We start from the raw sequence: 54,518 nt of genomic DNA on the forward strand, positions 1-54,518 counted from the left end.
CCGGGATGCATCGCCGTAGTCGCGGGCATGGATGCCGCCGGAGACATAGAGAACGTCGAAACCATTGTCGGCCGCGCCCTTCACATCGGTCATCATCCCATCGCCGATGGCCAATATCCGGGAACGCTCGACCGGCCGGCCAAGCACCTCCGCCACCTCCTTCATCGCGAGATCGTAGATCGGTGCGTAGGGCTTTCCCGCGATCAACGTGCGGCCGCCGAGCTGGGCATAGTCGCGCGCCAGGGCGCCGGCGCACCAGATGATGCGCTCGCCCCGCTCCACCATGATATCGGGATTGGCGCAGATGAACGGCAGGTTCCTGGCCCGCAACCGGCGCAAAAGGTCGGTATAATCCTCAGGCTTCTCGACCTCGTCATCGAACAGTCCGGTGCATACGACGCCGGCGGCCTCGAATTCCTCGACGAGCTCGACATCGAGACCGTCATAGAGGGTGAGATCGCGGTCGGCGCCGATGTGGAAGATCTTGCGTGGACCTTCGGCGATCAGGTCGCGGGTCACATCGCCCGAGGTCACGACACGGTCGTAGGCTGACGGCGGAACACCGATCACACTCATCTGGGCCACGACATCGGCGCTGCGGCGTGGCGAATTGGTGATGAGAACAACGGGAATACCGGCAGCCCTTGCCCTGGCCAGCGCCGCCGCGGCCGCCGGAAAATGCCATTCGCCATTGTGCACCACGCCCCAGACATCGCAAAGAATTGCCGAATAGGCTTTGCAGACGTCTTCGAGCGAGCCGACGATGTCAGGCGAATTCGCCATGCCGTTTCCTTCAATATGAGCGTTGCGAGTGCCGTGGCCGACGGTTCGCCGCAGCGGATTCGAATTATCCGAACCGATCCATGCTGTCACCAGCTTTCACCGGGAGATCGGCGCGAAGGCCACCCGCGCGCCCGATCGGGAGCATCCGCCGGCGGCCAAAACCGCGACTGTACAGCGTTTGGTTAACGCGCGTTGAAAGCCCGGCTCGATCTTGGACATATTACGGCAACCTGAAATTTAACGATTTATGACAGTGTCTCGACCGATAATCGATTTGGCGGGGGTAGTTTGGTGCAATGATCCGGAGATTCGGAAGCGATCGGCGTGGCAATTATGCACTCATGACGGTCCTCGCCACGGTACCAATCATGGGCGGCCTGGCGCTCGGCGTCGACTATACGGAAATGACGCGCCAGCGACAAAATGCCTTGAACGCCCTGGACGCCGCCGGCGTCGCCACTGCCCAGCAGATCGTTGCCGGCGCCAGCGACGCCGACGCCAAGGCGTATGCCAAGAATTTCTTCGAAGCCAATCTCGCGCATATCGATCCAGCCAACACCACGCTGGCCGTGACGCTGCCCAACAACAACGCGGGCGGCGGCACCTTGAAGCTCTGCAGTACCTTGACCTACAAACCCTACTTCCTGCCGACGGCAAAAATGCTGGTGGGCGGCAGCACCGCCAACAGCGACATCAGCTTCGGCGCGTGCTCGGAAGTCCGCCTGAAGAATACGCTGGAAGTGTCGCTGGTGCTCGACAATTCCGGCTCGATGACGGAACTCGGCAAAGGATCCAACAAGGTACGGTTCGACCTCCTCAAGGATGCCGCCAAACAGCTGGTCGACCAGTTGGCTGGCCAGGCGCAGATGATGAAGCAGGTCACCAAGCCGGTCCAGTTCAGCCTGGTTCCCTTCGCCGCGTCGGTCAATGTTGGCCCCGGCAACGCCTCGGCATCCTGGATGGACACCACCGGGATTTCACCGATCCATCATGAGAATTTCGACTGGGCGAGCATGAGTTCGACCTATTCGTCCACCAAGTACGCCCAGAATATCGCCGGCGTCTGGTACGCCAAGGGCACCGGTTGGGACGCAACCCAGAAGGACCAGCCGCTGACCCGCTTCTCCATCTACAGCCAGATGAAGCGCACGGCCTCGGCCACCTACGTGGCGCAGTTCAAATGCACCTCGACCTATTCCAACGGCTCCTGCAAGACCTGGCAAAGCGGCTACAACTATACCTATGGAAACGTCGCTTCCTGGGGCGGCTGTGTCGAGTCGCGGCCTTATCCTTACAATATCGACGACACCGCGGCGGCGACCGGGACGCCGGCGACGCTGTTCGTGCCCATGTTCGCGCCCGATGAAACCGATCTCACCGACAGCAACATCCCGGCTCGCCCCGCCAACAACAATTGGATTGCTGACGGGTCGTCGGGCAACAGCGCGGCACGCCAGAGCTATATGCCGAAATATTTTACCGACCCGGGCACCACGGTTACTCCAGCCTACGGCATGGATGCCGGCCCCAATACGAGTTGCAGCACCACGCCTATCACGCCGCTGACCGATGTTTCCACGACGGCCGGTGCGGGCGCGGTCAAGTCTGCGATCGACGCCATGGCTGCGGATGGCGCCACCAATGTGCCTGAAGGCATGGCATGGGGCTGGAGGAGCCTTTCCAGCGCTGCCCCGTTCACCGAGGGCAGACCCGAGACAGAAAGAGGCAACGACAAGGTTCTGATCGTCCTGACCGATGGTGCGAACACCTATTACACACCAACGTCGGTGACGGCCCAGACCTACTCTGGAACCAACTGGAACTATGGTGGAAACGATCTGGCGGGCAGCAAAGCCATCTATTCGGCGCTGGGCTACATCGTGCCGTTCAGCAACGCCTACAGCTATGGTCGGATGTTCCTTGGCACCAGCGGCAGCGTCAGCAAGACCGACTATTCAAACGCCAACTACACCAAGGCGATGAACGAGTACTTCACGACGTTGTGCAACAATGCCAAGGCCGCCAACATCATGGTCATGACCATTGCGCTCGACCTCGATGCCAACAAGGCGGCGGAGAAAACACAGATGGATGCGCTGAAGGCCTGCTCGTCGGATTCCCGCTTCAGCAAGGATCCGGCCGATCCGAGTAAGCCGATGAAACTGTTCTGGAATTCGACCGGGGCGACACTGTCCGACGATTTCAAGGCGATCGGCAACGAACTGTCCAACCTGCGCATCGTCAGCTGATCGACAGGTTCCGCTCGCGAGAACGCCCTGCCCCGACAGGGCGTTTCGCTGTTGGACCGGGTCGGGCCGCAGGCTTGCATTGGTTAGCGGTTGGTGAAGCGCCAGCCAAGCAATAGAGCGGTTTCCCAAACCCGTCCTTCAGCGTTTTGTGAAAAGCTGGCGTCAATCGAGAATCCGCCGGCGGGGGCCGCTGCAAGACATGCTTGAACTTTGGCGTCAGTTCCGCCGCGACAGGCGCGGCAACTATGCACTTATGACTGTCGTGGCGATGGTGCCGCTGATGGGCGGCCTGGCGATCGCGGTCGACTTCACGGAAATGAACCGCGAAAAGCAAATGGTGACGAATGCGCTCGACGCCGCCAATTTCGCCACGGCGCGCCGGCTGACGGAAGGCGCGACCGACGACCAGTTGAAGGCTTATGCGCTCGACTTCTTCAATGCCAATTTGAACGATATCGATCCGGCCAGCGCGACGCTCAACGTCACCTTGCCCAGCAGCACCAGCGGCGGCGGCCTGATGACAATGACGGCGCAGCTTGCCTACAAGCCCTATTTCTATCCTGGCTTCGCCCAGATCGTCGGCAAATCGACAATCGATGCGAACCAGAATATCACCTTCAGCGTCACCTCCCAGGTCAGGCTGAAGAACACGCTGGAAGTCGCCCTGGTGCTCGACAATTCCGGATCGATGACCACGCTCGGCACGGGCTCGGGCCAAAAGCGCATCGATCTTCTCAAGACCGCGTCCAAGCAGCTTGTCGACACGCTGGCCCAGCAGGCGGTCATGATCAAGCAGGTCGACAAGCCGGTGCAGTTCGGCCTCGTGCCCTTTGCCGCTTCGGTCAATGTCGGCCCCGCCAATGGCAACGCATCGTGGATGGACACGGAGGGCCTGTCGCCGGTGTCGAACGAGAATTTCGACTGGTCGACGCTGAATGCGGCCAACAAATACGCCCAGCAGACCAACGGCATCTGGTACAAACGCGGCACCGGCTGGGGCAGCGAGGAAGGCCAGACGCTGACCCGGTTTTCACTCTACCGGGACATGAAGGTGGTCACCAACCACGAGCGTGTCGTCAACAGCAAGCGGGTGGTTTGCGACGAGTACAATTCGAACAACACCTGCAGACGCAGCCACGACGAATATGACTACATCGATTCCTACGGTCCGTTCGCCAGCTGGCAAGGCTGCGTGGAGGCCCGACCCTATCCCTACAACGTCAACGACGCTTCGCCGTCCGGTGGCTCGGCCAACACCGGCATAGGCGTCGGTGATCCGGCAACGATGTTCGTGCCGATGTTCGCCCCGGACGAACCCGGCAATCACTGGAAGCTCACGCAGGACCCCGACGAAGCGGCGCCTGTGACCTACGGCGCGGTGAACAGCTGGTGGAACGACGATCCTACGAGCAGCACCGGTCAATCGCGGCTGCGCAACATGGCCAAGTATTTCCAGCCGCGGCCGATCGATGCGCCGGCCCTGCCCGCCGGCAACGGCCCGAACTACAGCTGCACCACCAACCCCATCACGCCGCTGACCGATGTCAGCGTGGCCGATGGAGCCACCTCGATCAAGGCGGCGATAGACCTGATGCAGCCGAATGGCGGCACCAATGTTCCAGAAGGCCTGGCGTGGGGCTGGCGGGTGGTATCAAGCGGCGAACCGTTCACGCAAGGGCGCCCGGAAACGGAAAAGGGCAACGACAAGGTCGTGATCGTGCTGACCGACGGCGCCAACACCTACTATACGCCGTCTTCGCTGGGCTATTCGGACCCCGCCAACTCGAAATCGACCTATGCGTCCTACGGCTATCTCAACCCGGGTTACAACGGCACCTCGGTCGGGCGCATGTTCATGGGCACATCGAGCGCCATCGGGCAGTTCGACTATTCGAACGGCAATTACACCAATGCGCTCAACGAGCAGATGGCAACGCTTTGCAACAACGCCAAGGCGGCCAACATCATGGTGATGACGGTGGCGCTCGATCTGTCTACGACCAAGGCCAGCGACAAGCTGGCGATCGACGCGCTGAAATCCTGCTCGTCGGACTCGCGCTTCCGCAAGGACCCGACCGATCCGAGCAAACCGGCGAAGCTGTTCTGGAACGCGACGGGCGCCAGCCTGTCGAACGACTTCAAGGAAATCGGCAACGAACTGTCGAACCTGCGGGTGGTCGGCTAGGCACATCCCATCGGGGTCACTTTCGGCGACATGACCCCGCCCTGGCGCAACGCCTGGTCCCGGCAAGCCCTTGCGGGCGCCTGCCGTGACGGGCAGACATCGACCACTCGCGGGATCGCATCGCGGGCATGCCCGGGGACGAACAATGCCCGATACAGCCAACCATATCGCCTTCGCGCTGGTCTGCCTCGGCATGGTGCTGACGCCCGGCCCGAACATGATCTACCTGATCTCGCGTTCCCTGTCGCAAGGGCCGAAGGCCGGACTGATCTCGCTTGGCGGGGTCGCGGTCGGCTTCCTGTTCTATGTGCTGTCGGCGGCGTTCGGCATCACCGCGCTGCTGCTCGCCGTCCCCTATGCCTATGAGGTGCTGCGCTTTGCCGGCGTGCTCTATCTCTTGTGGCTGGCCTGGCAAGCGGTGAAGCCGGGCGGACGTTCGCCGTTCCAGGTGCGCGACCTGCCGAAAGACAGGCCGCGCAAGCTGTTCGCCATGGGCCTGATGACCAATCTGCTCAACCCCAAGGTGGCCGTTCTCTATCTGTCGCTGCTGCCGCAATTCATCAGCATCGGCAAAGGCCACGTCCTGTCGCAGCTGCTGGTTCTGGGCGCGACGCAGATTTCGATCAGCCTGACCGTCAATGCCATCATCGCGGTGACGGCCGGATCGATCGCCACCTTCCTTGCCGGACGGCCATTGTGGCTGGTCATCCAGCGCTGGATGATGGGAGGCGTGCTGACGGCGCTGGCGCTGAAAATGGCGACAGACGCGCAACGCTGATAGCCAGGCGCCAGGCTTCGTTTTCAGCCGCTGAAGGCTCTTTTCAAAAAGGCACGAACGTCGCTTACAGACTGATCGGCCGCAGCCGCGTTGTACTCCACCCGATGGCCATATTCCTCCTTGCCGGTCTTCAATCCCGGAGAGGCAAATGCGTGACGAGCGCCTTTGAAGACCTCAAGCTGCACGGCGCCCTTGCCGCCGTGCTCAGCCACCATCGCCTGGCATTTCTGGGCGGGGGTCCAATCGTCTAGTTCGCCGATCAGGATCAAGGTCGGCACCGCCATGTCGCCGTTGGCAGCCGAACAATTCGGATAGTAGGCAATCGCAGCCTTGAACTTGCGCTCCATAAGCTGCTCGGCGCCGCCGGCCTGCACGGCCTCGAGCGTTGTTGTTCCGCCGGCGGAAGAGCCCGACAAAGCTATGCGCCGCGGATCGACAAAACTTAACTTCGACAGGAACTCCAGAGCGCCATAGGCGTCATAGACACGATCAGCCAGCAGGCCGCGATGATCGCACGTCTCGCGAATGCCTCGCGTGCTGAAACTGTCGACAAACAGGGCAACGTAACCCCAGGAAGACAGCCGCTCGGACCAGCTTTTCCGGACGCTTGGGAACAGGCCCGTACATCCATGGAGAACGACGACGGCCGGGAAAGGCCCCTCACCCGGCGGCCGTGTCAGATATCCGATCAATGGCGTGCCCGGTCGAGCTTTGAGCACTTGCCCGCTTTGTTGCGCGATGCGGGCCTGAAATGGCGTTGGCAGCACCGCCGCACTTTCAAATTGCACCTGCTGGCTGCCATCTGCGCGCGCGACATTGAGGTGGCCTGCGATACCAAGGCAGGCCAGCCAAACAGTTCTTTTCAATAGTTCCAGCGCCTTGCGTGCCATCGGCAGACTCCTACCATTTGGCCGCCGGCGGCGGCCAACACCTCCAGGGCTTTGCCGGGCGTTACAGACTTGCTCCGCATTTGGGGGAACTATGTCTCCCTACATAGGCCGGCGGACCGGCCGGATCTGTGCCGGCTCGACCACCTTGCGGTAGAGGTGCCAGGTGGCATGGCCCAGGATCGGCATAACCACGGCCAGCCCGGCAAACAACGGGATCGAACCGATCACCAGAAGCACGGCAACCAGCAGGCCCCACAGCGCCATCTGCAGCGGGTTCGCCATCACCGCCCGGGCCGAGGTTTCGATCGCCGAGACGGCACCGACATCACGGTCGAGCAGCAGCGGGAAGGCGATCACCGTTGTGGCCAGAACCACCACGGCAAAGACAAAGCCGGCCGCATTGCCAAGCAGGATCAAGGTCCAGCCCTTGCCGGTCGTCAGCAGGTCGCGGACAAAGGCGCCGATCGAGGCCGGCGGCTGGTCGCCGAACAGGCTGGTATAGATCGATTGCGCGGTGAACAGCCATAACAGGAACAGCGCAAACAGCATGACACCGATGACCGCGATCGACGGCAATGCCGGGGATCGGCGCACGTCCAGTGCATGGCGCCAATTCGTGTTCATGCCGAGCTCGCGCCGGCGGCTGATTTCGTAGAGCCCGATCGCGGCAAAAGGCCCAACCAGGGCAAAGCCCGACATCAGCGGATAGACGAGCTGAATGGCGTTGGAACCCGAACTCCACTGGGTAAGGATCAGGCCGACGACCGGATAGATTAAACACAGGAACACGTAGTGGGAGGGTTTTGCCCAGAAATCCTCGGCGCCGAGCTTGAGCGCGTCCCAAAGGTCCGCCGTGGTGATACGGCGCACCGCGGGCTGCACATGCATCCCATAGGCGTCCGCCATGACATGAAAGCCGGCCATAACCATCCTCCCGTGTGTCGGGGCGGTCACCGCCGTGATGGCCGCCCGCAGCTGCCACTAGTAGATGTGGCAGCATAGCCGATTTGCCAGGGGTTGTCGCCGAATCGATGATCCTGCTCGGGTCCTCACGGGATTGTCATCGCCCTGCCGGCAAAAGCCGGCCGCGCGGAATCTACCCCGGCGCGTTGAAGACCGCCACGATGTGGTGGCCGTCCGGATCGATGACGAAGGCGGCATAGTAATGCGGACCATAGTCAGGCCGCGGGCCCGGGGCGCCGTTGTCACTGCCGCCATGCGCAAGGGCGGCTGCATGAAATTGCGCAACGCTCTGGCGATCCGGGGCGGCAAAGGCCAGATGAAAACCCGGACCAGGCGGCCGCTGGCCTTTCGGGCGAAGTTTAAGCGCCAGCTTGTCGCCGCCACCGGCAATCCCGTAGCCCACCGCCTGGTCGGGCTCGCCGGGCCTGAGATCATCCCAGACCCTGACATAGCCGAGCGGCGCCAGCACGGCATCGTAGAAGGCCGCCGCGCGCTCGATGTTGGCGACGCCGAAGGAGATGTGGTGCAGCATGTCTTGGAAAATCCTTGTCCCTCGCTGGCATTGACCGCTTTCGTTTGTGCGGTAGCCAATGCTCCGCTCAGTTCACAGAACGTGATCGCTAGCCAGCCGGCCAAACATCCGGAAATCATGGTAGCCGCCCTTGAACCAGGCCTTCTGCCGCAGCGTGCCCTCGTAGCGGAAACCCGCCTTCTCCAGCACACGGTCGGATCCGGGATTGCCTGGCAGGGTCCAGGCCTCGATGCGGTTCAGGCCGAAAAACTGGTGGCCACAAACGGCCACGGCAGCAGCCGCTTCGCTCATCAGGCCCTTGCCCCAGAAATCCGGATGCAGTTCGTAGCCGATCTCGCCGCATTTCGATTTCTTGACGAACCAATTGAAGCGGATCGCGCCGGCCAACGTCCTGGATTCGCGATCCTCGATCATCCAGGCGCACCCTTTCCCGGTGGGGTAGGCCTTTCGCATCCAACGCATCGTCCGCTCGGCAACCGACTTGCCCGGCGCATCGGGCCAGTTCGAAAACCGGATGACTTCAGGGATCGACAGGATGCCGCCGAACGCGGCGGTATCCTCCGGGGTCGGAGCACGCAGCAGCAGGCGCGGCGTGGAGAGTGTCGGAAAGGCACGGTCGTTCTCTGGCATCGGAGTCTCGCATCGCAAGGAACCGTCCGGGCCGCGATGACCGGAAGGGGTGCTTCAAGACTACGCGATGCGATCGGCGAAGGCCAAGACACCCGTTTTTCAAGCAATTTTCTCCGCTTGCCCGTCAAAAGCCATGATCGCGACTATTCAGGCAGGAATGACCAATATCGTCCACGCCCCTGTCGAACCGCGCCAGACCAGGCGCGCCTTGCTGATCGGCCTTGCAGCCATGGCCATGCTTTCCGCCTGCAGCACCGTCTCTGTGCCGACGGGCGAAGGCGCAGGCGTGTCTTCTTCCGCCACAGCTACCCTCGCGGGCTTTCGCGCCACGGCAGGGCTCGGCCCGCTGACGCCGGACACCCAGCTCGAGCAAGCGGCGCTCCAGCAGGCCGGCTACATGGCCTCGCGGGAGCGCATGAGCCACACGACAGGCTGGGGCAAGGACTTCGCCTCGCGCATGAAGGACAATGGCGTGCGCGGCGCCGCGGCCGAGAACATCGCCGAAGGCCGCTTCGACCAGCAGAAACTGTTCGACATCTGGATGCATTCGCAGGGCCACCGGCGCAACATACTGGATCCGGATTTCAGCCGCTTCGGGCTCGCCTATGTCCGCGACGGGCGCGACCCCAACCTGCGCTACTGGTCGCTGGTGCTCGGCAGGTAAGCTTCATTTTCCCGTTTCATGCATGGGCGGCATGCATTACTCCGTCGTCGCCTTGAATTTTCCCATCAGATAGGGGCCGGAGCGCACCGGTGCGTATTTCGGCGCCTCGCCAGCGGCAAGGCAGGCGTCCAGCACGTCGATCTCGGCGTCCCAGTTCGGCTGATGGAAGAAGGCCATGGACTGCCGCCGGTCCTTGCCGCCCTGTTCCGCAGGTGGATTGACCACGCGATGCACGGTGGAGACCCAGCGGTCGTTGGTCCAGCGTGCCATCAGGTCGCCGATATTGATGACGAAGGCTCCCGGGATCGGCGGCACCTCGGTCCATCCTCCATCCGGCGTGATGATCTCCAGGCCGCGTGACCCGGCCTGCGGCAAAAGGATGGTCAGGCTGCCATAATCGGTGTGCGCGCCGGCACGTATCTGGCCTGGCTTCGGCGCGACGTGCTGTTCGGGATAGTTGAGCGCCCTGAGCGCGCTGATCGGCGCGTCGAGATAGCTGTCGAAGTGATTTTCAGGCAGGCCGAGCGCGGTGGCGAAGACACGCATGATGCGCAGCGCCAGATCCTCGAGCGCGGCATAATAGGCTTTCCAGGCGTCGACGAATCCGTCCGGTTCTTCAGGCCAGATGGTTTCGGCATAGCAGAAGGCCAGCGCTTCTGGATCGGACATGCCTTGCGGCACCCTAAGTGGTCCGCCGTTGAAGCTCTCCTTGAGGTCTGGCGGCGTGTCGACGTTGCGGGATTTGGCCAGCGCCTCGAGTTCGGGGCCGAGATACCCGTAGGGATAGCCCTTGTAGGGCGCCTTCGAGCGCTGCTTCTCATCCGGCGGCAGATCGAAGAAGGCCCGCGCCTTCGACCACGCCGTGTCGATCACCGCCTGCGGAATGCCGTGATTGGTCACAGCCAGAAACCCGGTGGCGCGGCAGATGCGGTCGACCTCGGCGCCGAGCGCCTTCTTCTCCCGTCCGCCGGCGTTTTCGAAACGCTTGAGGTCGAATACCGGAAACGTCTGATTTTGCATGGTGCGTGCGTCCAGCCTTGTCGATTGCGGAACGATGCAGGCCGCTTGCGCGATGGGCTAGGACCAACGGACGCGGCAGCCCTAGTCCATATTGACGGCAGGCGTACCGCCGCCGTCGGCCTAGTCCATATTGACGGCAGGCGTACCGCCGGCCGTCTGCCTAGTCCATATGCGCGGCAGGTGCGCCTCCGGCGGCCGGACGAGCCTTTGGCTTGCGCAGCAGGAAGACGAACGGGATGGCGGCCAGCGTCATCATCATCAGGATTTTGAAGTCGTTGACGTAAGAGATCATCATTGCCTGGAGATTGACCATGCGATCGACCACCGACAGCGCCATCGGATCGCCGCCCGCGGCCGCTGGCGAGACCGCCCAGAGATTGGGATTGAACGGATTGATGAAGGCCGAAAGCTCGGCGTGGTTGATCTGCGTGTTGCGCACCAGGAGCACCGTCACGACCGAGACGCCGATCGACGAGCCAAGATTGCGCACCAGGCTGAACAACGAGGTTGCGTCGGTGCGGAAGCGCGCGTCAAGCGTGGCGAAGGCGACCGTCGACAGCGGCACGAACACCATTCCCATGCCCAGGCCCTGGATCACACCGGAGCTGAGGATCAGCCAGTTGTCCATCTGCGGCGTGAAGCTCGCCATTGTGTAAAGCGACTGCGCGGTCAGCAGAAAGCCGATGACGACGAGAATTCTGGCGTCGATCTTGTTCATGAGCCGCCCGACGACGAGCATCGAAATCATCGTGCCGATACCGCGTGGACCTATGACGATACCGATGGTGACGGTCGGATAGCCAAAAATGGTCGACAGCATCGGCGGCAGCAGCGACATCGAGGCCAGGATCAGCACCCCCATGATGAAGATGAACGCCAGGCCGGTCACGAAGTTGCGGTCGAGGAATATCTTGGGGTCGATAAAGGGATGTTCCGCCGTCACTGTGTGAATGATGAACACCCAGAAACCGGTGATGGCCAGGCCGAGTTCGATCCATATCTCGACCGAGGAAAACCAGTCGACCTCGCCGCCGCGATCCAGCATCAGCTGCAGTGCGCCGACCCCGAGCGATATCATGGCAAAGCCGAAGAAATCGAAACTGCGCACCCGCCGGGCAACGGCCGGCAGATAGGCCGCCATGCCAAGGAAGGCGACGATGCCGACCGGCAGGTTGATGAAGAACACCCAGCGCCAGTTGAAATTGTCGGTCAGCCAGCCACCCAGCGTCGGGCCCAGGATCGGTCCAAGCATGATGCCGGCGCCCCAGATGGCCATGGCCTGGCCGTGACGCTCCTTGGGGTTGATGTCGAGCAGGAAGGTCTGCGACAGCGGCACGATGGCGGCGCCGAACACGCCTTGCATCAGCCGGAACAGCACAATGGTTTCAAGGCTCCATGCCAGGCCGCACAGCATGGAGAAGACGGTGAAGCCGACCACGGTCGTCAGGAACAATTCCTTGCGGCCGAAGCGGTCGGCGAGCCAGCCGGTGACCGGCGTCATGATGGCGGCGGCGACGATGTAGGAGGTGAGCACCCAGTTGATGTTGTCGGGAGAGGCGCCGAGATCGCCTGTCATGGTCGGCAGCGCGACGTTGGCGATGGTGGTGTCGAGCGCCTGCATGACCGTCGCCAGCATGAGCGCGACCGTGATCAGGCCGCGATGCGGCACTTCTCGAAATGGCTCTGGCGTGCTCATGATGCGGAACTTCCAGCAGGTAACAAAAACGTGTACACAGGGGTTTCCGGGCGGCAACGCCTTCCGTTGAGAGACCTTCATCGCGGTGGGACGCGACTATCGATGTGGGGGTTACATCGACCGAAAGTCTCTGATGAGCGGATGCCTGCCGCCCGGAAACATGAGGACCGAAGGGTCCGTGTCGAAGATTTCAGATTTCAGCCAGGCCGCGACACGGCTTGAGCCAAACGCTGATCCTTCTCACTTCTCCCCTCAGACCAATCTTGGCTGTCCGCTTCCACCCGTCTCACCGCGGCGGGCTTCCGCCGACCTTACTGCGCGACCTCGCCAGCCGTGGCGTGGCCGAATATTGCGGGAAAGCCGCGGGCAACGCCGGTATCGACGGTGACCGAGGCGCTCATGCCGGTCCGCAGCGCCATCCTGGCGTCGGGATCGGTCAGTTCCAGGCGCACCGGAATGCGTTGCGTGACCTTGACCCAGTTGCCGGTGGCGTTCTGGGCGGGCAGCAGCGAGAATTCAGCACCCGTTCCCGCACCGATCGCCTTGACCGTCGCCTCGAAGGTCTTGCCCGGATAGGTATCGACGACGATCTCGGCCTTCTGGCCCGGCTTCATGTTGGTGAGCTGGGTTTCCTTGAAATTGGCATCGATCCAGGTGTCGTTGGTCTCGACCAGCGAAAACAGCGGCGTGCCGGAACCGACGAACTGGCCGACCTTGAAGGACGAGGCCTGGGAGACGACGCCATCGGCGGGGGCCTTCACCGTGGTCCGCGCCAGGTCGTAGGCGGCCTTGTCGCGCGCGGCGAGTGCCGCCATCACCGTCGGATGCTTGTCGGTTTCGATGTCGGGGTTGCCGCCGAGCGCGGCCTTGGCGCTGACGATGCCCTGCTGGGCGACGGCGACCTGCTGCTTTGCCTTGTCGAGGTCGTTGCGAGCCTCATCCAGCGACGATTTGGCGTTGATGCCCTTCTGCGCGAGATCGGCGGCGCGGTCATATTGCGACTGCGCGTAGTCGACCTCGCTGCCGGCGGACTTCTCCTGAGCCATCGACTGGCTGTAGGCGGCGCGCAGCTGCTCGACATTGAGGCGCGCGGCGGCAACCGCTGCGTCGGCCTGGGCAAGCGCGATCCGGTAAGGCTCGGGATCGATGGTGAACAGAAGGTCGCCCTGCTTGACCATCTGATGGTCCGATATGGCGACCTGGACGATGCGGCCGGCCGTGTCCGAGGCGATCGACACCTTGGCCTGCTGCAGGTTGGCGTTCTCCGTCTCCTGGTAGCGTCCGCCGGTCACCCAGACGTAGCCGCCACCGATGACCAGCGCCGCCGGCACGACAAGCATCAGGAAGAAGCGGCCCGTGCGGCGCTTCTTCTTCGGCGCCAGGACCGGCTCCACGGGAGGAGCGACCGCGACAGGAGCGGCAGCCGGCTGGGCCGGCGCTTCCATCTCCACCTTGGCGGCATTTTCGTCGACTTTGGCTACCGCGTTCATGCTGCTGCGCCTTTCGTAGGCTCGACTTTTTCCGAGATATCGCCGTCGGCGAGATTCTGCGCCATCGCATCGAGCGCCCTGATCAGCACGCGCCGATCCTCCGGCGAAACGCCGACAAGCGATTCTTCATAGACTTCACCGGCCAGACTCTTGACCTCGGCATAGGCGGCGCTCGCCTTGGCGGTCGGGAAGATCATGCGCACGCGACGGTCGGCGGCGTCGGCGCGGCGCTCGATCCAGCCGCCCTCCTCCATCCGGTCGACGAGACGCGAGACACTGATCGGCTCGATTTCGAGCAATTCCGCGAGCCGGGCCTGGGTAACGCCCTCTTCCTTGGCGACGCGCACCATCAGGCGCCATTGCGCCGACGACAGGCCGAGCCCGCTGGCGCGCGTTTCGAAACGCTTGCGCATCAGCCGCTGCACGTCGTGGATCAGAAATCCCAGTCTGTCTATGCCATCAGAAACCATGAGCGATACATATAATAAGCGTGCTTACTATTCAAGATGCCACGTCGCGATGAGAGCCGGCAAATGTGCAAGACGGTCGTGCAACGCCATCTTGGTTAGCGATTGGTGAACGCCCTTGCCTCCGAAGGACAGCCGGACAGGTGGAGCGCGCCGTTTCACAGGCGGTTTCGCACGACCAGCGTGACGACGAAGAAGGCGCCGAGCGAACTGGTGATGATGCCGATCGGCAGTTCCTGCGGCGGCAGCAAGGTCCGCGCCAGAAGATCGCTTGCAAGCAACAGCACGGCTCCGAACAGCGCACAGCTGGCGATCAGGCGCAGATGCAGCGGACCGGCCAGCGGCCGCGACAGATGCGGGATCATCAGCCCGACAAAGCCGATGACGCCGGCGACCGAGACGAGAATTGCCGTCGAGAAGGCGGCGACGAGAAACGTTGTCCTGCGCATCCTCGCCACCGGCACGCCAAGGCTTTCGGCGGCACTTTCACCGGCCAGGAAGGCGTCCAGCCGGCGGTGGTTCCAGAGCCCGTAGGCCGCGATCGTGCCGGCGCCCAAGGCGCCCAGCCAGACATTGTCCCAGCGCGCCAGACCGAGCCCGCCCATCGTCCAGAACAGTACCGAATGGGCGGCGCGCTGGTCGCCGGCAAAGACCAGATAGTTGGTCACGGCCGTGAACAGGAAGGAGACGGCAAGGCCGGCAAGGATCAGCCGTTCGAGTCCCTGCCCCCTCACCCGCGCGACCAGCAGCAGGACGATGCAGGCGGCCAGTATGCCGCCGGTGAAGGCGGCTACTGGCAAGGTCCAGATCCCAAAGCTGTCGCCGAAGACGGTGATGACGGAAACAGCGCCGGCGGCAGCCCCCGACGACAGGCCGAACAGGAAGGGATCGGCGAGATCGTTGCGGGTCACGGTCTGCAGCAAGGCGCCTGTGATGCCAAGGCCGCCGCCGACACAGACCGCCAGGATCGTGCGCGGCAGCCGCAGGTCAACGACGATCTTGCCGACCGGACCCGACACCTGATGCCCGTTCAACCCGACGGCATGGCCAAGCGAGGCGATGACGTCGCTCAGCGGGATCAGCGTCGATCCATAGGCGATCGACATGAGCACGAGGGCGACGACCGCCACCGTGCCCGCCACCATCGCCAGCGCGAATGCCTTGTGCCCTGAAAGCGCACCGGGCCCGGGGGCAAGAAGCATCAGAACGCTTCCGGATGCATCGCCTTGGCGATCTTGCCGATCGCCTCGATGTTGGCGGGCCCGGGCGTCAGTTCGGCGTAGCGCAGCGCCACGAAGCGCTCGTTCTTGACCGCGTCGGTCTCTTTCATCGCCGGATGGGCCTTCAGGAAATCGAGCAGCTTCTTGTAGCCGCCGCCATCCTGGTAATCGAGCAGGATTAGGAATTGCGGGTTGCGCGACGCCACGGTTTCCCAGTCTGTGTTGCCCCAGCTGGTGTCCATGTCGGCCATGATGTTGTCGCCGCCGGCCGCCGTGATCATGGCGCTGGGGATGGCGAATTTTCCGGCGGTGAACGGCTTGTCCTCACCGGAGTCGTAGAGGAACACACGCGTCCCCTTGGCGTTGCCTACCTTGGCGGTGATATCGGCCAGTTGCGCCTTCCAGCCGGAGACGAGCTTTTCCGCGTCCGCCTCCTTGCCAAAGATCTTGCCGAGCTTTTCCACGTCGCCATACAGAAGATCCATCGAGGCGGCGGGGCGGTTCTTGTCGAGATGGACGCAGCTTTCGCTCAGCACCAACGTCTTGATGCCGTGCGGGGCGAGCGTGTCGGGCGTCACGTCGCCGCCGGGCTTCATGCCATAGTACCAGCCGGCGAAGAGGAAATCGGGCTCGACGGCGACGAGATTCTCGATCGTCGGGTATTTGGGCGCGAGTTCCGGGATGGCGCCTTGCTCGACCTTGAATTCGGGACCGACCTTGTACCATCCGGTGATGCCGGTCAGGCCGACGATCGACGGCTGCAGCTTCAGCGCGAAGGCCATCTCGGCCATGTTGAGATCATGGATGACGGCGCGCTTGGGCGGCGCGTCGAAGGTCAGCGGCTTGCCGCAGCTGTCGACGGTGACCGGGAAGGCGAAGGCCGTCGAGGCCAGCAGCGAGAAGACGAGCGACAGTGCAAGACGTTTCACGGATTTTGCTCCTAGGTTGAACTGTGTCGGAAGAAGGGATGGGTTTCGATCAGGAAGGCGGCGCGGCGCGGTTCGGAACATCGAAGACCGTCAGTTCGCGGTCCTCGGTTGGATGGCGCAGGCGAAATACGTCGACACCGAAAATCTCGCGGATCAGTTTCTGGGTCAGCGCCTCGCGGGGTGCTGCCAGCGCATGCAGCCGCGCTTCGTGCATCACCGCGACCCGGGTAGCGAAGGGCGTCACCAGAGCCAGATCGTGCAGCACCGCGATCACCGTCATGCCGAAGCCGGCGACGAGTTCGAGCAGCTCGCCACGGGCGCGCGGATCGAGATGGTTGGTCGGCTCGTCGAGGAACAACACTTTCGGTTGCTGCGCGATGGCGCGCGCCAGCTGGGCGCGCTGGCGTTCGCCGCCCGACAGCGAGCCGATCGTGCGGCCAAGCAGCGGCAACAGGCCGGTCCGGCGCAGCGCGTCGACGACGATGTCGCGCTCCTCGCTCCTGCGTCTGCGGCCCGCATGCGGGACGCGGCCGAGTTCGACATAGTCGATCACCGCCAGCCGCGGGTCCGGCTGGTCGGTCTGGCCGACGACGGCGATGTGCAGCGCGCGCTCGGCGGTCGAGATCCTGTCCATCCGGCACCCGCCAAGCTTCACCTCGCCCGAACTTGGCCTGAGTATGCCCGACAGCATGCGCAGCAGCGTGGTCTTGCCGGCGCCATTGGGGCCGATGATGGCAAGGCGATCGCCCGCAGCGATAGACAGGCTGACGGCGTGGACCAGATCGCGGCCATTCGCCATGGCGCAGAGGTCGCGGGCTTCGAGAAGCGGAATCGTCATCGGTTGTTGCCCGCGCACTTGCCCGGTCCGGGGATGCGGGCCAGCGTCTTGCCGGCCAGTCGCGGCGGCCGTTGTCCGGAATTGCACCAGCCGTCGGCGAGCGAGGCGTAAAGCCTGGCAAATCGCACGAGATCGCCGGCATCGGCCTCGGCGTCGATGGAGCCGAAGAGATAGGAAGCCTTGCCTGGAGCCTGGAAGGCCACCGTGAGCGGCCGCGCGCAGCCCGCCATGCATTCGACGCCTTCGACCGTGAAGCTATGCGCCACGGCGGGCTCATGGTGGGCCGTGAGCCGGGACCGCAAATCGGCACACAGGCCTTCGCCCGACCTGATCCCGGTCGGGATGTCGCGGCAAAGCGTGCACACGATGATGCGATGATCGATGGCGCCGTCCAACGTTCCGTCACTTTCCAAAACTGGCGACGGAAGGATGTTGGCGAGCCGGCCGACAAGACCGACGTCCACGTCTCCTCCCGGCACACCCCGTCCGGTCAACTCAGTGATGGCAGGTCTCCTGGCTCGCGGGTCTCAGCGCAATCCTGCCTTCCCAGCCTTGCCGGCCAGTGGCATGTCGGATCTTGCTCACCGCTTACAGTTGCGGGGGCAGCCACGGCATCAACCTTTTGCGGGTCTCACCGTGTTCCCTTTTCACCCCTCGCCTTTCGACTCGGGGACCATCACCACGCCATCGTAGATTCCCGCCGATCGCGCCGCAACGGTTTTTGGTCCGATCTCGAATGCGCCGGCAAAATCATCTAATTTGTTATAACGTTACATACACAGTCAGGCAACGATGTCAATCAGGGCCGCTACATAGAAGCGCTTTGGATCTTTGTTTTCGATGCTTAGCGACATGCACTAGCCAAGGGCGAGTCTGACGCCTTCGGCGAGATGCTCCGCATCGGCCTTGTTCTCGAACGGAACGCCGCGCAGCGCATAGTCGATCGGTAAAAACGGATCGCCCTCCTCGATGAGGACGATCTGCCGCCGCGCCTTCTCCATGTCGCCCATCTGCGCATAGCAGGCCGCCAGCCTTGTGCGGATCCAGGGCGCCGGGCGCGTCGCCAGCTCCAGCGCTTCCGCCGCCTGCCGGTATTCCCCCATCATATAGAGCGCGAGTGCCCGGTCGAACTGGTACCAGTGCGGGTGCAAGGGATCGATGCGGATGCCGCGCGCCAGCCAGTCGAGCGCCTCGAGCGGCCGGCCGCGCATGGTCAGCAGCATGCCCATCTGCCCGATGCTGTCGGCATCGTAGGGGTTGAGCTGCAGCGCGATGCGCAAATGATGTTCCGCCGCTTCGTGGTCGCGCATATAGAGGCGGATCAGCGACTGCACGCGGTGACCGGTCGGCTGGTCCGGCGACAGAGCGAGGCCCTTGTCGGCAAGGTCGCGCGCATTTTCCAGCACCGCATCTCTGGCACGTCCGAACTCTCCGTCCAAAGCCCGCACCAGGGCAAGATAGGTATAGGCCAGGCCGTAGTTCGGGTCCTTGGCGATGGCCGCCTCGAACAGGATTTCCGCGCTGCGCTGGTCGGTCTGTGCGGGATCGCGCAACATCGCAAAGCCACGCAGCAGAAGCTCGTAGGCGGCAAGGCTGGTTATCGGCTTGCGTGAGGCCTGTTCCAGCCCGGCATTGGCGACCCTCGTGACCAACCGGCTGACGATCTGCTCGACGATCTGACGCTCGATCGCGAACAGGCCATCGCCCTGCGACTGGTAGCGGTCGCCCCAGAGCTGGCTGGCGGTGGCGATGTCGATGAGGCTGACGGCCACGACGACATGCTCGCCCTGCCGGCGCAGCGAGCCCTCAACCAGATAGTCGGCACCGATACGGGCACGGATCTGCGGCCACTCGGCGCGGCCATAGGAGCCGAAAGAAAAACTTGAGTTGCGCGCCAGCACGGTGACCGTGCCGAAGCGAGCGACGCCGTTGATGAGATCCTCGGCGAAACCGTCGACCATGGCCTCGTCGACCGGGTCCCCGCTCTCGTTGCGGAAGCGCACCACCGCCACGATCGGCTGGGCGCCGATCTTCGGCGCGGCTTCCATCCCGGCCGCCAGCATATAGCCGCGCTTGGAGACCGTGCGCACCATCTCTCCGCCCAGCACCTTGCGGATTTCGCGCACCGACTGCGTCAGCGAATCCTCGGTGACATAGACGCCCGGCCAGACGGCATCCATCAGCTCCGACTTCGGCACGACCCGGCCCATGTTGCGGGCAAGGTGCGAGAGCAGCGCATAGGCCTTGGGGCGCAGGAACAGCGGCTCGTTGACGTCACGCAGCGTGCCCATGGCAAGGTCGAGTGTGAACCCGCCAAACCGGAACACCTGGTCGGCAACCGCGGCAGTCATCGGGACACCCCTTCCCCGGGCATGGGATCATGCCGCATCAATTCCCACGTCGACGCGGCACGGACACATGCATTATTGCCCAATGCGCAATTTCGATCAAACTGGCCGTCGACACGGTCAGTAATGTCGGCGCGCCAATGCGAGGAACCATGAACCCGACCGAGAAAGCGCTGTGGTTTGTCGAAAGCCATCTGCCGGAGGCGATCTCGCTGGACGACGTCGCGGCAAGCAGCGGCGTGTCGCGCTTTCATGTGACGCGCGCCTTCGGCGCCGCCACCGGCCGCTCCGTCATGGGCTATATGCGCGCGCGGCGCTTGAGCGAGGCGGCGCGCAGGCTGGCCGAAGGGGCGCCCGACATCCTCTCGGTTGCGCTCGAGGCCGGCTACAACTCGCATGAGGCCTTCACCCGGGCTTTCCGCGACCAGTTCGGCACCACGCCGGAGCTGGTGCGCGCGCAAGGCTCGACCAACACGCTCGACCTCGTGGAGCCTATCCTGATGGACCAGTCCTTTCTCACCAACCTCGAGCCGCCGCGCTTCGAGACCAGCCGGCCGTTCCTGATCGCGGGGCTGGGCGAACGCTACAGTTGCGAAACCAGCGCCGCCATTCCGATGCAGTGGCAGCGCTTTGGCCCGTATATCGGCAACATTCCGGGCGAGACCGGCGACGTCGCCTATGGCGTCTGCGTCAACGGCGACGATGCCGGGAATTTCGACTACATCGCCGGCGTCGAGGTCTCGGACTTTTCCGACCTTCCCCGAGAGTTCAGCCGCGTTCGGGTACCCGCGCAGAAATATGCGGTGTTTTCGCATCGCGAGCACATCTCGACCATCCGCCGCACGGTCAACACGATCTGGAACAAATGGCTGCCGGCCTCAGGGCACGAAATAGCGGACGCGCCGGAATTCGAACGCTACGGCCCGGAGTTCGATCCGCGCAGCGGCAATGGCGGGCTGGAGATCTGGATACCGGTCAAGGGTTAATCGGCACTACAATTTCAAATCCCAGGTCTGACCGACCAGATCCTTGCCGAAGGAATGGTGGCGCTCTTCATCGATCAGCCTGAAGCCGGCCGCCTGGTAGATGCGACGGGCCGAGCCCAGTATGTCGTTGGTCCAAAGCGTCAGCGTCTTGTAACCCTTGGCTCGCGCGAAGGCGATGCATTCGTCGACAAGGCGCGCGCCGATGCCAAGGCCGCGGGCCGAAGGCTCGACATAAAGCAACCTGAGCTTCGCCACCTCGGGCGACTTGCGCACGACGAAGACCGAGCCGACGACCTCGCCATCGCGCTCGGCGATCCAGCTGCACTCCCATTTCGGGTCGAAGGATTTAACGAACTCGCTGAGGATTTCGGCGACCAGTGCCTCGTAGGTTTCGTCCCAGCCATAATCCTGCGCGTAGAGCATCCCCTGTCGGCGGGTGATCCAGCCGATGTCGCCGATCTGCAGCGGCCGCAGCAGATAAGGGACTTGCGGCTCGGCGCTTTCGTCGAGCAGTGCCTGGACCGTGCGCATGGACTTCACGAGCCGGTCCTGCTCGGATGTAGGCAGCCGATCGAGCAGCGCCGCGACCTGATCGTGAGAATCCTTGTTGAGCGGCGCGAAGGCATTCCTGCCCGCCGGCGTCAGCGCGATCGAGGATTGCCTGGCGTCCGAAACCAGCGTCGACCTGGAGATCAGGTCATCACGTTCGAACTTCTTCAACAAACGGCTGACATAGCCGGCGTCGAGACCGAGATCGCGCCCGAGGTCGGTCGCTGTCAGGCCGTCGCGGTGCGCCAGCTCGTAAAGCACGCGCGCCTCGGTCAGCGAGAAGGCGCTTTTCAGCAACCCTTCGTCAAGCAGGCCGATCTGGCGGGTGTAGAAGCGATTGAACGCCCGCACCGCATCGATCAGATGCTTGTTGGGCGCTTCGTTGCCGGGCTGATGGTGAATCGTCATGGGTATCTCCTGCCTTTCACAGGATCATCCATTTACTTGACGGAGTCAACTATGTGACTCGATCACATCATCGGCAACACCGGCCAGCGATCAACGATCCTGCCCTGGGAAAGCACCGCGATCGGCCCGAATTGCTGCAGCATGGCCTCGCTCTGTGTCGGCCGCAGGAACGCGTAATCGCCGGGCCTGGCGACGGCATCGGCGGGCAGACCCATGAATTGCTGGTTGGAAGACAGGCCGAGCAAGCCGTCCGTCTTCATGCCCAGGGGAAAGACAGGCTCGGCCATCCATTTCCCGCCATAGAGATAGCAGCCCTTGCGTGGGAACCGGCCAAGCGCCTGCAGCAGGCGAGAAACGGCCGGCGGGCCCGGCAGCATCGGTTCGACCACCTTCAGGATCGGCGTCGCGATGAAGGCGGCTGGCTTGAAACCATCGAGGCCCGCTGTGTCGAAATCGCTGGGCAGCACGAAAGCCGAACCCATCGACACTTCATTGGCGGCACCACCGTGATGCAGCAGCGCGGTCTTGCTGCCGCCAATGTTCAGGATGCGGCGCTGGTCCGGGCCGAGGCACGCGACGAAAGCGGCGGCCCGCTCCGAAGCCTGCGCTAGTGCCTTGGCCGGGCCGCCGAACAGGCCTGGAATGTGCGGCGCATGCGCCTCATAGGCCATGACGCCTTCGCAGCGCAGCCCTTTATGAGCCGGCAGCGCGCGCAACGCTTTCGACAGGGCCCCGGGGCTGGCGAAGCCGCCGCGATGCAGCCCGACATCGATCTCGAAGGCGATGCGCAGCTGGCTATCGAGTTCGGCAGCGAGAATGCCGTATTCCGCCAGTCTTTCGTCGCTGTCGATCAGCCAGCAGACGCGCGACCAGTCGGCGTCACCCTTCACCAGTGCCGCCCTTGCCGCGCTGACCGGCATCGGCTTGCCGTAAAGCAGATCCGCATTTGGAAACGCCTTCAGCACCGCCTCACTGATCGGCGGATGGAAGGTCATGAAGCGACCGGTTCCGAGCGCCTTGCCGATATGTGCAAGCAGCGGCAGGCAAGCGAGCGACTTGTCGACCAGTCGCACGGCAAGGTTCGGGTCAAGCCTGGTTTTGACCAGAGCAATGTTGGCGTCCAGCCGGTCGAGGTCGAGTAGCAGACAGGGCTGGAGGATACCGGCTTGCTTCAGTGCATCCGAGAGCGAGGAAAAATAGGCGCTCATGGTTCGATGCCGAACAGTCCAGCCATGTAGGGCGAGACGAAGCGGTTCTGCGGATCGATGTCGCGGCGCACCGCCATCGCATCGTCCCAGCGCGGATAGAGCTTCTTGAAGTCCGCCGCTTTCAGGCTGTGCATCTTGCCCCAATGCGGCCTGCCGCCATATCTGCGCAAGATCGGCTCGGCGGCTCGCATGAAGGGCAGCGGATCGCTCGCTGCGTCATGGTGGATGGCGATCGAGCAGCTTGGCCTGTTGTAGAAGGGCGAGAGCCAGAACTGGTCGGGCGCGACGCTGCGCACTTCCATCGGAAAATAGACTTCCGGAAAGCGCTTTTCGGTCAGCTCGATGATTTCGGCCAATGCCTTCGGCCCTTCCTCGAAGGGAAGGTGATATTCCATCTCGTTGAATTTGGTCTGGCGGTCGCTGGCATAGACGTTGAGCCAATCCTGCACATAGTCCTCGGACGGCACTTTGGCGACCGCGCCGAGGATCAGCCGGCGGCGCAGCGACGGCAGCCAGGCAAGCCCGGTGCGCAAGCGGCGCAGCGTGCGCAACGAGCCCTCGTCATCCTCGGTCGGGCGAGCGGTGGTCGCCTCGGTGCTGAAATCGCTGGCGATGAACTGCGCATAACCGGAAAACGGAATGTAGTAGAATTCGGCAGAGCGGTGCGCGGTCATCATCTTCTCGAAGTCGCGCAGCATGTCGGCGATCGGCAGCACCCATTTGCGGCGGCGCAACCGATAGGTCGCGATGTTGTTCAGCGTCACCTCGCTCAGGATACCGAAGGCACCGAGCGCTACGCCGATGGCGTGGATCGTGTCCTGGTCCCCTGCCCTGGTGAAGTCGCGGACCTTGCCAAGCCCGTCAACGATCTGCACCGTCTCCAATTGCGTGTGATAGGCGCCGAGCGTCGGTCCCGAACCGTGGGTGGCGGTTCCCAGCGCGCCGCCGATCGCCTGGCGGTCAATGTCGCCCATATTGGGCAGGCCCTGGCCGATGCCTTGCAGGATGTGCATGAGCGAACCAAGCCGCGTCCCTGCCCGCACGCGCGCCCGATGCTTTTGCGCGTCATGCGAGACAAGCCCCTCAACCCTGTCCAGGGACAGGATCGTGCCTTGCGACTTCACCAGCGGTGTGAAGGAATGGCCAGCGCCGACCACGCGGATGGGGCCCGGCGCGGTGCGAACCAGATCGCCGATCTCGCCGGCATCGGCGGGGCTGGCGATCAGCCGGGGCTCAGCGGTGACATAGCCGGACCAGTTGCTCCAGTTGGACATGTTACCTCCCGTCAGGCTCTTTGTTGGACCATGATCTCTTCCGAAAACCAGCTTCCATTCTTCGGGATCATGCGCTGGCGCGGCGACGCCGCGCCACAAGGATGAACAGGCCGAGCAACAGCACACTGGCCAGGGCGCTGCCGGCGGCGAATTCCGGAACCGGGCGGAAATCCTTGCCGTCGATGAGCAGTGATGCCGCGACCGGCCCGATCGCCAGGCCGAAGAGCTGCGCGGCCGGCACCAGGAGCACGGCGGTGCGCGTCTCATCGGCCGTGATCGCCAGCCGGATCTGGTAAGGCACGACGAACAGGAGGATAAAACCCATGACCAGGGCGGCGACCCAGAAGGTGGCGAGGGCCGGTCCGCTGGCCAGGATGAGCGAGGCGACCAGCGCGACGGCGCCAATGACTGCGATGGCAGTGCGGTAATCAATGCGCGCTTCGAACACGGTCGCCGTCATTGCGCCCGTGACTTGCACCGCGAGGCTCGCCGAGACAATCAGGCCGACGGTGCGGCCATCAATGCCGAACTGGGCGCCAAGCGGTTCCAGAAACGCCCAGACCGAGCCGAAGAACATGAAATAGCAGAAGACGCACGACAGCGCGGTGATCGAGGGAACCGTCAGCACATTGGCCAGGTTCTCGTCCTTGGGCAGGTCGGCATAGTCAGCAGGGACGACGAAGGCGACGACGAGCGACAGGACACAGACGACCGCGAGAATGAGGAAGCCGCCAGCCGATCCGGCGGCCGGGATTACATAGAGCGCCAGAAGCAGGGCCAGCGCGCATTGCGCCAGGGTCTGCATGGTGACGAAGAAGCCGCCGATGCGTTCGGCCCGCCGCGAACGGGCGATCAATTCGGTGGCGACGGCAACCAGTCCGCCTTCGGCAAGCCCCGCCAGGGCGCGTGCCTCCATCAGCGGATTGGCGCCGCCGGCATAGGCCGTCCAGACATTCGCCAGCGCCAGCAGGAGCAGCAGCACCGCACTTTTCCAGCGCATGTTGCGGGCCGAGAGCAACATCGCGACGATCGCCGAACCGATGGCGATGGCGATCATCTCGGCGGTGGCGACCAGCGCCAGTTCGTCCCCGCTGACATGGCCCTCCGTGTAGAGCGCGCCGAGCAGGACGGGCTGCAGGCCGAGAATGAGCAGGCCGACCGACCCGATCCACAGCGCCGAGGCAAGCTGCCCGCCGGTCGGGTTGCCGACCAGCCAGTCGCCGCTTCCGGCCTGCGCGTCACCAGATGCCAAAGCCGCCTCCCAACGTCCCTTGCCGCACGGCAAAAAAGCTGACAACCTGTCAGCATTTCGGAAACTGATACTTGATCAGATTTTTTGTCAACCAGAATTTGGCAATTCGTGCGAAAGACCGGTGCATGACACAAGCAAGGCGAACAGCGACCGAACCGAGGCGCAAGCCCAAGCAGGAGCGCAGCCGCGAGCGCATCGACGCCATCCTGTCGACGACCATGCGGCTGATCGGCGAAAAGGGCATCGATGCCGTCACCATGAAGGAAGTCGGCGCGCTGGCGGGCGGACCGATCGCCACCGTCTATCACTACTTCCCCAACAAGTCGGCGATCCTGGCGATGCTTTACGAGCGGTTTTCGGAGGTGAGCCGCGCGCGATTGACCGATATCCTCGCCGATGTCCGCGAAGCCAGGGACGTGATCGCCGCCGCCGACCGGCTGCTTGACGACTACCTCGGCCGCGTCGCCGGCGATCCCGCCATCCAGGATCTGCAGAACGCCATCCAGGCCGACAAGGCGTTGAAAAATCTCGACATCGCCGAAACCCGGTATCAGGCCAGGATGTTCTGCGACCATGTCACCGCCTTGATCGAGCCGGGCAAGCATGAGCAGTTCGAACGCATGGTTCTGTTGATCTTCCAGCTCGCCGGCGGCGTGGTGCGCCTGGCGCTCGCGGAAGGCGAAGCGGAAAGCCGTCGGACCATCGAGGATTACCGGTCGATCATCCACACACAGCTGCGGTTGTTTCTCTAAGCCGCAATCCGTGGAAAAAATTACCGCCTTTCGCGGCTGCCGAGCGCCTTGACTCTCACGGGTCGGCGGCCTATTTCAGCGCCACGTTAGCACTCGCCATTGGTGAGTGCTAACTATGTGTCCGGCTTCGCCGGACGGAGGAACTGTTTCTCACCGTTCTCATTCGAGGAAGAAAAAATGGCAAAGTCGAAGTTCCGCCCGCTTCATGACCGCGTGGTCGTTCGCCGGGTCGAATCCGAATCCAAGACCGCCGGCGGGATCATCATCCCGGATACGGCGAAGGAAAAGCCGCAGGAAGGCGAGATCATCGCCGTCGGCTCCGGCGCGCGCGACGAAAGCGGCAAGCTGGTCCCCCTGGACGTCAAGGCTGGTGACCGCATCCTGTTCGGCAAGTGGTCGGGCACCGAAGTCAAGCTCAATGGCGAGGACCTTCTGATCATGAAGGAATCCGACATCATGGGCATCATCGGCTGATCATCGGCCTCACCGTCAACTGAATTCCGGGCTTTATCCCAAGCCCCTGCCAGGAGCTAAAAATGGCTGCTAAAGACGTAAAATTCTCCCGTGATGCCCGTGAGCGCATGCTGCGCGGCGTCAACATCCTCGCCGACGCGGTGAAGGTCACGCTCGGCCCCAAGGGCCGCAACGTCGTCATCGACAAGTCGTTCGGCGCACCGCGCATCACCAAGGACGGCGTCACCGTCGCCAAGGAAATCGAGCTTGAGGACAAGTTCGAGAACATGGGCGCGCAGATGGTCCGCGAAGTTGCTTCGAAGACCAACGACATCGCCGGCGACGGCACCACGACCGCGACCGTTCTGGCTCAGTCGATCGTCCAGGAAGGCCACAAGGCGGTTGCCGCCGGCATGAACCCGATGGACCTGAAGCGCGGCATTGACCTCGCCGTCACCGAAGTCGTCACGGCTCTCGGCAAGGCTGCCAAGAAGATCAAGACCTCCGAGGAAGTTGCCCAGGTCGGCACGATCTCGGCCAATGGCGACGAGTCGGTCGGCAAGATGATCGCGGAAGCGATGCAGAAGGTCGGCAACGAAGGCGTCATCACCGTCGAGGAAGCCAAGACCGCCGAGACCGAACTCGAAGTCGTCGAAGGCATGCAGTTCGACCGCGGCTATCTCTCGCCCTACTTCGTCACCAACGCCGACAAGATGGTTGCCGATCTCGAGGACGCCTACATCCTGCTCCACGAGAAGAAGCTCTCCAACCTGCAGGCCATGCTGCCGGTTCTCGAAGCTGTCGTGCAGACCTCGAAGCCGCTGCTCATCATCTCGGAAGACGTCGAAGGCGAGGCCCTGGCCACGCTGGTCGTCAACAAGCTGCGTGGCGGCCTGAAGATCGCCGCCGTCAAGGCGCCGGGCTTCGGTGATCGCCGCAAGGCCATGCTGGAAGACATCGCCATCCTCACCGGTGGCCAGGTCATTTCGGAAGACCTCGGCATCAAGCTCGAGAATGTCGGCCTCAACATGCTCGGCCGCGCCAAGAAGGTGTCGATCTCCAAGGAGAACACCACCATCGTCGACGGCGCCGGCAAGAAGGCCGAGATCCAGGGCCGCGTTGCCCAGATCAAGCAGCAGATCGAAGAGACCACTTCGGACTACGACAAGGAGAAGCTGCAGGAACGTCTCGCGAAGCTCGCGGGCGGCGTTGCGGTGATCCGCGTCGGCGGTGCGACGGAAGTCGAAGTCAAGGAAAAGAAGGACCGCGTTGACGACGCCCTGAACGCGACCCGCGCGGCCGTGGAAGAAGGCATCGTTGCCGGCGGTGGCGTGGCCCTGCTGCGCGCTTCGGCCAACATCAAGGCCACCGGCGCCAATGCCGACCAGGCTGCTGGCATCAACATCGTGCGTCGTGCGCTGCAGGCTCCGGCCCGCCAGATCGCCTCGAACGCCGGTGCGGAAGCTTCGATCGTTGCCGGCAAGATCCTTGAGAACAAGGGCGCGACCTTCGGCTACAACGCCCAGACCGGCGAATATGGCGACATGATCGCCATGGGTATCGTCGATCCGGTCAAGGTTGTGCGCACGGCTCTCCAGGACGCGGCCTCGGTCGCCGGCCTGCTGGTCACCACCGAAGCCATGATCGCGGAGGCTCCGAAGAAGGAGTCGGCTGGCGGCGGCATGCCCGGCGGCATGGGCGGTGGCGGCATGGGCGGCATGGGCGGCATGGACTTCTAAGAAGTCCATAAAGCACGCCCATGAACCAACATGGCTCAAGTCCGTAAGCGGGCTTGAGTGGCGGCATGGATTTCTAATCCAGCCAATCCAGCTAAGCTTACGGAAAGGGCGCCGCACGGCGCCCTTTTTCGTTGTCTTGCCCTAACCACACCGCCTTGCCCTTGGTTTCCTGCGACAATGGCGGCCATCGGCTCTGCTCCACCCGATCGGGCAGTTCCTCTTCATGAGAATTTTCCCAGCAAAATCAGCAACTTCGATTGCACTTTGGCGATATTGCGTAAATTTGTCAGACAATATTTCTTAACACATTCGCGGTTACTAAAGCGCGAGAGCACGGCGAGGTTGCTCCAGCGTGTGGCGTGTCTGGTGACCATCGATGCAGTTTTTCCGGCGATTTTTGCGGAACCGCGACGGCAACGTGCTGATCATCTCGGCACTGGTGATGCCGGTCCTGATCGGCATGGCCGCGCTGGTGACCGAATATGGCGCGGCGCTGGTCGAGCGGGCCGACAATCAGCGCGTGGCCGACCTGTCGGCCTATGCGGGCGCCCTCGCCTATAATGTGAACAAGTCCACTTCGCAGATGACTGCCACCGCCGTCGGCGTCGCGGTGCTCAACGGCGTTCCCGCCGCCAATGTACAGGTCAGCCTGGTTGCGTCCCCGAAAACGACCGGCGTCAACGCCGTTTCGGTGTCGATCAACACCTACCGTACGCTGTTCCTGGCACGCGTCCTCGACAATCGCCAGCAATTGCAGATCTATGCCAATTCGGTGGCCGAGCTCGGCGCGCAGCCGCAGACACCCGGCTGCATGCTTGCGCTCGACGGCACGCAGACTGGCCTGACGCTGAGCGGCGGCACCTCGATCACGGCGCAGAAGTGCACAGTTTCATCCAACAACACGGTGACCGTCCCCTGCGGCACCAGCATTTCGGCGCTCGGCGTCAACTACAATTCCGCCGCCGCCCCGAGCCAGCCTTGCAACGGCATCACCGGCCCAGGCGGGGCCGCAGCGGTGATCACCAAGAAATCGACCCCCGACCCGCTGGCCGGCAATGCCGCGGTCACGGCCGCCGTGGCCCGCATTGCGACGGTGGCCGCGCTTTCGACGACAGCCGCGCCAACAGCGCCGACCACTCCCAACGGCAAAGACATCGACTTCGGCTGGAACCAAGGCCCCACCCAAGGCCAGGCGAACGCGCTCGGCTGCAGCGCCAGTTGGGCGTCGTCATCATCGACCTGGACGCTGGACTGCGGCAGCAAAACCACGGTCAACCTGGGCACCATCACCATCGGCGGCGGCATCAACCTCAACTTCGCCACAAGCGGCGCGGCAACGACCGTCTACAATATCGCCGGCGACCTCACGACCAGTGCCACCACCAATTTCGGACCCGGCATCTACAATTTTGCCAAGACCCTGACCACGGCGGGAACCACCACGTTCGGAGCCGGCACCTACAATTTCGGCAGGCAGGTGACCACCGCCGGAACCACCACCTTCGGCGCCGGCAGTTTCAATTTCGCCAAGGGGCTGACCACCGGAGGTGGCGGCACCACGACCTTCGGCGCCGGCACGTTCAAGATCGGCCGCAGCGACAACGCCTGCAACGGCTCGGGGCAGGTCAGCCTCTGCAACACCTCCACCTTGACCTTTGGCGGACCGAGCATTTTTGAGCTCCCCGGCGGCTATACCAACACCGGCGGCTCGACGCTCACCTTCGGCTCCGGCACGACCAATTCCTACAAGATCGGCCCCGGCAGCAATGGCGACGCCATCACGTTGGGCGGCGGTTCAACGACGATCATGGCCGACGCGACCGGCGCCAACAGTGTTTTTCAGGTCGTCGGCAATGTGAATGGCGGCGGTGGCGGCAGCTGCTTTGTGGTGCCGGTCGCCGCGCAGCATGATATCGCCGGCAACTTCATCGGCTCGGGCGCCATCCTGCTCGGCGCCGGCGTCTACACCGTGGACGGCTATTTCGCGCTGGGCGGCAATGGCGGCGGCAGCGCCAACTGCAACGGCAGCACGATCAGCGTCAGCGGCACCAATGTGACGCTTGTTCTGTCGGGCAAGACCAAATCCAGTTCGGGAAGCTGCAACGGCTATGTCTTCTGCGTGGCCGCCGGCTACAGCAACATCGTGCTCACGGCACCGCAGTCGGGAGCGACGGCGAAGCTGGCGGTGATCGGCCCCACCGGCAGTTCCAACACTGGCGGCGCGACCTTCGCCGAAGGCGGCTCCAACGCCCAGATATCGGGCGCATTCTATTTTCCCTACGGCCCGATCATCATGAATGGCGGCTCGAGCGTGCTGGGATCGAACACCGACCCGAGCAAGTGCCTGCAGATGATCGGCTCACGCATCACGCTGTCGGGCGGCACCACGGCCGCATCGGAATGCATCGCTGCCTCGAGTGCCGGCGGCAGCAGCAAGGTGAGCCTCGTGCAATGAGAAAGCACTTACGCCCCGACCGTCGCCTGTCGGCCAGCTGGCGTTTCGCGCTCACGGACTTCCTGCGGCGCCAGAAAGCCGGCGTGTCAGCGGTCGAGTTCGCTCTGGTCAGCCCCGTGCTGCTGGTCATCCTGGCCGGAACCGTCGACATAGGCGGCTCGCTGAAGGCCAAGTTCGAATTGAGTTCGGCGGTCTCGGCCGGCTCGAACTATGCGCTGCTCAATGGCGACAAGGTCAATTCCGCCGGCGGCGGCGTGCTGGCCGGCAACATTGCGACGGTGGTCACCAGCGGCCTGAGCGGCAATGGCGGCAGCATCCAGGTCGTCGTCAACAACGGTGCGGCACTTGCCTACAACGCCACCACGTCCACGGCCACCCAAAGCGGCACGGCCGCCAATGCCGATCTCTGCTACTGCCCAGGCAGTTCCGGGGCCGTGGCATGGAGCGCCCCGATGGCATGCGGCAGCATCTGCAGCGGTGGCGGCATTGCGGGAAAATTCGTGACGATCACGGCCAGCAAGCCCTATACGCCGCTTTTCGGCGGCTTCGGCATCGTCAGCAACGGCAACATCACCATCAAGGCAGTGGTACAACCGCAATGAGCCGTCGCCGATCCTTCCTGCGCGACAGGTCCGGTGCCAACGCCGTCGAGTTCGCGATGCTGTCGGTGCCGCTGCTGATGGTGCTGATGGGCACGTTCGAGTTCGGCCGCATGTACTGGGCCCAGCATGTTCTGAATGAAATCGCCGCGGCAGGGGCGCGTTGCGTCGGCGTGCTGCAGAGTGGATGTACGCAGAACGGCGTCTACAACGCCGCCAGCGCCATCAGCTATATCAGCAGCAGGGCGGCCACCGACGGCATCGTCCTCAGCAACGCCAACATCACCGTCAGCAACAACACCACCTGCTCGGGCTTGTCCGGCTTTTCGAGCGTCCGGGTTTCCTACACATTCACGACCGTGCTGCCGGCCTTCCTGACGTCGCTGGCGAATGGTCCGAACCTCAGCGCCAGCGCCTGCTTCCCGAACCAGGGGGCTTGACTTCAGACACCGGCCTGCGCGCGTTGCCGTACCTCGCCCGCAAGCACCGCGGCTTCGATCAGCGCCGCGACCTCGTCCGCCACCGCCTGTAGCGGGGCGCGGTCTCGGGTGGCGCGGGCGATCACCATCAGCCCTTCCAGCGACGATTCGACCAGCAGCGCCAGAGCGTGGGCGCGGCGCTCGGGCACCCCGGCCCTGACGAAGGCGTCACGCAACAGGCCTATCCACTGCTCGAAGGCCGATCGGCACAAATCCGCCAGCTCCGGCACGTCGGTTGGTGAGTCCAGCACGACGGGCGCGATCGGACAGCCCAGCGAAAAATGGTTGTCTTCCAGCATGCGCCCTACCGCCTGGTAGATATGATGGACGGCCACAGCCGGATCCCTTTCGGCGGCCAGCGTTTCGCCCAGCCTCGCCGTCACCCCGGCAACGCTGTCACGCGTCACCTCGATCACCAGTTGGTCCTTGCCGCCCGGAAAATGGAAGTAGAGCGAACCGCGCGGCGCGCCGCTGGCACTCAATATGTCGTTGAGCGAGGTGCCGTGATAGCCGCGCTGCCGGAGCAGCAGCGCGGTCGTGTCGAGTATGCGGGTGCGGGTGTCGTTCGCCATGTCAACCTCTGTCAGCAGCGATCATTATAGGGCTTGTGTCGAATATGACAATCGGTCTACATAATATGTAGATCAGTCTACATATCGGAGGCAACGACATGCACAGCTATCGTCTTGACGGGTCGGGCGGGACCGAATGCCTGGTGATGCGCGACGAGCCGGAGCCTCGGCCGAAACCACATGAGATCGTGGTGCGCGTCCGCGCCGCCTCGCTCAACCGCCGCGATACGATGATCCTCAACGGCACCTATCCGCTGCCGCCGCGCCAGAGCGTCGTTCCATTGTGCGACGGAGCTGGAGACGTTGTCGCCATCGGCGAGGCCGTCACCCGCTTCGCCGTTGGTGACCGTGTCACCGGCAGCTATTTCGCACGCTGGATCGACGGCCGCATCAACGCCGGGCTCATCGACCAGCTCGGCTGCACGCTGGACGGCATGCTGGTGGAGTACGCGGTTCTCGACGAACAATGGGCGACGCGCCTGCCCGATCATCTCGAATGGCATGAGGCGGCGACGCTAAGCTGCGCCGGCGTGACCGCCTGGAATGCGGTGACGGGTGCCGGAATTCCAAAGCCAGGCCAATGGGTTCTGGTCATCGGTTCGGGCGGCGTCTCGCTCTTTGTACTGCAGTTCGCCAAGCTGCTCGGCTGCCGCGTCGCCGCCGTCACCTCGCGTAGAGAGAAAGCCGACAGGCTGCGGGCGCTGGGCGCCGACCTTGTGATCTCGACGGCTGATATGCCCGAATGGGGCGCGGCCGTCCGCGACCAGACCGGCGGCGTCGATCTCGTCGTCGAGACCGGTGGCCCGGCGACCTTCGCGCAGTCGTTGATCGCCAGCACGCTTTACGGACACATCGTGCTGCTCACCCTGCAGGATGCGAAAGGCGGATCGATCCAGCTGCCTGCGGCACTCTACCAGCGCAGCCTCGCCACCATCAGTCGCCTCTTCGTCGGCAGCCGGAGCAATCTCGAAGCCATGCTGCGCGCAGTTTCGCAGCACCGCCTGCGGCCCGTCATCGACAAGGTCTTTGCATTCACCGAGGCCCGCGATGCCTATCGCTATTTCCAGCAGGGCGACGTGTTCGGGAAGGTGGTCGTCGACGGCGCCTGACCCATCAGATCTCAAACCAGGGGAGAACGACAATGACCATTCGCGAAGCCTCGGCCAAGTGGCAAGGGACGCTGAAAGAGGGTTCTGGCCGGGTGAAGCTCGGCAGCGGGGTCTTCGAAGGCGCCTATTCCTTCCCGTCGCGTTTCGAGAGCGGTCCAGGCACCAACCCGGAAGAGCTGATCGCCGCAGCGCATGCCGGCTGCTTCTCGATGGCGCTCAGCGCCATACTGGGCATAGCCCATCATATACCGACAAGCATCAGCACCGTTGCCAAGGTGCATCTGGGCGCAACCGCCGCGGGGCCGACGATCACCCGCATCGAGCTTGAGACGCAAGCCGAGATTCCGGGGCTTTCTCCGGACGAATTCCAGAACCTCGCCGAGCGGGCGAAAACGACATGCCTCGTTTCGCGCGCCCTGGCCGGCGTGGCCTCCATCACGCTCAAGGCCGAGCTCCTCGCGACCACCACCACGGCACACTGACATCAGGAGAACGAGATGAAACAGGACAGCACCATCATCCTCCATCCGGACGACCGCTCCGGACAGACGGCCGAGATCATGCGACGCTTCAACGATGTGTTTCAGTTGCACGACCCGTCCGCACTCCCCGACCTGATTGCCGAAGAGTGCGTCATCGAAAACACCGCGCCGGCGCCTGATGGCGCCTGTCATGCCGGGCGGGAAGCCTGCGTCGAGCTGTGGTCGGCGATCGCCACTCAGCCGGGCACGCGCTTCGACCTCGAGGAGACCTTTGTCGCCGGCGACCGGGCGACCATCCGCTGGCGCTACTGGATGGCCGACGGCAACTCCGTACGCGGCGTCAATCTGATGCGTGTCCAGGACGGACGGATCGTCGAGGCAATGGGCTATGTGAAGGGATAGGTGGCCGGTCGCCGCTACCGATCAGCCATGGCCAGCTTGGCGCCGAGCATGACAAACGCACCGGCGAAGGTTCGGCGCATCCAGGTCAGCACCATCGGCCGCGACACGACATGGCTGCGGATCGAAGCGGCGAAGATGCCGTAGCCGACGAAAACCACGAAGGTCAAAAGCATGAAGACGGAGCTCAGTTCCAGCATCTTCGACAGCGCATTGGGCTCGGTGGTGCTGACGAATTGCGGCAGGAAGGCGAAGAAGAAGATCGACAGTTTCGGGTTGAGCACGTTGACGAGGATGCCGGTGGCAATCACCTTGCCGGCTGAGCGCGGCGCGACATTGTCCTCGACGCTGAGGCCGCCCTTCTCCTTCAGCGTGTTCCAGGCCATGTAGAGCAGATAGGCGACGCCGAGATATTTCAGCGTCTCGAAGGCGACCGCACTGGTGTGCAGCAATGCGGCAAGGCCGGTGATGGCGGCCGCCATATGCGGGATGATGCCGAGCGTGCAGCCGAAGGCGGCAATGATCGAGGCCCGCGCACCGCGCGAAAGTCCGGCGCTCAGCGTGTAGAGAACGCCGGTGCCGGGCGAGGCCACGACGATCAGCGACGTCAACATAAATTCGATGCTCACGATGGTTCCTCCACAGCCCTGCCCTGACGCAGCGTAGCCAGCAAGGAAGCTGCGTCAAGCAGCCCACAATTCTAGGACGTCAGCAATCCGTGCTCCCGGCGCGCCATCAGACACTCGGCATCGCCAGGCATGCAGGCACGGCAGACGTCCGGTCGGACGTCGTAAATGCCGCAAGCCGTCGCTTTGCCGACTTCGCCGGACAGGGCCGAACAGCGCACGCCCTCGCAGTGCATGCCCGACAGGTCGGCCGCTACATATTTTTCAGGGATGCGGTCGAGCTGCGCATCGTCCTCGGTGGAGAAGCGTGGCCATTCGGCCGAATAGGAACAGCACGCGCCGCAGCTCTGGCAGTCGAAGAGCGGCGCAGTGGCGTGTTGCGAGGAAAGGCTTGCGGCAGCGACCAGGGCGGGCAGCCCCGACCGGGCCTGATTGCGATCGGCGTCCTGCGGCAAGGCGCTATTTCTTCTTGCCTGTCTTGCGCGCCGGCGCTTCGACCGATGACTTGAACAGATCGGTCGCGGGGTCGGCAGCTTCGCTGGCCTTCGCGGCCGCCGGCTTGGCGGGCTTTGCGACAGGAGCCGGTGCTGCCGGCTGGTCCTTGGCGGAGAATTTAATGGCCATGTCAGTCCTCGTCGGCGAAACGCGATGATGGGGCGCGCGGATTGCGCAAGCGGCCGATCAACGCCGAAACCGCCGTGATGTTCATTTCCTCGGGCGACCAGTTCCTGGCTTCCGCGATGTGATGCGGCGCCAGCTCACGATGCGTGCTGCCGCTGTAGGCGGCGTCCTGGTAGGTCACCCGCTCCAGGGTCTTCTTGTCCTCTCGGACATATTCGATCAGGTAGTTCGGGGCTTCGGCACGGCCGCGCACGCCGACGCGCACCTGGGCATCGCCATGGGCGCGCCTGCAGCGTTCGAGTTTTTCCAGCACGCGCCGGACATATTCGACCGGCTTGTCGAGGGTCTCGACCATGTCGGCGATGGTCGCATCGGAGGCGATCGGCGTTGGCGGTACACGCTTGGTGGCCATCAGCGTTTTCCGGCTCGTTTCGGCTGTGCGGCAAGTGCGGCGGCCGCCGCCATCTCTTCGGCTTCCTTTTCCAGGCGCAGTTCGCGCAAGCGGGCGGTCTTGGCTTCCCGCGCCTCGCTGACGGCGTCGCGCTCGGATAGGATGCGGTTGAGCGACATCGACTGGGTCTGCGTCTTGCTGAACAGCGACACCGCCGGATCGGCGGCGGTCTTCGAATGGGCGGTCAAAGTCTTTCTCCTGTCAGGAGCCTGGTGCCGTTGGGGCAAGACCGGCTCTTCGGTCAGGACCACGCACAAAGCAACACGGCATCGGGGCAATACGGCGGCGGATTCAAATTGCTGAGGCGTCCCTTAGCACGTTCGGCCCGATGCGCAGCGCATTTTCGGCGGCAGCAAGCGTAAAATGAAAAAGGCCAGGCACCGCCTGACCTTCCCTGGGGAGCACCGCGCATCCAGTGGCATCCAGAAGGATGCACAGGCATGCGCAGGAAACGCTCCTCTCATGCGCATGATGTGCTTTGGAAACTCAGGTCTCCATAGCCATGCGCCAGAATTCGCCCTTCACCGGTGCCAGTACATCCGTGGTCACCGGGAGGGCTGAATTCTTTCTTCAGGCCGCCTTCAACTGGTCGGCCGACATCTTGCCGGACTTGTTGTCGCGGACCATCTCGTAGCCGAGCTTCTGGCCCTCGACGATGTCACGCATGCCGGCGCGCTCTACGGCCGAGATGTGGACGAAAACGTCGGCCGAACCGTCGTCAGGCTGAATAAAACCAAAACCTTTGGTGGCGTTGAACCATTTAACTGTGCCGGTGCTCATGACGAACCCTTTCCATGGCAAATATTCGTTAATCGCGGTGCGAATGCACAACGATTTTTGTCTCGATTTTTGATGTGGGAAGTTCGTCAAAGACGCGCTTGAAAGCGCGGATAACAAAAGTCAGTCAAACAAATATCGACATAGTTCTTGTAGAGGCATTTCGCGACGATGTCAAATTCTACGCAAACGGGCAGCTGCATTCGTTCAAGCCGCCATCCGATCCAGTTGCAGGACGGCACGCTGGAGCGCCTCAAAGCAAACCGGATCGATGGCCGTGCCGATATCGTTAGCCATGATCTCGAAGGCTTTCGACACGGGCATCGCCGCGCGATACGGACGCTCCGCCGTCAGCGCATCGAAGATATCGGCCGTGGTGACGATGCGTGTATCGAGGTCAATCGCATCCGCCCCGACGCCGCGCGGATAGCCCTTGCCGTCGAGCCTTTCGTGATGCGCGCCGGCGATACGCGAAAGCTCGCGGAACGCACCGATCCGCGACAAGATGATCTCGCCAAGCGCGGGATGATGGCGCACGGCCGTCCATTCAGCGTCATCAAGCTTGCCGGCTTTATCCAGGATCTGGTTGGAAACGCCAAGCTTGCCTATGTCATGCAGCAAGGCGGCACGTTTCAGCCGCCGCCGACGTTGGTCATCCAGCCCAAGTCCTTCGGCAATCAGATCGGTGAACAGGGCGACGCGTTCGCTGTGGCCGTTGGTGAAAGGCGATTTGGCGTCGACCACCTTGGCAAAGGCAGCGGCGACGTCATCCAGATAGTCATCGTTGATCGGCAGGCGCTCGTCCCCGGGTGACAATTCGATCACCGCAATCGCAAGCTCGGGCGAATCGAGCATCGCCCAGAATCCCGGTGCGCCAGCCGCCCTTTCACACGCCGCGACAAGTCGCGGTTCGAACCAGGTACCGGAACGTGCGCGCAACTCTGCGATCGCTCCCTCGGCACCGGCACTGGCGTAGAAGACGTCAGCGATCTGGGCGACAAGCGCGATGCGCGCAAGAGGCGATATCGCTTCACCAGCCAGACGAGCCGGCTGCCCCTGCCCGTTCCAGTGCTCGTCAAGATCCATGACGCCTCTCGCCACAGGCTCCGGGAATCGCATTTGCCTGACAATCTCGGCGCCGGTCTGGCAACGGGTCTGGAAGAGCTCGTTGGCGATTGTGCCACCGTTCATGGCGACATTGAGCAACGCGCGGAACCGCTCGGCAAGCTTCGCCTTCATACCGGTGCGCGACAGCACGAAGCGCAGGATCTGCGGCAGACTGTCATTGACGAGATGGAAATCGTGTTTCAAGGCGATGTCATCTGCGAGATAGAGGCTGCAGATGCGCGCCGCATTGCTGCTGCAACCGACATCCTTGAGCAGAAGCGTATAGTAGAGATTTGAAAGCTCTATTCGCGACAGGCCGATCTCCCGGCCAATATGAAAGCCGATCCAGCAGGCGCGGACGCAGTGCCCTGTTGGATGGCCTTCGCTGATGTCGAGCGCATAGCTCAGAGCGCTGACCAGTTCGGAGAGCCCGACGCCCTCCTTCTCGACATCCGTCATGTTGCCACCCCTGACATTTTTGGATGAAAACACACGCTCGCTTAACGTTTCGTTCCACTTCGTGGTGTGTGCGGTTGCAAGGGCTTGCGCTTGCCGGTCGGCCAATACAGGTTTTACGTCATGGTCTGAAGGATTGCTCGGCCCGTGGCCGGAGGCCACCGTTAGCTTGCAGTGTCGCCCTACATGATCGTGCTGATCATCGGCAGGATTTCGTAGCGGAAGCCGCGACCCGACCTTGCCACCGGATCGCCATCGGTCACCGCCCTAGCCTCGGCCTCGCCGCCGGCACGCAGGATCAGCAGGCCCCAGGGGCCGGCCGGATCGGCAACGGGACCAGCCATGATCATTACGCCCTCGCGCAGCTTGGCGCGCAAATAGTCGGCATGCCGGCCCATCAGCTCCCTTTCCTCGTCCGTCATGGTGAAGGCGAAGTCCGGCCGCGGCGGGATCAGCCGGCAATGGAAGATTTTTGTCGTCGTGGCTTCACGCGGTGCTTCATTGCCGGCCATTGGTCCTCCTCCAGGAGCGAGTCCTTGTTGCTGTGCGTCGTTCTTATTCGTCGGGCCCAGGCTCCGGCCACGGCTCTTTCGCCGCCTCCCCATACCAGTGCCGCATCGCCGGCATTGCCAGCACGGCGTCGACATAGGCCCTGGTGTCGGGCGCGAGCTCGCCGCCATAGGTATCGAAGCGGGTGACGACCGGCGCGTACATGGCATCGGCTGCCGTGAAATGACCAAACAGGAAGGGGCCGCCCTTGCCGTATTTTTCGCGGCACTCGCGCCAAAGCGCCTCGATGCGCGCCCGCTGTGCCTCGCCTTCCGCGTCGAGCGGCTTGTGGCCTTTCGGCCGCCGCAAATTCATCGGCCAGCCGTAGCGTACCTCGCGAAAACCGGAATGCATCTCGGTCGCCGCCGCGCGCGCCAGAGCGCGGGCGCCGATATCGGCCGGCCAGAGCTTTTTCTCGGGAAACAGGTCGGCAAGATACTCAAGGATGGCAAGGGTTTCCCAGATAATCCTGCCATTGTGATTCAGGACGGGCACCTGGCCGGTCGGCGACACTTTCGCCAGATTGGCAAAGGTCTCGGGTGTGCGCAGCCGCACAAAGCCTTCTTCGAACGGGATCTCCAGATGGCGCATAGCCACCCATGGCCGCAGCGACCATGAGGAAAAGCATTTGTTGCCGATGTAGAGTGTGAATTCCGCCATTTCTCTCCCCATGCGCACGGGTGCGTCTGCGCAACCTAACCCGCCAGCCTTGTCGCCGGAAGCGGGCGCGCGCACTCCCCTGCTTCCGACGCGGCCTGGAACTTAACCGACGCCGGCTCGTTTGTTCCCGGCGGACGAATTCCTCCGAATTCAAACTCCCAGGAGATGCGGACAATGGTGAACAAGGATCAGGTCGCCGGTCTGGCCAAGCAAGTCAAGGGCTCGGTCAAACAGGCCGCCGGCAAGGCGACTGGCAACAGACAGACCCAGGCCGAGGGCATGGCCGACAAGGTCGCCGGCAAGGTGCAGAAGGCCTATGGCGACGTGAAGGACAAGGTCAAGAAGGCGTTCTGATCCCGCATCAAGGCATATCTTTCCCTATTGAAAAAGGCGGCCGCCAGGGCCGCCTTTTTCATGTGCTCCAGCCCTTGCTGAAGGCGTTGGTGAAGATGACCTCGCCTTGGTCGTCGGTTGCCTCGCCCAGCGCCACGTCCATGCCGTCGCTGGTCACCCTGGCCACGGCGAACCCTCCCATATAGGCGGCCTTCGGCTTGAACAGGTCGAGCCCGTCATGGCGGTAGATCAGCGGGGTGTCATGCTGATGGCCGTGGAAGATGCCGACGACGTTGTAGCCCTTCAGCGCCGCCCGCAGCGCCTGCCTGTCGCCATCGCCCCACCAATGCGGCGCACCGGCGCCGCCAACGTCATAGGTGCGCTTGGCGGGATCCCACCGCTCGGTCGAAAACGTGTCCCAGCCATAGTGCTGGAACAGGATGACGGGGCGGCCATCCGCCGCATAGGTCGCCAGATCCTGCTTGAGCCAAGGCAGGCTCGAATCGGCGCCATGACCGGTGTCGCCGGTGAAACGATGCGTCTGGACGAGGTGCAGGCCGCCCCAGTCCCATGAATAGCAATCCGTGTCGACATCGTAGCTGGTGGCCGGTACGGGCGGCTTGAAGAACACGCCGGGGCGGTGGTTGACCTCGACATAGTCGCGCAGCTCGCGCCGATACCAGTCGGCATGGTGCGGCGGACCGTTCTGGTCGAGATCATGATTGCCCAGTCCGACATAGACCGGCATGTGGACGCGATCCGGGCCAACGCCCTGGCTGTAGCGCTGGCTGAACTGCAGCAGCTGCGTACCCTCGCTGGGCTCTGTGATCTGGCCGCCGCCATCGTCGGTGATGTCGCCGCCGACGACAAGACCGAGCGGCATGCCGATCCGGCTGCCGGCCGAACGCAGGCCGGTGGCGACGCCATTGATCGCGGCCGGCCAGTGCTTGTCATTGATGGCGTTCAGCGTCGCGACATTGCGCAGCAGCGCGGCGTCGGTCTTGCCTTCCTGCTGGCAGTTGGGGCTGAGGCCGCTCGCCATGCGGCAGGCATGGACATCGGCGATGAACAGGAAGGTGGCGTCGATGGGTTGGATGCGCTGCCCGGTCTGCCCGCGCGCCGGGCGTGGAAGCGCGCCGGCCGCGGCAAGACCCGCGGCCTGCATCAGAAAGCTGCGTCGTGAAAGCAATCGTGGCGCCCGGTGATTCATGACAGACGGAATTTCAGCACAAGCGACGTCCGTCCGTCCAGTTTCAGCAATATCGCCGGCGCGTTGACCATCGACACCGCCATGAACGTCTGCCACTTCTGCTTGCACTTGTATTTGCAGAAAACGGGGGCATCATGAAGAGCGCGCTTATCGGCATGGCATTGGCGGTTCTGCTGCCGGCAAGTGTTGCGTCTGCCGGTCCATGCGTCGATGCGAAGTCGGCGAAAAACGGGTTCATCCTGGCAATGCCCGGCATCCGAAGCGAGTTTAGGCCCGTCGCCGGCGGGATGATCTCCGTCGCCAACACCTATGAATCGCAGTCACCGCAGAAGCAGTTCCTGTTCGCCGGCCTGATCGAGGTTTTTCGCGACAGCGACACCGGCCGAGTGGCAGCGATCCCGTTTTCCGACCTGCGAAAACTGTTTCCGCTGAAGGCGGGAGCCAAGAGCACGATCGAGTTCATAGAGCTGTCGCCGGACAAGCAGCCGAAGGCCACCAAGACGCTGACACTGGTCGTCAAGGGCAAGGAAACCTTCAGCCTGGGCGGCTGCAAGTACAACGTTCTGGCGGTCAAGGAGACCTTCAAGAACGGAGCCGGCGAGACGCTCGATACGTTCACCGCGCTCTATGCGCCCGATCTGCAAGCCTCGCTTGCCCGGCGCTATGATGAAGGCACCAGCGCGGAAGTGGTCAACGGCTACGAGACGATCAAGCCGCTGGCCGAATAGGGACGGCTGCCGGTTTTCATCGCGACATCGGCCGCAAAGCCGGGCCGCAGCGATCCACCCGCCTCAGAGTCAGAGGGTGCCGGACCGTCGCAGCACCCTGCGACGCCGCCGCACCGCCGGTTCGCCCCGCCGTGACGCAGCCTGGGAGATGCTGCGCTCCAAAGCCGCAAGGCAATCGCGCAAAGGGCCGGCGTCCTGCGCCGTCTTGGCCATCGACATGGCGCCGGAATAGGTGGCGATGGCAAGTGCCGCGAAATGCCGGGGATCGGTGCCTTGTTCCCTGCCCTCCTGCTGGTCGGCCATGACCTTGTCGGCGATCGCCTGGCGCCAGGCTGCAAAGATGCCGGCCAGGGCAGCGCGGAAATCGGGATCGGCAAGCGAAAGCTCATGCGCCAGATTGTTGAGCGGGCAGCCGCGCACGAAGCCCTGCTGCTCTAGTTCCGCCGCCACGGCCTCGAACACGGCCCGCACGCCTTCGCGGGCCGAAGCCGCGGCCACCACAGGCGCGATCCATGTCTCCTCGACCGCCGTCGCCACGCGCTCTTCGATCACCGCCAGGGCCAGCGCCTTCTTGGTCGGAAAGTGATGATGCAACGCGCCGCCGCTGACCCCCGCCGCGGTCATGAGATCGCCGAAGCTGGTCGCGTGATAGCCGCGCGCCTGAAACGCGGCCTCGGCGACATCAAGCACTTTCCTGCGCATGCCTTCGGGGTCGTTGACGCGGTTTCGTGGTCTTGGGCCTGGTCGATTGGTCATCTCTGCTAACATTGCGCGACGATAGCAGGTTGACAAAACAGGACAACCGGTCTGTTTATAAACAGGATGATCATCCTGTTTTGGGAGACTGCCGATGAACCTGCCCCTGAACGCTCCGCAGGCCGCGATGCTTGCCTCACCGGTCGTCGAGCTGAGGCAGTACACATTGAACTCCGGGCAGCGCGAGACGCTGATTGCCCTCTTCGACCGGGAATTCATCGAAAGCCAGGAGGCGACGGGAATGACCGTCATCGGCCAGTTCCGCGATCTGGACCGTCCGGACATGTTCGTCTGGCTGCGCGGCTTCGGCGGCATGGACGCCCGCAAGGAGGCACTGGCCGCCTTCTACGACGGCCCGATCTGGGTGGCGCACCGCGATGCGGCCAATGCGACGATGATCGATTCCGACGATGTGCTGCTGCTGAAGCCGGCATGGCCGGGCGCGGGCTTCGACCTGTCAGGACTTCAGCGGCCGTTTTTTGCCGAGCAGAAAAACTCCAGCGAGGAGAACCGCTTGGCTGGCATTGTTGTCATCCGGATTCATCATTTGCGATCGGGAGCAGAGACCGAATTCGCCAGCCGCTTCGCGGCGGAGGCAGCGCCGATGATGAAGGCGCCCGGCGCTCGTCTCCTCGCCGCCTTTGTCACGGAACACGCTGAAAACAGCTTTCCGCGCCTGCCAGTGCGGGCAAGCGAGAACGTCTTTATTTCCGTCACCCGGTACGACAGTGCCGAGGCACATGCCGGGCATGAAGCCGCCCTCGCCGCCGCGCCGGCATGGCAGGCCTTTTGGCAGGCCGTCCAGCTTGACCTGACCAAACCGACCGAGACCTTGCGGCTGTCGCCGACGTCGCGATCCCTGGTCGAACGCTAGGCGTCGAATGCCTCGACGATGGCTTGCGCGACAAAGGCCGGGTCCTCCCAATGCGGGTTGTGGCCGCACGCTTCGGCGCGCACGAGGCGTGCTCCCGAAAGGCAACGCGACAGCGCCTGCTGATGCGCCTCGCCGAACAGCGGGTCGCACGCGCCGGCGATGATCAGCGTTGGGGTTCGCACCTCTTGCGCCGTACTCGTAAGGTCGGCCCGGCGGATCTCCTCCAGAATGGCGCGCCAGCGGGGCGCAGGCATTGCCGACGCGTCTTTCGCCAGGCCGGCGAGAAACGGCTCGGGCACATCGGGCCGACAGGCATGCCACCACTCATAGAACGGGTCGGCTGGCAATATCGGGTCGCGCAGAGAATGGACCCCCGCGACAAGCGGGTGATCCGATGTGAAATCGGGCTTCAACGTGCCGGCCATGACCACCAGTCCGCCGATGAACTCGCCGTGCCGCGCGGCCAAAGCGACGGCGACCATGGCGCCCAGCGAATGGCCGACGACAACGGGCCGATCGAGTTGCAAATGCTGGATCAGGCTCGCAATGTCATCGGCGAAGTCGGCGATACCAAAGCCCTTGCCCGCCGGCGACGCGCCGTGGCCGCGCAGGTCGGGCATGATCAGCCGGCGGCCGGCCAGATGCGGCGCCAGGAGCGAAAAGCTTCGGCTGGTGTCGGTGAAGCCGTGCAGCAGAACCAGCGCCGGCTCAGTGCCTGAGACCTCGACATAGGCGATCTCGAGGCCGCCGGCATTGATGAATTGCTTGCGGCCGGCCCAGGCGTCCTGTTCCGCCCAGGCATCCGGAGCCGCTTCCAGCGCGACCGATGTCACAGGCCGAGCTTTTCCTTGACCGCGGCAAGGCCGGGCTTGCCGTCGAAGGTGGTGACGCCGGCGAGCCAGGCGTCGAGGCGGTTCTTGTTCGCCGTGATCGCCTTCAGCGCCCCGTCCTCCGGCTTCATGCCGTCATTGATCAGATAGCCCATGCCGACATTCTCGAAATCGATGTCGAAAGCGAGATTCTTCAGCAACTGCGCGACATTGGGGCATTGCTGCAGGTAGCCCTTGCGCACCTGCGTGGTCACCGTCGCGGCGCCGAAATTCGGGCCGAAGAACTTGTCGCCGCCGGTCAGATATTTGAAATCATACATGGTGTTCATCGGATGCGGGGCCCAGCCCTGGAAGACGATGAACTGCTTTTCCTTGATCTCATAGCCGACCTCGGAAAGCATGCCGGCTTCGCTCGACTCGACCACGCGCCAGCCATCGAGGCCGAAGGCCGGATCGGCGATGGCATCCATCATCAATTGATTGGATCCGGGCTCGATCCCGTACATCTTCTTGCCGAACTTGTCGGCGAATTTGTGCAGGTCGGCGAAGTCCTTGACGCCGGCATCCCAGACATAGGTCGGAACGGCGAAGGTGTATTTGGCGCCTTCGAGATTGACGCGGACATTCTCGACCGAGCCGTCCTTCTTGTAGGGCTCGTAATAGGTGACCATGGCCGGATCCCAATAGCCGAGGAACAAGTCCAGGTCGTCGTTCTTCATGCCTTCGTAGATAACGTTGATGCCCAGCACCGAGCTCTGCGGCTGGTAGCCGAGCGCACCCAGCACGACGTTGGCGACGCCGGTGGTGAAGGCAAGATCGTTCCAGCCCGGCTCGGCCATGCGAACCGCCCTGCATTGCTCGGCCTCGGCCGCCTGAGCCGCGTGAGCGCCCAACATCAGGGCTGCGAGACAGACGCCATTCACAAGCATGCGTACCATTTCGATTCTCCTCGTCATCGCTGAATTGACCAACTGGTCTTTTTATTGTCCCATCGGTCAATTGTTGATCTGAGCGGACGAAAATGTCAACGTGGATTCGCAATGCCGGGATCGAACCCATGAAACTCAAGCGTCTCAGCGACATACGCCGCAAGGAGTTGCGGCAGGCCGCCTTCGCGGTACTGGAGCGCGAAGGCATTGCGGGCGCGACCCTGGAAAAGGTGGCCGCCCACGCCGGCGCCTCCAAGGGCATCGTGCTGCACTATTTCCGCAACAAGCAGGAACTGTTCGAGCATGCGATGCGGGAGGCCAACGCCGTGCTGCGCGACGCCGTGGTCGCCCGGCTTCGCCAGGCGCGCACGCCAATGGAGCGGCTCGACGCGGTGATCGACGGCAATTTCGAGGAGCATCTGTACCTGCCGCCGCTTTGCCATGCCTGGCTTTCGCTGTGCGCCGAGGTGCCGCGCGATGCGAAGCTGGCGCGTATCCAGAAGGTGCTGCACGCGCGCATGCGCTCAAACCTATTGTCCGGCCTGCACGGCCTTGCCTCGCCGAGCGACGCCGACGACATCGCGCTTGGCGTCACCGCGCTGATCGACGGGCTCTGGCTGCGGCTCGGCCTGGAGCCGGGCAGCGTGTCGCGGGAACAGGCGATCCGCCAGGTCAAGGATTTCGTCGCCGCTCGCCTGGCCATGCATCAGGCTGTGACCATCGGCGCGTAAACCTGCCCTGGAGGCCCAGCCGGCCGCGCTTGTCCATGCCAACGTTGGCAACCGGCGAAGTTCATACCGTGGGATAGGCCGGCTGCTTGACCCGGGCCGCGGCTATGCGGTGCTCTGGCATTGGCCAAAGCGATCTCGGAGCGCCCGATGAGACTTCAGGACAAGCGCACGCTGGTAATCGGCGGCTCGGACGGCATCGGCCTGGCGATCGCCGAGGCATTCCTGCGCGAGGGCGCCGATGTCCTGATCGTCGGCCGCGACGCCGGCAAGCTAGAAGCCGCACGCCATAGGCTGACGGGGCTCGGCTCGCCCGGCGCGGTGGAGACCTTATCCGCCGATCTTGCTACCAGCTCCGGAATCGCGACTGTTATCGAGGGCGTGAAAGGGACCGGCCGGCCGTTCGACGTTCTCGTCAACAATGCCGGTGTCGCCTATCTCGTGCCGTTCGAGAGCGTCAGCGAGGCGCAGTTCCAGCACTCCTTCGCGCTCAATGTGGCGGCGGCGTTCTTCCTTACCCAGGGGCTGTTGCCGCATTTCGGCGCCGGTGCGTCCGTCATCAACATCTCCTCCTATTTCGCCGGCAAGATGATCCCGAAACGGCCCTCCAGTCTCTATTCCCTCTCCAAGGGCGCGTTGAACTCGCTGACCAAATCGCTGGCCTTCGAGCTCGGCCCGCGCGGCATCCGCGTCAACGCCATCGCGCCCGGCACGGTCGACACCGCCATGCGGCGCAAGACCGTCGACAATCTTCCGGCGGAGGCAAAGGCCGAGCTTAAGGCCTATCTCGAACGCAGCTATCCGCTAGGCCGCATCGGGCGCCCGGATGATCTCGCCGGCATGGCGGTTTATCTGGCTTGCGACGAGGCCGCCTGGACCAGCGGCGGGATCTTCGCGATCGACGGCGGGTACACGGCGGGGTGAGGAGCTAATCTCCCCCCTCGTGGGGGAGATGGCCGGCAGGCCAGAGGGGGGCGCTGTCCCGCCAGCGTTTCAGTTCTTGTTCACTCAATTCCGAGGCGTCCAACCCGCTACCTCGCCTTCCAAATGCCGTGATCCTTCGCGCCCCCCTCTGCCCTGCCGGGCATCTCCACCACGAGGGGGGAGATTAGCTAACCCTTCAACCGATTTGCATCCCTACCCTCCGCAATCTCCGCTTGAAGCCATTTGTGCAACGCGATACGCCCTTGCCCAAATCGACAGACCGGAGACTTGCCGTGAGCGCTCAAAAGACCAGAACCGAAACCGATACGTTCGGCCCGATCGAGGTTGCCGCCGACCGTTATTGGGGCGCGCAGGCGCAGCGTTCCCTGGGCAATTTCAAGATCGGCTGGGAAAAGCAGCCGGCCTCGATCGTGCGTGCGCTGGGCATCGTCAAGCGCGCGGCGGCGGAAGCCAATATGGAGCTGAAGCGGCTCGATCCGGCGATCGGCAAGGCGATCATCGCGGCGGCGCAAGAGGTCATCGACGGCAAGCTCAACGACCATTTCCCGCTGGTGGTCTGGCAGACCGGCTCGGGCACGCAGTCCAACATGAACGCCAATGAGGTGATCTCCAACCGGGCGATCGAGATGCTGGGCGGCGTCATGGGCTCGAAGAAGCCGGTGCACCCCAACGATCACGTCAACATGAGCCAGTCGTCGAACGACACCTATCCGACCGCCATGCACATCGCGTGTGCCGAGCGCATCGTGCACGATCTGCTGCCGGCGCTGAAGCACCTGCACAAGGCGCTGGACGCCAAGGCCAGGGCCTTCAACCACATCATCAAGATCGGCCGCACCCACACGCAAGATGCCACGCCGCTGACGCTGGGCCAGGAATTTTCCGGCTACGCCGCGCAGGTCGCCTCCTCGATCAAGCGCATCGAAATGACGCTGCCCGGCCTGCAGGAACTGGCGCAGGGCGGCACCGCCGTCGGCACCGGCCTCAACGCGCCAGTCGGCTTCGCCGAGCGGGTGGCGGATCGCATCGCCGCCATCACAGGCATCGCCTTCGTCACCGCGCCGAACAAATTCGAAGCGCTCGCGGCGCACGATTCCATGGTGTTCTCGCATGGCGCCATCAACGCCGCGGCGGCAGCACTCTTCAAGATCGCCAACGACATCCGTTTCCTCGGTTCGGGCCCGCGATCGGGCCTTGGCGAATTGTCGCTGCCGGAAAACGAACCCGGCTCGTCGATCATGCCGGGCAAGGTCAATCCGACGCAGTGCGAGGCGATGACGCAGGTCTGCGTCCAGGTGTTCGGCAACAATGCGGCACTGACCTTCGCCGGCAGCCAGGGCCATTTCGAGCTCAATGTCTACAACCCGCTGATGGCCTACAATTTCCTGCAGTCGGTGCAGTTGCTCGCCGACGCTTCGGTCTCCTTCACCGACAATTGCGTTGTCGGCATCGAAGCGCGCGAAGACAACATCAAGGCGGCACTCGACCGCTCGCTGATGCTGGTGACCGCACTTGCGCCCACCATCGGCTACGACAACGCCGCCAAGATCGCCAAGACGGCGCACAAGAACGGCACCACGCTGCGCGAGGAAGCGCTGGCCACGGGGCTGGTCAGCGAGGCCGATTATGACCGGCTGGTGCGGCCGGAGGACATGACGCACCCTGGGTAAGACTGTCTTTCGGCGGGAGAATTTACTCCCGCCTCCGCATCGCCCGACACGAATTTCGCGTTTTTCCGCCATTCACGGAAATGTATGGCCTGTGAACAATGTGTCGCCGGATAGGCGGCTTTGGTGAACAGTCGGCATCGTCTATCTGATGGCCATTCAACCCATTCGGAGAGACACCATGTCCATCAACACTTCCGCCGCCGGCGCCGGCACCGCGTCCAACAGCTCTGTCACCATCCTGCTTGGCCGCATCCTGCTCGCGGTCATTTTCCTGCTTTCCGGTTTCGGCAAGCTGACCGCCATTTCCGGCACCGCTGCCTATTTCGGCGGCCTCGGCCTGCCGGCTCCGACCGCAACGGCTGTGGTCGTCGGCCTCATCGAACTGCTCGGCGGCCTCGCCATCCTCGTCGGTTTCCAGACCCGTGTCGCCGCCTGGGTGCTGGCGATCTTCACCGTCGCCACCGGGCTGGTCGCCCATACCGGCTGGGCCGACCAGATGCAGATGATCCAGTTCCTCAAGAACCTCGCCATCACCGGCGGCTTCCTGCTGCTGGCTTCGTCGGGCGCCGGCGCCTACTCGATCGACGCCAAGCGCGGCTGAATCTTCCTCCCAAGCCTCGACAAAAGCGGCGCGGAATTTTCCGCGCCGCTTTTTCGTTGTCTGGAATAGCCGGTCCGGTTTCGGCCGCAGCCTCACAGGCGTAGACTGCGCGGCAGCCGGCTCGGGCCCAACCGGGCGCCGGCAAGGGAGGTGGCCATGACCCGCGATGCTTTGCTTCTGGTTTCGCGACTGCTGTTTGCCGTGCTGTTCGTACCGTCCGGCTTCCAGGCGCTCGCCAACATTGCCGGCACATCCGATTATTTCGCCGGCCTCGGCCTGCCGCTGCCAGCGCTCGCCGCCTGGGGCACGGGCCTGTTCGAATTGATCGCAGGCTTGCTGATACTCGTCGGCCTCCAGACCACGATCGTGGCGCTGCTGCTGGCGGCCTTCTGCGTCGTCGCAGGCTTCATCGGCCACTATGGCCAGGGGGCTGACGATGCGACACTCACCTTCCTGCACCAACAGATGCTGATGAAGGACATTGCGATATCAGGCGGTTTCCTGGCGCTGGCCATGGCTGGCGCGGGCGCCTGGTCGGCCGACGGACGTGGTTTTGGTGTCGGCGCGGACGTGACCTGAGCCTCTGCCTGCCAGAACGCCCTACTTCACCGAAACGCTCGGCCCGCCCTCGACAGCCAGCACCAGGCGCCGATTGGTGATCCGCGCCAGTTGCGCCAGGCGGCCGGCCGGCCGCTCGCCGTAGAGATCAGAGAGCGACGCCGGCAAGACCAGCGCCAGCACACCGTTGGCGCGCTGTTCCCATTTCAGCCTGGGCATGATGCCGGGCATCGAGGCCGTCAGCAGGTAGACCACCCGCATCATCGCCGCCAGCACGCGAGCCCGCTCGAGGTAGCGTGGCGTCGCCAGCGCCTTGATTTCGGGTGCGATGGATTCGTTGAAGATGCCGTCATGGCGATAGGCGTTGGCCAAAGCCAGGAAGGCACGACCGGGATGGTCGACGCCGAAGAAGGAGGCGTGCGCAATGATGTTGAGCGACTGCCTGCCGCGATATTCCGGGTGCGCGCGCCAGCCGATGTCGGCCAGCAAGGCGGCGGCGTGGCGGTAGCGCGCCTCGTCCTCGGTCTCGTCTATGCCGAAGGCGGCGAAGGATTTGGCCGTCCAGTCGACCAGTTCATGCGCATGGGTGACCGAGCGCGAACGCAAGCGGGCGAGTTCCTCGGACGCCGAAATCAACGGATCGGCCTTCTGCTCTGCTTCGTCGAGCAGCGAATAGAGAAAGCCTTCGCGCACGCCGAGCGCCGAGACGATGATCTTCGACGGCTGCATCGCCGCCATGATCTCCTGCAGCACGATGGCGCCATAGGGCAGCAGCGAGCGGCGGTTCTTCGAAACGCCCTCGATGCCCTTGACCTTCTCGATCTCGGCCTTGGCCACCTGCTTGAGAAAATTCGCCGCGCTGTCGGCCGACATCTCGTAATGGTGCATGACGCCAAGCGGGTAGTTGGTCATCTCCATGTGCAGCCGGGCGAGGTTTCGCCAGGTGCCGCCAACGGCGTAGAAGGGCCGGCCCTGCCCGCCTTTCAACAGCTTGGCCCGTGCCAGCTCGTCGCGCGCGATCTTCTGCGCCTGGGCGAGCGAGTTCTTCGCCATATCCTGCAGGCGCAGGCCGCCGAGCGGCAGCGTTATACCGTCGCCGATCGCCTCGCCATTGACGTCGACCAGTTCGAGGCTGCCGCCGCCCAGGTCGCCGGCGATGCCATTGGCCGGATGGAAGCCGGAAATGACGCCAAGCGCCGAATAATAGGCTTCCTGGCGCCCGCTGATCACGCGGATCTCGGTTTTCAGGACCTCTTCGGCGCGATGGATGAAGTCGGGGCCGTTGATCGCTTCGCGCGCGGCGGCGGTGGCCAGCACATACATATGCTCGGCGCCGGCCTGATCGGAGAGCGCGCGAAAGCGGCGGAACTCTTCCATCGAGCGGGTCACCGCCTCGGGGTCGAGCTTTCCGGTCGAAACGATGCCGCGGCCAAGACCGGCCAGCATCTTTTCGTTGAACAGCATGGTCGGCGAGCGCGCCAGCCCTTCATAGACAACGAGGCGGATCGAATTCGACCCGATGTCGATGATGGACAACGGTCGGCGGTCCTGCAACCGGCCCTGGGAATCAGACAGCATCACGCGGACGCTGCAGCGTTCTTCTTGCGGCGCTTGAACTGCGCGATGCGCTTGGGCGCATGCGACTTCAGCGCGTCACCCCGTCCCGACAGGCTCGGATTGGTCATGAAATATTCCTGCGCGTTGAACGGTTCCTCGCCCTCTTCCAGCACCACGCGCCGTGAGGTTCCATCCGCCAATACGTCGAAACTTTGCTGATTGTCCATGATGTTGCCCAGCATGATCTGGCCCAAAATCTGTTCATGCACAGTTGGATTGGTGATCGGCACCATGGTCTCGACGCGACGGTCGAGATTGCGCGGCATCAGGTCGGCCGAGGAGATGTAGACGATCGCTTCGTCCGACGGCAGGCCATGGCCATTGCCGAAGCAATAGATGCGGCTGTGTTCGAGGAAGCGTCCGACGATCGATTTGACCCTGATGTTTTCCGACAGGCCCGGCACCTGCGGCCGCAGGCAGCAAATGCCGCGCACGACGAGGTCGATCTCGACACCGGCGCGGCTGGCATCGTAGAGCGCGTCGATGATGATCGGATCGACCAGCGCGTTCATCTTCATCCAGATGCGCGCCGGCTTTCCTTCCAGCGCATGGGCAACTTCGCCGGAAATGTGCTGCAGGATACGGTTCCTGAGCGTGAACGGCGAGATCGCCAGCCGCATTTCGGCGGTCGGCTCGGCATAGCCGGTGATGAAATTGAACAGCTGGGCGACGTCGCGGGCGATCGTCGGATCGGTGGTGAAGAAGGACAGGTCGGTGTAGATGCGCGCGGTGACCGGATGGTAGTTGCCGGTGCCCAGATGCACGTAGTTGCGCAGCTTGCCATCCTCGCGCCGCACCACCAGTGACATTTTCGCGTGGGTCTTCAATTCGAGGAACCCGAACACGACCTGCACGCCGGCGCGCTCGAGGTCGCGCGCCCAGCGGATGTTGGCTTCCTCGTCGAAGCGCGCCTTGAGCTCGACCAGCGCGGTCACCGACTTGCCGGCCTCGGCGGCGTCGACCAGCGCACGCACGATGGGACTGTCGTTGGAGGTGCGGTAAAGCGTCTGCTTGATCGCCACCACTTCGGGATCGGCCATGGCCTGGCGCAGGAACTGCACCACGACGTCGAAGGATTCGTAGGGGTGGTGGACGACGATGTCCTTCTCGCGGATGGCCGCGAAGCAGTCGCCGCCATGCTCGCGGATACGCTCGGGAAAACGCGGATTGTAGGGCGTGAACTTCAGGTCGTCGCGAGGAATGGAGACGATCTCGGAGATCTGGCTGAGCGCCAGCGGACCGGTCAAGACGCTGATACGGCTCGACGAGACGCCAAGCTCGCCGGCGACGAACTCGCGCAATTCGCCAGGCATCAGCCTGTCGAACTCGATGCGGATCACCGACCCGCGGCGGCGGCGCTTCAGCGCCGTCTCGAACAGGCGCACGAGGTCCTCGGACTCCTCCTCGACCTCGATATCGCTGTCACGAATGATGCGGAACGTGCCGGAACCCTTGACCTCATAGCCAGGGAACAGCTTGCCGATATAGAGGCCGACCGCCTCTTCCAGCGGGATGAAGCGGACATGGTTCTTGCGATCCGGAAGCCGGATGAAGCGCTTCAGCGCCACCGGCAGGCGCAGAAGCGCGCTCATCTCCTCGCCATTCTTGCGGTGGCGCAGCTGCAGCGCCATCGAGAAGCCGAGATTGGGAATAAACGGGAACGGGTGCGCCGGGTCGATCGACAACGGGGTGAGCACCGGAAACACCTGGTCCTGGAAATGCTCTTCCAGCCAGACTTTCTCGTCCTTGGTCAGCGCATCGCGCGTAATGCTCTCGATACCTTCCTTGTTGAGCAGCACGGTGAGCGCCGAAAGGCTCTTCTGCTGGTCTTCCTGCAGCCGCTCGACTTCGCGCAGCAGCTGTTCGAGCTGCTGTTCGGGCGTGCGGCCGTCAGGGCTTTTCAGCGTGATGCCTTCGCGCACCTGGCCGGCGAGGCCGGCGACACGCACCATGAAGAACTCGTCGAGATTGGCGGCCGAGATCGACAAGAAGCGGACTCGCTCCAGCAGCGGATGATGGGTGTTCAGCGATTCCTCGAGCACGCGGCGGTTGAACTGCAGCCAGGAAAACTCGCGGTTGACGAAACGATCCGGGTTGCCGCCCTCTGCACTGGCCACCTCGACGTTGACGAATTCGCTCTGCACCGGCTTCAGTTCATTCATCGTCCCTGCCCACAACCGTTCCTTTGAAGCGTCGCCAGATGGCGATGGACGCTCTAACATGCCTTTATGACGTGTGATCGGTAGCGGAATCGCTTTGCGCCCGCGCTCACACGCTTAACCGGCTCAACTTATCCTCTGACAGGGTTTTGCGACAGTTTCATTTCATCGATCTTGCAAAGAGACCTGTTATGATCCAGATGCATGCGAGACTGCGTTAAGGAGACGACGATGGCAGGCGGTTCCATTCCCCATTTCCAGAACGATGCCGGCCATCCGGCGATCGACATCGGGGTCAAGGAATTCATGTGCACGGGCGCCAATCCGCCTTTCGATCACCCGCATGTGTTTCTCGACATGGGCGACGACAATGAGAAAGTTTGCCCCTATTGCTCGACGCTCTACCGCTATTCGCCGAAGCTGAAGGCGACCGAAACGCTGCCGGCGGGCTGCCTCTACATCGACCAGGCCGCCTGATTCCTTCCCGACAGAGCTGATGGACGACACGCGCTCCCGGCAAATCGTCATCGCCGGAGCGGGCGTCGCCGGGCTGACCGCGGCACTTGCTTTTGCCAGACGCGGCTACCCCGTGCGGGTGTTCGAACAGGCGCCGCGCCTGGAAGCCGTAGGCGCCGGCCTCCAGCTCTCTCCCAACGCGACACGCATCCTGCGCGACCTCGGCGTACTCGACCGGCTGTTGCCGGCGGCGGTGCGGCCGGAGGCGGTGGTGCTGAAGGATGCCAGGACGTTGCGCCAGCTGGCTCAGGTGCCGTTGGGGCAATCGGGTGAAGACCGCTGGGGAGCCCCGTATCTCGTCGCGCACCGGGCGGACCTGCAGAGCGCGCTGATGGCGCGTGTAGCAGAGATGCCTGATGTCCATCTCACAACCGGTGCGCGCGTCCAAAGAATTGCGACCGGCAGCCATGGTGTCACGG

General features: G+C 63.5%; 58 protein-coding genes and 1 riboswitch (2 of these 59 cut by a window edge). Of the genes, 24 read left to right on the forward strand and 34 right to left on the reverse strand.

Annotated features, from left to right (window positions below):
- Window positions 1-783, reverse strand: the 5' portion of a protein-coding gene (locus JG746_RS23485) for a TIGR01459 family HAD-type hydrolase (protein ID WP_202354891.1). 78 nt of this gene lie to the left of the window's left edge; the window shows 783 of its 861 coding nt (coding positions 1-783); the start codon lies at window positions 781-783; the stop codon falls past the left edge of the window.
- A gap of 296 nt (window positions 784-1,079) precedes the next feature.
- Between JG746_RS23485 and JG746_RS23490 the strand changes: the two genes are divergently transcribed.
- The 3 genes from JG746_RS23490 (at window position 1,080) to JG746_RS23500 (ending at window position 5,995) form a co-directional block, all read left to right on the forward strand.
- Entirely contained in the window at window positions 1,080-3,032 is a 1,953-nt protein-coding gene (locus tag JG746_RS23490) for a TadE/TadG family type IV pilus assembly protein (RefSeq protein ID WP_202354892.1), read from the forward strand.
- A 199-nt stretch (window positions 3,033-3,231) separates the two neighbouring features.
- A complete protein-coding gene (locus tag JG746_RS23495; protein ID WP_202354893.1) occupies window positions 3,232-5,217 on the forward strand; it encodes a TadE/TadG family type IV pilus assembly protein in 1,986 nt (661 codons plus the stop codon).
- Between the two features lie 145 nt (window positions 5,218-5,362).
- Window positions 5,363-5,995, forward strand: coding sequence for a LysE family translocator (locus JG746_RS23500; RefSeq protein WP_202354894.1), 633 nt, complete (start codon window positions 5,363-5,365; stop codon window positions 5,993-5,995).
- Window positions 5,996-6,018: 23 nt separating this feature from the next.
- On the opposite strand, the gene JG746_RS23505 is transcribed toward JG746_RS23500, so the two are convergent.
- The 4 genes from JG746_RS23505 to JG746_RS23520 form a co-directional block, all read right to left on the reverse strand.
- Window positions 6,019-6,885, reverse strand: a complete 867-nt coding sequence (locus tag JG746_RS23505; protein ID WP_202354895.1) for a dienelactone hydrolase family protein — start codon at window positions 6,883-6,885, stop codon at window positions 6,019-6,021.
- A 99-nt stretch (window positions 6,886-6,984) separates the two neighbouring features.
- Complete coding sequence (locus JG746_RS23510; RefSeq protein WP_202354896.1) at window positions 6,985-7,809, reverse strand: DUF2189 domain-containing protein; 825 nt, start codon at window positions 7,807-7,809, stop codon at window positions 6,985-6,987.
- A 172-nt stretch (window positions 7,810-7,981) separates the two neighbouring features.
- Window positions 7,982-8,380 carry a VOC family protein gene (locus JG746_RS23515; protein ID WP_202354897.1) on the reverse strand — a complete coding sequence of 133 codons (399 nt, stop codon included), beginning with the start codon at window positions 8,378-8,380 and terminating at the stop codon, window positions 7,982-7,984.
- Between the two features lie 72 nt (window positions 8,381-8,452).
- A complete protein-coding gene (locus JG746_RS23520; protein ID WP_202354898.1) occupies window positions 8,453-9,010 on the reverse strand; it encodes a GNAT family N-acetyltransferase in 558 nt (185 codons plus the stop codon).
- Between the two features lie 157 nt (window positions 9,011-9,167).
- Between JG746_RS23520 and JG746_RS23525 the strand changes: the two genes are divergently transcribed.
- The gene (locus tag JG746_RS23525; RefSeq protein WP_202354899.1) at window positions 9,168-9,674 is read left to right on the forward strand and encodes a CAP domain-containing protein; all 507 of its coding nucleotides are present in this window, start codon (window positions 9,168-9,170) and stop codon (window positions 9,672-9,674) included.
- A 36-nt stretch (window positions 9,675-9,710) separates the two neighbouring features.
- Here JG746_RS23525 and JG746_RS23530 read toward each other — a convergent pair whose 3' ends face one another.
- The 9 genes from JG746_RS23530 to JG746_RS23570 form a co-directional block, all read right to left on the reverse strand.
- Entirely contained in the window at window positions 9,711-10,694 is a 984-nt protein-coding gene (locus JG746_RS23530) for an isopenicillin N synthase family dioxygenase (RefSeq protein WP_202354900.1), read from the reverse strand.
- Between the two features lie 160 nt (window positions 10,695-10,854).
- Window positions 10,855-12,390 carry a DHA2 family efflux MFS transporter permease subunit gene (locus tag JG746_RS23535; RefSeq protein ID WP_202354901.1) on the reverse strand — a complete coding sequence of 512 codons (1,536 nt, stop codon included), beginning with the start codon at window positions 12,388-12,390 and terminating at the stop codon, window positions 10,855-10,857.
- A gap of 311 nt (window positions 12,391-12,701) precedes the next feature.
- On the reverse strand, window positions 12,702-13,880 hold the full coding sequence (locus tag JG746_RS23540) for an HlyD family secretion protein (protein WP_202354902.1): 1,179 nt from the start codon (window positions 13,878-13,880) through the stop codon (window positions 12,702-12,704).
- Window positions 13,877-14,350 (reverse strand): MarR family winged helix-turn-helix transcriptional regulator, encoded by a 474-nt coding sequence (locus JG746_RS23545; RefSeq protein ID WP_202354903.1) that lies wholly within the window; start codon window positions 14,348-14,350, stop codon window positions 13,877-13,879. The genes JG746_RS23540 and JG746_RS23545 overlap by 4 nt, the downstream gene beginning before the upstream one ends.
- A gap of 155 nt (window positions 14,351-14,505) precedes the next feature.
- A complete protein-coding gene (locus JG746_RS23550) occupies window positions 14,506-15,549 on the reverse strand; it encodes a FecCD family ABC transporter permease (RefSeq protein WP_202354904.1) in 1,044 nt (347 codons plus the stop codon).
- Window positions 15,549-16,496: an ABC transporter substrate-binding protein gene (locus tag JG746_RS23555; RefSeq protein WP_202354905.1), complete on the reverse strand. Its 948-nt coding sequence runs from the start codon at window positions 16,494-16,496 to the stop codon at window positions 15,549-15,551. Before JG746_RS23555 ends, JG746_RS23550 begins: the two co-directional genes overlap by 1 nt.
- 49 nt (window positions 16,497-16,545) lie before the next feature.
- Window positions 16,546-17,334, reverse strand: a complete 789-nt coding sequence (locus JG746_RS23560) for an ABC transporter ATP-binding protein (RefSeq protein WP_202354906.1) — start codon at window positions 17,332-17,334, stop codon at window positions 16,546-16,548.
- On the reverse strand, window positions 17,331-17,729 hold the full coding sequence (locus tag JG746_RS23565) for a DUF1636 family protein (RefSeq protein WP_244730407.1): 399 nt from the start codon (window positions 17,727-17,729) through the stop codon (window positions 17,331-17,333). Before JG746_RS23565 ends, JG746_RS23560 begins: the two co-directional genes overlap by 4 nt.
- 91 nt (window positions 17,730-17,820) lie before the next feature.
- A riboswitch (cobalamin riboswitch) is annotated at window positions 17,821-18,027 on the reverse strand.
- A 164-nt stretch (window positions 18,028-18,191) separates the two neighbouring features.
- Window positions 18,192-19,685, reverse strand: a complete 1,494-nt coding sequence (locus JG746_RS23570; protein WP_202354907.1) for a winged helix-turn-helix domain-containing tetratricopeptide repeat protein — start codon at window positions 19,683-19,685, stop codon at window positions 18,192-18,194.
- A 149-nt stretch (window positions 19,686-19,834) separates the two neighbouring features.
- Between JG746_RS23570 and JG746_RS23575 the strand changes: the two genes are divergently transcribed.
- Entirely contained in the window at window positions 19,835-20,668 is an 834-nt protein-coding gene (locus JG746_RS23575) for an AraC family transcriptional regulator (protein ID WP_202354908.1), read from the forward strand.
- Between the two features lie 6 nt (window positions 20,669-20,674).
- On the opposite strand, the gene JG746_RS23580 is transcribed toward JG746_RS23575, so the two are convergent.
- The 4 genes from JG746_RS23580 to JG746_RS23595 form a co-directional block, all read right to left on the reverse strand.
- A complete protein-coding gene (locus JG746_RS23580; RefSeq protein WP_202354909.1) occupies window positions 20,675-21,625 on the reverse strand; it encodes a bifunctional helix-turn-helix transcriptional regulator/GNAT family N-acetyltransferase in 951 nt (316 codons plus the stop codon).
- A 62-nt stretch (window positions 21,626-21,687) separates the two neighbouring features.
- Window positions 21,688-22,833 carry an alanine racemase gene (locus JG746_RS23585; RefSeq protein ID WP_202354910.1) on the reverse strand — a complete coding sequence of 382 codons (1,146 nt, stop codon included), beginning with the start codon at window positions 22,831-22,833 and terminating at the stop codon, window positions 21,688-21,690.
- Window positions 22,830-24,107, reverse strand: a complete 1,278-nt coding sequence (locus JG746_RS23590) for a D-arabinono-1,4-lactone oxidase (RefSeq protein ID WP_202354911.1) — start codon at window positions 24,105-24,107, stop codon at window positions 22,830-22,832. Before JG746_RS23590 ends, JG746_RS23585 begins: the two co-directional genes overlap by 4 nt.
- 67 nt (window positions 24,108-24,174) lie before the next feature.
- Window positions 24,175-25,359, reverse strand: coding sequence for an MFS transporter (locus JG746_RS23595; RefSeq protein ID WP_202354912.1), 1,185 nt, complete (start codon window positions 25,357-25,359; stop codon window positions 24,175-24,177).
- A 125-nt stretch (window positions 25,360-25,484) separates the two neighbouring features.
- Between JG746_RS23595 and JG746_RS23600 the strand changes: the two genes are divergently transcribed.
- The 6 genes from JG746_RS23600 (at window position 25,485) to JG746_RS23625 (ending at window position 31,797) form a co-directional block, all read left to right on the forward strand.
- Window positions 25,485-26,111, forward strand: a complete 627-nt coding sequence (locus JG746_RS23600; RefSeq protein ID WP_202354913.1) for a TetR/AcrR family transcriptional regulator — start codon at window positions 25,485-25,487, stop codon at window positions 26,109-26,111.
- Between the two features lie 177 nt (window positions 26,112-26,288).
- Window positions 26,289-26,585: a co-chaperone GroES gene (groES, locus tag JG746_RS23605; protein WP_010915433.1), complete on the forward strand. Its 297-nt coding sequence runs from the start codon at window positions 26,289-26,291 to the stop codon at window positions 26,583-26,585.
- Window positions 26,586-26,647: 62 nt separating this feature from the next.
- Window positions 26,648-28,303 (forward strand): chaperonin GroEL, encoded by a 1,656-nt coding sequence (gene groL / locus JG746_RS23610; RefSeq protein ID WP_202354914.1) that lies wholly within the window; start codon window positions 26,648-26,650, stop codon window positions 28,301-28,303.
- A 376-nt stretch (window positions 28,304-28,679) separates the two neighbouring features.
- Window positions 28,680-30,758, forward strand: coding sequence for a TadE/TadG family type IV pilus assembly protein (locus JG746_RS23615; protein WP_244730409.1), 2,079 nt, complete (start codon window positions 28,680-28,682; stop codon window positions 30,756-30,758).
- A complete protein-coding gene (locus JG746_RS23620) occupies window positions 30,755-31,360 on the forward strand; it encodes a TadE/TadG family type IV pilus assembly protein (RefSeq protein ID WP_244730411.1) in 606 nt (201 codons plus the stop codon). The genes JG746_RS23615 and JG746_RS23620 overlap by 4 nt, the downstream gene beginning before the upstream one ends.
- A complete protein-coding gene (locus JG746_RS23625) occupies window positions 31,357-31,797 on the forward strand; it encodes a TadE/TadG family type IV pilus assembly protein (RefSeq protein WP_244730413.1) in 441 nt (146 codons plus the stop codon). Before JG746_RS23620 ends, JG746_RS23625 begins: the two co-directional genes overlap by 4 nt.
- A 2-nt stretch (window positions 31,798-31,799) precedes the next feature.
- On the opposite strand, the gene JG746_RS23630 is transcribed toward JG746_RS23625, so the two are convergent.
- The gene (locus JG746_RS23630) at window positions 31,800-32,408 is read right to left on the reverse strand and encodes a TetR/AcrR family transcriptional regulator (protein ID WP_202354915.1); all 609 of its coding nucleotides are present in this window, start codon (window positions 32,406-32,408) and stop codon (window positions 31,800-31,802) included.
- A 98-nt stretch (window positions 32,409-32,506) separates the two neighbouring features.
- Between JG746_RS23630 and JG746_RS23635 the strand changes: the two genes are divergently transcribed.
- Genes JG746_RS23635 through JG746_RS23645 form a run of 3 tightly spaced genes read left to right on the forward strand, consistent with a single transcriptional unit; the run spans window position 32,507 to window position 34,401 of the window.
- Window positions 32,507-33,517: a zinc-dependent alcohol dehydrogenase family protein gene (locus tag JG746_RS23635; RefSeq protein WP_202354916.1), complete on the forward strand. Its 1,011-nt coding sequence runs from the start codon at window positions 32,507-32,509 to the stop codon at window positions 33,515-33,517.
- Window positions 33,518-33,549: 32 nt separating this feature from the next.
- Window positions 33,550-33,999 (forward strand): OsmC family protein, encoded by a 450-nt coding sequence (locus JG746_RS23640; RefSeq protein ID WP_202354917.1) that lies wholly within the window; start codon window positions 33,550-33,552, stop codon window positions 33,997-33,999.
- Window positions 34,000-34,014: 15 nt separating this feature from the next.
- A complete protein-coding gene (locus JG746_RS23645; protein WP_202354918.1) occupies window positions 34,015-34,401 on the forward strand; it encodes a nuclear transport factor 2 family protein in 387 nt (128 codons plus the stop codon).
- 14 nt (window positions 34,402-34,415) lie between these two features.
- Here the strand turns inward: JG746_RS23645 and JG746_RS23650 are convergent, their stop codons facing one another.
- The 9 genes from JG746_RS23650 to JG746_RS23690 all read right to left on the reverse strand — a co-directional run bounded on the left by JG746_RS23650 (window position 34,416) and on the right by JG746_RS23690 (window position 39,645).
- Window positions 34,416-35,027: a LysE family translocator gene (locus JG746_RS23650; protein ID WP_202354919.1), complete on the reverse strand. Its 612-nt coding sequence runs from the start codon at window positions 35,025-35,027 to the stop codon at window positions 34,416-34,418.
- Between the two features lie 71 nt (window positions 35,028-35,098).
- On the reverse strand, window positions 35,099-35,479 hold the full coding sequence (locus JG746_RS23655; RefSeq protein ID WP_202354920.1) for a YkgJ family cysteine cluster protein: 381 nt from the start codon (window positions 35,477-35,479) through the stop codon (window positions 35,099-35,101).
- Between the two features lie 4 nt (window positions 35,480-35,483).
- A complete protein-coding gene (locus JG746_RS23660; protein WP_202354921.1) occupies window positions 35,484-35,648 on the reverse strand; it encodes a hypothetical protein in 165 nt (54 codons plus the stop codon).
- 1 nt (window position 35,649) lies between these two features.
- Window positions 35,650-36,057, reverse strand: coding sequence for a hypothetical protein (locus tag JG746_RS23665; RefSeq protein WP_202354922.1), 408 nt, complete (start codon window positions 36,055-36,057; stop codon window positions 35,650-35,652).
- Window positions 36,057-36,284, reverse strand: coding sequence for a hypothetical protein (locus JG746_RS23670; protein WP_027046702.1), 228 nt, complete (start codon window positions 36,282-36,284; stop codon window positions 36,057-36,059). The genes JG746_RS23665 and JG746_RS23670 overlap by 1 nt, the downstream gene beginning before the upstream one ends.
- A gap of 382 nt (window positions 36,285-36,666) precedes the next feature.
- Window positions 36,667-36,876 carry a cold-shock protein gene (locus JG746_RS23675; protein WP_010915421.1) on the reverse strand — a complete coding sequence of 70 codons (210 nt, stop codon included), beginning with the start codon at window positions 36,874-36,876 and terminating at the stop codon, window positions 36,667-36,669.
- A gap of 204 nt (window positions 36,877-37,080) precedes the next feature.
- Window positions 37,081-38,439: an HD-GYP domain-containing protein gene (locus tag JG746_RS23680; RefSeq protein ID WP_202354923.1), complete on the reverse strand. Its 1,359-nt coding sequence runs from the start codon at window positions 38,437-38,439 to the stop codon at window positions 37,081-37,083.
- A gap of 179 nt (window positions 38,440-38,618) precedes the next feature.
- Window positions 38,619-38,948: a YciI family protein gene (locus JG746_RS23685; protein WP_244730415.1), complete on the reverse strand. Its 330-nt coding sequence runs from the start codon at window positions 38,946-38,948 to the stop codon at window positions 38,619-38,621.
- A gap of 43 nt (window positions 38,949-38,991) precedes the next feature.
- Entirely contained in the window at window positions 38,992-39,645 is a 654-nt protein-coding gene (locus JG746_RS23690) for a glutathione S-transferase family protein (protein WP_202354925.1), read from the reverse strand.
- Between the two features lie 165 nt (window positions 39,646-39,810).
- On the opposite strand from JG746_RS23690, the gene JG746_RS23695 reads away from it, so the two are divergent.
- Window positions 39,811-39,999 carry a CsbD family protein gene (locus JG746_RS23695; RefSeq protein ID WP_202354926.1) on the forward strand — a complete coding sequence of 63 codons (189 nt, stop codon included), beginning with the start codon at window positions 39,811-39,813 and terminating at the stop codon, window positions 39,997-39,999.
- Between the two features lie 58 nt (window positions 40,000-40,057).
- Here the strand turns inward: JG746_RS23695 and JG746_RS23700 are convergent, their stop codons facing one another.
- Entirely contained in the window at window positions 40,058-41,188 is a 1,131-nt protein-coding gene (locus JG746_RS23700) for a metallophosphoesterase (protein ID WP_202354927.1), read from the reverse strand.
- A gap of 134 nt (window positions 41,189-41,322) precedes the next feature.
- Here JG746_RS23700 and JG746_RS23705 point away from each other — a divergent pair, with 134 nt between their 5' ends.
- Window positions 41,323-41,916 carry a hypothetical protein gene (locus JG746_RS23705; protein ID WP_202354928.1) on the forward strand — a complete coding sequence of 198 codons (594 nt, stop codon included), beginning with the start codon at window positions 41,323-41,325 and terminating at the stop codon, window positions 41,914-41,916.
- A 69-nt stretch (window positions 41,917-41,985) separates the two neighbouring features.
- On the opposite strand, the gene JG746_RS23710 is transcribed toward JG746_RS23705, so the two are convergent.
- The gene (locus tag JG746_RS23710; protein WP_202354929.1) at window positions 41,986-42,672 is read right to left on the reverse strand and encodes a TetR/AcrR family transcriptional regulator; all 687 of its coding nucleotides are present in this window, start codon (window positions 42,670-42,672) and stop codon (window positions 41,986-41,988) included.
- Window positions 42,673-42,766: 94 nt separating this feature from the next.
- Here JG746_RS23710 and JG746_RS23715 point away from each other — a divergent pair, with 94 nt between their 5' ends.
- On the forward strand, window positions 42,767-43,546 hold the full coding sequence (locus tag JG746_RS23715) for an NIPSNAP family protein (protein ID WP_202354930.1): 780 nt from the start codon (window positions 42,767-42,769) through the stop codon (window positions 43,544-43,546).
- Here JG746_RS23715 and JG746_RS23720 read toward each other — a convergent pair.
- The gene (locus JG746_RS23720; protein WP_202354931.1) at window positions 43,543-44,379 is read right to left on the reverse strand and encodes an alpha/beta fold hydrolase; all 837 of its coding nucleotides are present in this window, start codon (window positions 44,377-44,379) and stop codon (window positions 43,543-43,545) included. The two genes, JG746_RS23715 and JG746_RS23720, sit on opposite strands and share 4 nt — an antisense overlap.
- Window positions 44,376-45,314: a choline ABC transporter substrate-binding protein gene (gene choX, locus JG746_RS23725; RefSeq protein ID WP_202354932.1), complete on the reverse strand. Its 939-nt coding sequence runs from the start codon at window positions 45,312-45,314 to the stop codon at window positions 44,376-44,378. The genes JG746_RS23720 and choX overlap by 4 nt, the downstream gene beginning before the upstream one ends.
- Before the next feature lie 119 nt (window positions 45,315-45,433).
- Between choX and betI the strand changes: the two genes are divergently transcribed.
- From betI to JG746_RS23750, 5 genes are all read left to right on the forward strand, one after another.
- Window positions 45,434-46,036, forward strand: coding sequence for a choline-binding transcriptional repressor BetI (betI, locus tag JG746_RS23730; RefSeq protein WP_244730419.1), 603 nt, complete (start codon window positions 45,434-45,436; stop codon window positions 46,034-46,036).
- A 147-nt stretch (window positions 46,037-46,183) separates the two neighbouring features.
- Window positions 46,184-46,957 carry an SDR family NAD(P)-dependent oxidoreductase gene (locus JG746_RS23735; RefSeq protein ID WP_202354934.1) on the forward strand — a complete coding sequence of 258 codons (774 nt, stop codon included), beginning with the start codon at window positions 46,184-46,186 and terminating at the stop codon, window positions 46,955-46,957.
- Between the two features lie 293 nt (window positions 46,958-47,250).
- On the forward strand, window positions 47,251-48,648 hold the full coding sequence (gene fumC, locus JG746_RS23740) for a class II fumarate hydratase (RefSeq protein WP_202354935.1): 1,398 nt from the start codon (window positions 47,251-47,253) through the stop codon (window positions 48,646-48,648).
- 178 nt (window positions 48,649-48,826) lie between these two features.
- Entirely contained in the window at window positions 48,827-49,249 is a 423-nt protein-coding gene (locus JG746_RS23745) for a DoxX family protein (protein WP_019857403.1), read from the forward strand.
- Window positions 49,250-49,405: 156 nt separating this feature from the next.
- Entirely contained in the window at window positions 49,406-49,828 is a 423-nt protein-coding gene (locus tag JG746_RS23750; protein WP_202354936.1) for a DoxX family protein, read from the forward strand.
- Window positions 49,829-49,849: 21 nt separating this feature from the next.
- On the opposite strand, the gene ppx is transcribed toward JG746_RS23750, so the two are convergent.
- Together ppx and JG746_RS23760 are read right to left on the reverse strand one after the other, a co-directional pair.
- Window positions 49,850-51,385 (reverse strand): exopolyphosphatase, encoded by a 1,536-nt coding sequence (gene ppx, locus JG746_RS23755; protein ID WP_202354937.1) that lies wholly within the window; start codon window positions 51,383-51,385, stop codon window positions 49,850-49,852.
- The gene (locus JG746_RS23760) at window positions 51,385-53,586 is read right to left on the reverse strand and encodes an RNA degradosome polyphosphate kinase (protein ID WP_202354938.1); all 2,202 of its coding nucleotides are present in this window, start codon (window positions 53,584-53,586) and stop codon (window positions 51,385-51,387) included. The genes ppx and JG746_RS23760 overlap by 1 nt, the downstream gene beginning before the upstream one ends.
- Before the next feature lie 228 nt (window positions 53,587-53,814).
- Between JG746_RS23760 and JG746_RS23765 the strand changes: the two genes are divergently transcribed.
- Both JG746_RS23765 and JG746_RS23770 read left to right on the forward strand, forming a co-directional pair.
- Window positions 53,815-54,060 carry a zinc-finger domain-containing protein gene (locus tag JG746_RS23765; RefSeq protein ID WP_015318409.1) on the forward strand — a complete coding sequence of 82 codons (246 nt, stop codon included), beginning with the start codon at window positions 53,815-53,817 and terminating at the stop codon, window positions 54,058-54,060.
- A gap of 19 nt (window positions 54,061-54,079) precedes the next feature.
- On the forward strand, window positions 54,080-54,518 hold the 5' portion of the coding sequence (locus JG746_RS23770) for an FAD-dependent monooxygenase (RefSeq protein WP_202354939.1). Its footprint extends 800 nt past the window's final position; 439 of the gene's 1,239 nt are visible here — the first part of the coding sequence; its start codon is at window positions 54,080-54,082; the stop codon falls past the right edge of the window.

The organism is Mesorhizobium sp. 113-3-3, from assembly GCF_016756495.1.
Taxonomy (GTDB): Bacteria; Pseudomonadota; Alphaproteobacteria; order Rhizobiales; family Rhizobiaceae; genus Mesorhizobium.

Bases quoted from the DNA above. Each gene is read 5' to 3' on its own strand.
- groES (WP_010915433.1), top strand. From the start codon at position 26,289: ATGGCAAAGTCGAAGTTCCGCCCGCTTCATGACCGCGTGGTCGTTCGC.
- JG746_RS23735 (WP_202354934.1), top strand. From the start codon at position 46,184: ATGAGACTTCAGGACAAGCGCACGCTGGTAATCGGCGGCTCGGACGGC.
- JG746_RS23520 (WP_202354898.1), bottom strand. From the start codon at position 9,010: ATGCCAGAGAACGACCGTGCCTTTCCGACACTCTCCACGCCGCGCCTG.
- JG746_RS23620 (WP_244730411.1), top strand. From the start codon at position 30,755: ATGAGAAAGCACTTACGCCCCGACCGTCGCCTGTCGGCCAGCTGGCGT.
- JG746_RS23600 (WP_202354913.1), top strand. From the start codon at position 25,485: ATGACACAAGCAAGGCGAACAGCGACCGAACCGAGGCGCAAGCCCAAG.
- JG746_RS23625 (WP_244730413.1), top strand. From the start codon at position 31,357: ATGAGCCGTCGCCGATCCTTCCTGCGCGACAGGTCCGGTGCCAACGCC.
- betI (WP_244730419.1), top strand. From the start codon at position 45,434: ATGAAACTCAAGCGTCTCAGCGACATACGCCGCAAGGAGTTGCGGCAG.
- JG746_RS23710 (WP_202354929.1), bottom strand. From the start codon at position 42,672: ATGACCAATCGACCAGGCCCAAGACCACGAAACCGCGTCAACGACCCC.
- JG746_RS23665 (WP_202354922.1), bottom strand. From the start codon at position 36,057: ATGGCCACCAAGCGTGTACCGCCAACGCCGATCGCCTCCGATGCGACC.
- JG746_RS23640 (WP_202354917.1), top strand. From the start codon at position 33,550: ATGACCATTCGCGAAGCCTCGGCCAAGTGGCAAGGGACGCTGAAAGAG.
- JG746_RS23685 (WP_244730415.1), bottom strand. From the start codon at position 38,948: ATGGCCGGCAATGAAGCACCGCGTGAAGCCACGACGACAAAAATCTTC.
- JG746_RS23535 (WP_202354901.1), bottom strand. From the start codon at position 12,390: ATGAGCACGCCAGAGCCATTTCGAGAAGTGCCGCATCGCGGCCTGATC.
- JG746_RS23680 (WP_202354923.1), bottom strand. From the start codon at position 38,439: ATGACGGATGTCGAGAAGGAGGGCGTCGGGCTCTCCGAACTGGTCAGC.
- JG746_RS23575 (WP_202354908.1), top strand. From the start codon at position 19,835: ATGAACCCGACCGAGAAAGCGCTGTGGTTTGTCGAAAGCCATCTGCCG.
- JG746_RS23590 (WP_202354911.1), bottom strand. From the start codon at position 24,107: ATGTCCAACTGGAGCAACTGGTCCGGCTATGTCACCGCTGAGCCCCGG.
- JG746_RS23645 (WP_202354918.1), top strand. From the start codon at position 34,015: ATGAAACAGGACAGCACCATCATCCTCCATCCGGACGACCGCTCCGGA.
- JG746_RS23635 (WP_202354916.1), top strand. From the start codon at position 32,507: ATGCACAGCTATCGTCTTGACGGGTCGGGCGGGACCGAATGCCTGGTG.
- JG746_RS23695 (WP_202354926.1), top strand. From the start codon at position 39,811: ATGCGGACAATGGTGAACAAGGATCAGGTCGCCGGTCTGGCCAAGCAA.
- JG746_RS23585 (WP_202354910.1), bottom strand. From the start codon at position 22,833: ATGAGCGCCTATTTTTCCTCGCTCTCGGATGCACTGAAGCAAGCCGGT.
- JG746_RS23750 (WP_202354936.1), top strand. From the start codon at position 49,406: ATGACCCGCGATGCTTTGCTTCTGGTTTCGCGACTGCTGTTTGCCGTG.
- JG746_RS23675 (WP_010915421.1), bottom strand. From the start codon at position 36,876: ATGAGCACCGGCACAGTTAAATGGTTCAACGCCACCAAAGGTTTTGGT.
- JG746_RS23515 (WP_202354897.1), bottom strand. From the start codon at position 8,380: ATGCTGCACCACATCTCCTTCGGCGTCGCCAACATCGAGCGCGCGGCG.
- choX (WP_202354932.1), bottom strand. From the start codon at position 45,314: ATGGTACGCATGCTTGTGAATGGCGTCTGTCTCGCAGCCCTGATGTTG.
- JG746_RS23510 (WP_202354896.1), bottom strand. From the start codon at position 7,809: ATGGCCGGCTTTCATGTCATGGCGGACGCCTATGGGATGCATGTGCAG.
- JG746_RS23715 (WP_202354930.1), top strand. From the start codon at position 42,767: ATGAACCTGCCCCTGAACGCTCCGCAGGCCGCGATGCTTGCCTCACCG.
- JG746_RS23745 (WP_019857403.1), top strand. From the start codon at position 48,827: ATGTCCATCAACACTTCCGCCGCCGGCGCCGGCACCGCGTCCAACAGC.
- JG746_RS23545 (WP_202354903.1), bottom strand. From the start codon at position 14,350: ATGGTTTCTGATGGCATAGACAGACTGGGATTTCTGATCCACGACGTG.
- JG746_RS23530 (WP_202354900.1), bottom strand. From the start codon at position 10,694: ATGCAAAATCAGACGTTTCCGGTATTCGACCTCAAGCGTTTCGAAAAC.
- JG746_RS23760 (WP_202354938.1), bottom strand. From the start codon at position 53,586: ATGAATGAACTGAAGCCGGTGCAGAGCGAATTCGTCAACGTCGAGGTG.
- JG746_RS23490 (WP_202354892.1), top strand. From the start codon at position 1,080: ATGATCCGGAGATTCGGAAGCGATCGGCGTGGCAATTATGCACTCATG.
- JG746_RS23690 (WP_202354925.1), bottom strand. From the start codon at position 39,645: ATGGCGGAATTCACACTCTACATCGGCAACAAATGCTTTTCCTCATGG.
- JG746_RS23495 (WP_202354893.1), top strand. From the start codon at position 3,232: ATGCTTGAACTTTGGCGTCAGTTCCGCCGCGACAGGCGCGGCAACTAT.
- JG746_RS23705 (WP_202354928.1), top strand. From the start codon at position 41,323: ATGAAGAGCGCGCTTATCGGCATGGCATTGGCGGTTCTGCTGCCGGCA.
- JG746_RS23550 (WP_202354904.1), bottom strand. From the start codon at position 15,549: ATGCTTCTTGCCCCCGGGCCCGGTGCGCTTTCAGGGCACAAGGCATTC.
- JG746_RS23525 (WP_202354899.1), top strand. From the start codon at position 9,168: ATGACCAATATCGTCCACGCCCCTGTCGAACCGCGCCAGACCAGGCGC.
- ppx (WP_202354937.1), bottom strand. From the start codon at position 51,385: ATGCTGTCTGATTCCCAGGGCCGGTTGCAGGACCGCCGACCGTTGTCC.
- groL (WP_202354914.1), top strand. From the start codon at position 26,648: ATGGCTGCTAAAGACGTAAAATTCTCCCGTGATGCCCGTGAGCGCATG.
- JG746_RS23700 (WP_202354927.1), bottom strand. From the start codon at position 41,188: ATGAATCACCGGGCGCCACGATTGCTTTCACGACGCAGCTTTCTGATG.
- JG746_RS23630 (WP_202354915.1), bottom strand. From the start codon at position 32,408: ATGGCGAACGACACCCGCACCCGCATACTCGACACGACCGCGCTGCTG.
- JG746_RS23560 (WP_202354906.1), bottom strand. From the start codon at position 17,334: ATGACGATTCCGCTTCTCGAAGCCCGCGACCTCTGCGCCATGGCGAAT.
- JG746_RS23765 (WP_015318409.1), top strand. From the start codon at position 53,815: ATGGCAGGCGGTTCCATTCCCCATTTCCAGAACGATGCCGGCCATCCG.
- JG746_RS23540 (WP_202354902.1), bottom strand. From the start codon at position 13,880: ATGAACGCGGTAGCCAAAGTCGACGAAAATGCCGCCAAGGTGGAGATG.
- JG746_RS23500 (WP_202354894.1), top strand. From the start codon at position 5,363: ATGCCCGATACAGCCAACCATATCGCCTTCGCGCTGGTCTGCCTCGGC.
- JG746_RS23615 (WP_244730409.1), top strand. From the start codon at position 28,680: ATGCAGTTTTTCCGGCGATTTTTGCGGAACCGCGACGGCAACGTGCTG.
- JG746_RS23660 (WP_202354921.1), bottom strand. From the start codon at position 35,648: ATGGCCATTAAATTCTCCGCCAAGGACCAGCCGGCAGCACCGGCTCCT.
- JG746_RS23580 (WP_202354909.1), bottom strand. From the start codon at position 21,625: ATGACGATTCACCATCAGCCCGGCAACGAAGCGCCCAACAAGCATCTG.
- JG746_RS23570 (WP_202354907.1), bottom strand. From the start codon at position 19,685: ATGACTGCCGCGGTTGCCGACCAGGTGTTCCGGTTTGGCGGGTTCACA.
- JG746_RS23505 (WP_202354895.1), bottom strand. From the start codon at position 6,885: ATGGCACGCAAGGCGCTGGAACTATTGAAAAGAACTGTTTGGCTGGCC.